At 34.0% G+C, this 57,671-nt stretch carries 53 protein-coding genes and 1 pseudogene (2 of these 54 cut by a window edge); 43 read left to right on the plus strand and 11 right to left on the minus strand.

Annotated features, from left to right (window positions below; translation table 11 throughout):
• From gerQ to hemQ, 3 genes are all read right to left on the minus strand, one after another.
• A protein-coding gene (gene gerQ, locus V5E38_RS21790) for a spore coat protein GerQ (RefSeq protein WP_499211424.1) crosses the window boundary here: on the minus strand, positions 1-321 show its 5' portion. Its footprint begins 72 nt before the window's first position; 321 of the gene's 393 nt are visible here — the first part of the coding sequence; the start codon lies at positions 319-321; its stop codon lies off the left edge, out of view.
• A 28-nt stretch (positions 322-349) separates the two neighbouring features.
• Positions 350-778 (minus strand): cell wall hydrolase, encoded by a 429-nt coding sequence (locus V5E38_RS21795; RefSeq protein ID WP_387325217.1) that lies wholly within the window; start codon positions 776-778, stop codon positions 350-352.
• 221 nt (positions 779-999) lie between these two features.
• Positions 1,000-1,746 (minus strand): hydrogen peroxide-dependent heme synthase, encoded by a 747-nt coding sequence (gene hemQ, locus V5E38_RS21800; protein WP_097974818.1) that lies wholly within the window; start codon positions 1,744-1,746, stop codon positions 1,000-1,002.
• A gap of 235 nt (positions 1,747-1,981) precedes the next feature.
• On the opposite strand from hemQ, the gene pta reads away from it, so the two are divergent.
• Positions 1,982-2,953, plus strand: coding sequence for a phosphate acetyltransferase (pta, locus tag V5E38_RS21805; RefSeq protein WP_499211425.1), 972 nt, complete (start codon positions 1,982-1,984; stop codon positions 2,951-2,953).
• 102 nt (positions 2,954-3,055) lie between these two features.
• Here pta and lipL read toward each other — a convergent pair whose 3' ends face one another.
• A complete protein-coding gene (gene lipL / locus V5E38_RS21810) occupies positions 3,056-3,901 on the minus strand; it encodes a lipoate--protein ligase family protein (protein ID WP_499211426.1) in 846 nt (281 codons plus the stop codon).
• A gap of 184 nt (positions 3,902-4,085) precedes the next feature.
• Between lipL and V5E38_RS21815 the strand changes: the two are divergent.
• Positions 4,086-5,009: pseudogene (locus V5E38_RS21815) on the plus strand (iron-hydroxamate ABC transporter substrate-binding protein).
• A gap of 95 nt (positions 5,010-5,104) precedes the next feature.
• On the opposite strand, the gene V5E38_RS21820 reads toward V5E38_RS21815, so the two are convergent.
• Complete coding sequence (locus V5E38_RS21820) at positions 5,105-5,953, minus strand: RsfA family transcriptional regulator (RefSeq protein ID WP_499213625.1); 849 nt, start codon at positions 5,951-5,953, stop codon at positions 5,105-5,107.
• Positions 5,954-6,173: 220 nt separating this feature from the next.
• Here V5E38_RS21820 and V5E38_RS21825 point away from each other — a divergent pair, with 220 nt between their 5' ends.
• The gene (locus tag V5E38_RS21825) at positions 6,174-6,401 is read left to right on the plus strand and encodes a YuzB family protein (protein ID WP_025671004.1); all 228 of its coding nucleotides are present in this window, start codon (positions 6,174-6,176) and stop codon (positions 6,399-6,401) included.
• A gap of 581 nt (positions 6,402-6,982) precedes the next feature.
• Positions 6,983-8,296: an HD domain-containing protein gene (locus V5E38_RS21830; RefSeq protein WP_499211427.1), complete on the plus strand. Its 1,314-nt coding sequence runs from the start codon at positions 6,983-6,985 to the stop codon at positions 8,294-8,296.
• A 128-nt stretch (positions 8,297-8,424) separates the two neighbouring features.
• On the opposite strand, the gene thmT is transcribed toward V5E38_RS21830, so the two are convergent.
• Entirely contained in the window at positions 8,425-8,610 is a 186-nt protein-coding gene (gene thmT, locus V5E38_RS21835; protein ID WP_025671006.1) for a 2-hydroxymuconate tautomerase, read from the minus strand.
• A gap of 164 nt (positions 8,611-8,774) precedes the next feature.
• On the opposite strand from thmT, the gene V5E38_RS21840 reads away from it, so the two are divergent.
• Positions 8,775-9,443: a site-2 protease family protein gene (locus V5E38_RS21840; protein WP_387325231.1), complete on the plus strand. Its 669-nt coding sequence runs from the start codon at positions 8,775-8,777 to the stop codon at positions 9,441-9,443.
• 10 nt (positions 9,444-9,453) lie between these two features.
• On the plus strand, positions 9,454-9,966 hold the full coding sequence (locus V5E38_RS21845) for a YwhD family protein (protein ID WP_499211428.1): 513 nt from the start codon (positions 9,454-9,456) through the stop codon (positions 9,964-9,966).
• Positions 9,967-10,251: 285 nt separating this feature from the next.
• Here the strand turns inward: V5E38_RS21845 and V5E38_RS21850 are convergent, their stop codons facing one another.
• Positions 10,252-12,270: a transglycosylase domain-containing protein gene (locus V5E38_RS21850; RefSeq protein ID WP_499211429.1), complete on the minus strand. Its 2,019-nt coding sequence runs from the start codon at positions 12,268-12,270 to the stop codon at positions 10,252-10,254.
• Positions 12,271-12,582: 312 nt separating this feature from the next.
• On the opposite strand from V5E38_RS21850, the gene speE reads away from it, so the two are divergent.
• The 5 genes from speE to V5E38_RS21875 all read left to right on the plus strand — a co-directional run bounded on the left by speE (position 12,583) and on the right by V5E38_RS21875 (position 17,557).
• Positions 12,583-13,410 carry a spermidine synthase gene (speE, locus tag V5E38_RS21855; protein WP_025671010.1) on the plus strand — a complete coding sequence of 276 codons (828 nt, stop codon included), beginning with the start codon at positions 12,583-12,585 and terminating at the stop codon, positions 13,408-13,410.
• 12 nt (positions 13,411-13,422) lie between these two features.
• The gene (gene speB / locus V5E38_RS21860; RefSeq protein WP_069033703.1) at positions 13,423-14,295 is read left to right on the plus strand and encodes an agmatinase; all 873 of its coding nucleotides are present in this window, start codon (positions 13,423-13,425) and stop codon (positions 14,293-14,295) included.
• Between the two features lie 189 nt (positions 14,296-14,484).
• Positions 14,485-15,606, plus strand: coding sequence for a PepSY-associated TM helix domain-containing protein (locus tag V5E38_RS21865; RefSeq protein WP_499211430.1), 1,122 nt, complete (start codon positions 14,485-14,487; stop codon positions 15,604-15,606).
• Positions 15,607-15,884: 278 nt separating this feature from the next.
• A complete protein-coding gene (locus V5E38_RS21870; protein WP_097974833.1) occupies positions 15,885-16,307 on the plus strand; it encodes a MerR family transcriptional regulator in 423 nt (140 codons plus the stop codon).
• Positions 16,308-16,330: 23 nt separating this feature from the next.
• Entirely contained in the window at positions 16,331-17,557 is a 1,227-nt protein-coding gene (locus V5E38_RS21875; RefSeq protein ID WP_499211431.1) for an MFS transporter, read from the plus strand.
• A 116-nt stretch (positions 17,558-17,673) separates the two neighbouring features.
• On the opposite strand, the gene V5E38_RS21880 is transcribed toward V5E38_RS21875, so the two are convergent.
• On the minus strand, positions 17,674-17,928 hold the full coding sequence (locus V5E38_RS21880) for a hypothetical protein (RefSeq protein ID WP_499211432.1): 255 nt from the start codon (positions 17,926-17,928) through the stop codon (positions 17,674-17,676).
• Between the two features lie 431 nt (positions 17,929-18,359).
• Between V5E38_RS21880 and V5E38_RS21885 the strand changes: the two genes are divergently transcribed.
• The 5 genes from V5E38_RS21885 to V5E38_RS21905 all read left to right on the plus strand — a co-directional run bounded on the left by V5E38_RS21885 (position 18,360) and on the right by V5E38_RS21905 (position 24,168).
• Positions 18,360-18,797 carry a YwiB family protein gene (locus V5E38_RS21885; RefSeq protein ID WP_499211433.1) on the plus strand — a complete coding sequence of 146 codons (438 nt, stop codon included), beginning with the start codon at positions 18,360-18,362 and terminating at the stop codon, positions 18,795-18,797.
• Entirely contained in the window at positions 18,794-20,464 is a 1,671-nt protein-coding gene (gene argS, locus V5E38_RS21890) for an arginine--tRNA ligase (RefSeq protein ID WP_499211434.1), read from the plus strand. Before V5E38_RS21885 ends, argS begins: the two co-directional genes overlap by 4 nt.
• A 265-nt stretch (positions 20,465-20,729) precedes the next feature.
• Positions 20,730-22,187 carry a DUF5667 domain-containing protein gene (locus V5E38_RS21895; protein WP_499211435.1) on the plus strand — a complete coding sequence of 486 codons (1,458 nt, stop codon included), beginning with the start codon at positions 20,730-20,732 and terminating at the stop codon, positions 22,185-22,187.
• 182 nt (positions 22,188-22,369) lie between these two features.
• A complete protein-coding gene (gene sigI, locus V5E38_RS21900; protein WP_499211436.1) occupies positions 22,370-23,098 on the plus strand; it encodes a sigma-70 family RNA polymerase sigma factor in 729 nt (242 codons plus the stop codon).
• Between the two features lie 2 nt (positions 23,099-23,100).
• A complete protein-coding gene (locus V5E38_RS21905) occupies positions 23,101-24,168 on the plus strand; it encodes an anti-sigma factor domain-containing protein (protein ID WP_499211437.1) in 1,068 nt (355 codons plus the stop codon).
• Positions 24,169-24,332: 164 nt separating this feature from the next.
• Here the strand turns inward: V5E38_RS21905 and uvsE are convergent, their stop codons facing one another.
• Together uvsE and cls are read right to left on the minus strand one after the other, a co-directional pair.
• Positions 24,333-25,289, minus strand: a complete 957-nt coding sequence (uvsE, locus tag V5E38_RS21910) for a UV DNA damage repair endonuclease UvsE (protein WP_499211438.1) — start codon at positions 25,287-25,289, stop codon at positions 24,333-24,335.
• A 43-nt stretch (positions 25,290-25,332) separates the two neighbouring features.
• A complete protein-coding gene (cls, locus tag V5E38_RS21915) occupies positions 25,333-26,526 on the minus strand; it encodes a phospholipase D-like domain-containing protein (RefSeq protein ID WP_499211439.1) in 1,194 nt (397 codons plus the stop codon).
• Positions 26,527-26,740: 214 nt separating this feature from the next.
• On the opposite strand from cls, the gene V5E38_RS21920 reads away from it, so the two are divergent.
• From V5E38_RS21920 to pyrG, 6 genes are all read left to right on the plus strand, one after another.
• Positions 26,741-28,849 (plus strand): (Fe-S)-binding protein, encoded by a 2,109-nt coding sequence (locus V5E38_RS21920; RefSeq protein WP_097974849.1) that lies wholly within the window; start codon positions 26,741-26,743, stop codon positions 28,847-28,849.
• Positions 28,850-29,018: 169 nt separating this feature from the next.
• Positions 29,019-30,200, plus strand: coding sequence for an acetyl-CoA C-acetyltransferase (locus tag V5E38_RS21925; protein ID WP_499211440.1), 1,182 nt, complete (start codon positions 29,019-29,021; stop codon positions 30,198-30,200).
• Positions 30,201-30,603: 403 nt separating this feature from the next.
• On the plus strand, positions 30,604-31,734 hold the full coding sequence (locus V5E38_RS21930) for an acyl-CoA dehydrogenase (RefSeq protein ID WP_499211441.1): 1,131 nt from the start codon (positions 30,604-30,606) through the stop codon (positions 31,732-31,734).
• Between the two features lie 128 nt (positions 31,735-31,862).
• Positions 31,863-35,102 carry a fused isobutyryl-CoA mutase/GTPase IcmF gene (icmF, locus tag V5E38_RS21935; RefSeq protein ID WP_499211442.1) on the plus strand — a complete coding sequence of 1,080 codons (3,240 nt, stop codon included), beginning with the start codon at positions 31,863-31,865 and terminating at the stop codon, positions 35,100-35,102.
• Between the two features lie 267 nt (positions 35,103-35,369).
• A complete protein-coding gene (rpoE, locus tag V5E38_RS21940; RefSeq protein WP_097974857.1) occupies positions 35,370-35,918 on the plus strand; it encodes a DNA-directed RNA polymerase subunit delta in 549 nt (182 codons plus the stop codon).
• 314 nt (positions 35,919-36,232) lie between these two features.
• Complete coding sequence (gene pyrG / locus V5E38_RS21945) at positions 36,233-37,834, plus strand: CTP synthase (RefSeq protein ID WP_025671028.1); 1,602 nt, start codon at positions 36,233-36,235, stop codon at positions 37,832-37,834.
• Between the two features lie 70 nt (positions 37,835-37,904).
• Here the strand turns inward: pyrG and V5E38_RS21950 are convergent, their stop codons facing one another.
• On the minus strand, positions 37,905-38,429 hold the full coding sequence (locus V5E38_RS21950) for a phosphoheptose isomerase family protein (RefSeq protein ID WP_499211443.1): 525 nt from the start codon (positions 38,427-38,429) through the stop codon (positions 37,905-37,907).
• A 200-nt stretch (positions 38,430-38,629) separates the two neighbouring features.
• Between V5E38_RS21950 and V5E38_RS21955 the strand changes: the two genes are divergently transcribed.
• The 21 genes from V5E38_RS21955 to upp form a co-directional block, all read left to right on the plus strand.
• Positions 38,630-39,007 carry a response regulator gene (locus tag V5E38_RS21955; protein ID WP_025671030.1) on the plus strand — a complete coding sequence of 126 codons (378 nt, stop codon included), beginning with the start codon at positions 38,630-38,632 and terminating at the stop codon, positions 39,005-39,007.
• A gap of 294 nt (positions 39,008-39,301) precedes the next feature.
• On the plus strand, positions 39,302-40,156 hold the full coding sequence (locus V5E38_RS21960; protein ID WP_069033722.1) for a class II fructose-bisphosphate aldolase: 855 nt from the start codon (positions 39,302-39,304) through the stop codon (positions 40,154-40,156).
• Positions 40,157-40,594: 438 nt separating this feature from the next.
• On the plus strand, positions 40,595-41,893 hold the full coding sequence (gene murA / locus V5E38_RS21965) for a UDP-N-acetylglucosamine 1-carboxyvinyltransferase (RefSeq protein ID WP_499211444.1): 1,299 nt from the start codon (positions 40,595-40,597) through the stop codon (positions 41,891-41,893).
• A 72-nt stretch (positions 41,894-41,965) separates the two neighbouring features.
• Positions 41,966-42,931: a class II fructose-bisphosphatase gene (gene glpX / locus V5E38_RS21970; RefSeq protein WP_056469239.1), complete on the plus strand. Its 966-nt coding sequence runs from the start codon at positions 41,966-41,968 to the stop codon at positions 42,929-42,931.
• 354 nt (positions 42,932-43,285) lie between these two features.
• Positions 43,286-44,560: a transcription termination factor Rho gene (gene rho / locus V5E38_RS21975; RefSeq protein ID WP_387325271.1), complete on the plus strand. Its 1,275-nt coding sequence runs from the start codon at positions 43,286-43,288 to the stop codon at positions 44,558-44,560.
• 159 nt (positions 44,561-44,719) lie between these two features.
• Complete coding sequence (locus V5E38_RS21980; RefSeq protein WP_025671035.1) at positions 44,720-44,965, plus strand: type B 50S ribosomal protein L31; 246 nt, start codon at positions 44,720-44,722, stop codon at positions 44,963-44,965.
• A 210-nt stretch (positions 44,966-45,175) separates the two neighbouring features.
• Positions 45,176-45,790, plus strand: a complete 615-nt coding sequence (locus V5E38_RS21985; protein WP_499211445.1) for a thymidine kinase — start codon at positions 45,176-45,178, stop codon at positions 45,788-45,790.
• Between the two features lie 222 nt (positions 45,791-46,012).
• Complete coding sequence (gene prfA / locus V5E38_RS21990; RefSeq protein WP_025671037.1) at positions 46,013-47,080, plus strand: peptide chain release factor 1; 1,068 nt, start codon at positions 46,013-46,015, stop codon at positions 47,078-47,080.
• The gene (prmC, locus tag V5E38_RS21995; RefSeq protein WP_499211446.1) at positions 47,080-47,940 is read left to right on the plus strand and encodes a peptide chain release factor N(5)-glutamine methyltransferase; all 861 of its coding nucleotides are present in this window, start codon (positions 47,080-47,082) and stop codon (positions 47,938-47,940) included. The genes prfA and prmC overlap by 1 nt, the downstream gene beginning before the upstream one ends.
• 138 nt (positions 47,941-48,078) lie before the next feature.
• Positions 48,079-48,984 (plus strand): ATP-grasp domain-containing protein, encoded by a 906-nt coding sequence (locus tag V5E38_RS22000; RefSeq protein ID WP_499211447.1) that lies wholly within the window; start codon positions 48,079-48,081, stop codon positions 48,982-48,984.
• Positions 48,981-49,838: an ATP-grasp domain-containing protein gene (locus tag V5E38_RS22005; protein WP_499211448.1), complete on the plus strand. Its 858-nt coding sequence runs from the start codon at positions 48,981-48,983 to the stop codon at positions 49,836-49,838. The genes V5E38_RS22000 and V5E38_RS22005 overlap by 4 nt, the downstream gene beginning before the upstream one ends.
• A gap of 184 nt (positions 49,839-50,022) precedes the next feature.
• The gene (spoIIR, locus tag V5E38_RS22010) at positions 50,023-50,829 is read left to right on the plus strand and encodes a stage II sporulation protein R (RefSeq protein ID WP_499211449.1); all 807 of its coding nucleotides are present in this window, start codon (positions 50,023-50,025) and stop codon (positions 50,827-50,829) included.
• 57 nt (positions 50,830-50,886) lie between these two features.
• Positions 50,887-51,345: a GNAT family N-acetyltransferase gene (locus V5E38_RS22015; RefSeq protein ID WP_499211450.1), complete on the plus strand. Its 459-nt coding sequence runs from the start codon at positions 50,887-50,889 to the stop codon at positions 51,343-51,345.
• A gap of 106 nt (positions 51,346-51,451) precedes the next feature.
• Positions 51,452-52,495 (plus strand): L-threonylcarbamoyladenylate synthase, encoded by a 1,044-nt coding sequence (locus V5E38_RS22020; RefSeq protein WP_499211451.1) that lies wholly within the window; start codon positions 51,452-51,454, stop codon positions 52,493-52,495.
• A gap of 240 nt (positions 52,496-52,735) precedes the next feature.
• Entirely contained in the window at positions 52,736-53,293 is a 558-nt protein-coding gene (locus V5E38_RS22025; protein ID WP_499211452.1) for a manganese efflux pump MntP, read from the plus strand.
• 122 nt (positions 53,294-53,415) lie between these two features.
• Positions 53,416-53,850: a low molecular weight protein arginine phosphatase gene (locus tag V5E38_RS22030; RefSeq protein WP_499211453.1), complete on the plus strand. Its 435-nt coding sequence runs from the start codon at positions 53,416-53,418 to the stop codon at positions 53,848-53,850.
• A 131-nt stretch (positions 53,851-53,981) separates the two neighbouring features.
• Complete coding sequence (gene rpiB, locus V5E38_RS22035) at positions 53,982-54,431, plus strand: RpiB/LacA/LacB family sugar-phosphate isomerase (RefSeq protein ID WP_499211454.1); 450 nt, start codon at positions 53,982-53,984, stop codon at positions 54,429-54,431.
• Between the two features lie 84 nt (positions 54,432-54,515).
• Positions 54,516-55,082 (plus strand): DUF436 domain-containing protein, encoded by a 567-nt coding sequence (locus tag V5E38_RS22040; protein WP_499211455.1) that lies wholly within the window; start codon positions 54,516-54,518, stop codon positions 55,080-55,082.
• A 168-nt stretch (positions 55,083-55,250) separates the two neighbouring features.
• Positions 55,251-56,492: a serine hydroxymethyltransferase gene (gene glyA / locus V5E38_RS22045; RefSeq protein WP_141437770.1), complete on the plus strand. Its 1,242-nt coding sequence runs from the start codon at positions 55,251-55,253 to the stop codon at positions 56,490-56,492.
• A gap of 218 nt (positions 56,493-56,710) precedes the next feature.
• Positions 56,711-57,229, plus strand: a complete 519-nt coding sequence (locus tag V5E38_RS22050; protein WP_499211456.1) for a DoxX family protein — start codon at positions 56,711-56,713, stop codon at positions 57,227-57,229.
• Between the two features lie 271 nt (positions 57,230-57,500).
• On the plus strand, positions 57,501-57,671 hold the beginning of the coding sequence (upp, locus tag V5E38_RS22055) for a uracil phosphoribosyltransferase (RefSeq protein WP_097974886.1). It continues 459 nt past the right edge of the window; only the first 171 of its 630 coding nucleotides appear in the window; its start codon is at positions 57,501-57,503; the stop codon falls past the right edge of the window.

A 57,671-nucleotide genomic window follows, 5' to 3' on the forward strand; every position in this document is an offset into this window, starting at 1 on the left:
AGTTTTGGTTGTATTTACATCTCTGAGTACAATATGATCACGTCCAGCTCCCATAATATACCCTACAAATACTTGTTGTTGGTGACCAGAGAAAGTCATATAAACCGTAGCAATTTTCCCACGATTTGCTCTAAGTATATTTTCTACATAGGATTGTTCAAACATACTAGCCGAGGCAGTAACTTGCCCTTGTTGGGTAATCATACCGCCTGATGGGGCTGCATATCCTTGCCCCTGTCCGGTTTGTTGTCCTTGCCCTTGCCCTTGGGCAGGTTGCGCCGCACGATAAAGATTTGGATAATATTCGTAAGGATTACTCAAAGAAAAAACCTCCCTTAGTTAAATCAAATTAAACACTGTAAACTTTAGGACAATCTTCAGCTGTTGGTTGATAAAAGCAATGCGACTTAAATCTTCCCGCAAGTTTTTGGTTAAACCAAGTTCCTGGGCATGAACCTGCAGGTCGGAAAAACCATAGGCCATAAGTTGCTGGCCAAAAACGCTGTCCTGCTATTACTTTTCTAGATAGCTCAATATCTTGGTCCCTGGCACGTTGATAAAAGTAAGATTTTTGAACAGCTTCGAATCCACCTGGATTCTGATAAACCATATCTTTTATACTTCGAATGTCTCTAAAATCTAAGCAATCACATAAAACCCTATTAACACATACATTACCAACCATTAACATACCTTCTACACCTTCGCCTTCAGCTTCAGCACGCATTAATCTAGCAAGTAAAGCAACCTCAGCGTCAGTATAACGAATTACAGCCATAAAAAAGCCTCCTCATCCGAATTAAATATTCTGCATGAATCCCATTGGTGATCGGAAAGCGAGGACTAATTAGTTCGTTCACTACTGTAACTATATTAAAATTGAAAGAAACATATGACATCTTTTCCAACAGGAAAATAAAAAAACTTCTCAAAAAAGAGAAGTCTTTTAATTTATATACTATGACTGTTCATATTCAGTGGATACACTTAAGTATTCAATTATACGTAAAGATATTTTGAGAATGCATCTTCTTTTAGAATTGTTCCAACAAAGAATGAACCAAATACTCCATAACGAGCACTTACTTCATCAAAGCGCATTTCATAGATTAACTTTTTGAATTGAAGTACGTCTTCAGAGAATAAAGTAACGCCCCATTCATAATCATCAAAACCTACAGAACCAGTAATAATTTGTTTAACTTTACCAGCGTAACCACGACCAATTTTTCCATGGCTGTACATCATTTCTTTACGAGCACCTGAAGGAAGCATGTACCAATTATCTTCGCCTTCACGCTTTTTATCCATTGGATAGAAGCATACGTATTGAGATTTTGGTAAAGCAGGGTAAAGTCTAGCGCGAACATGCGGATTTTGATATGGATCGCCATCTTCTTCGCTTAAGTAATTACTTAATTCAACTACAGAAACGTATGAATAAGTTGGAATCATATACTGAGATAATGTAGTTTTATTAATTTCTGTTTCAATATGTAATAACTCATCCATTGTAGGTCGTAAAACCATAAACATAATGTCTGCTTTTTGACCTAAAATATTGTAAATAGCATGGCTACCTTCACCAGAATCAGCAACTTGATTCCATTTTGAGAAAACTTGTTGGAACTCTGTAATCGCTAGTTGACGCTCATCACTACCTAATTGTTTAAAAGCATGCCAATCCATACTTCTAAAATCATGTAAACAATACCAGCCATCTAAAGTTTTTGCAGCTTCACTCATTTTAAATCCCCCAAACGTTATCGTATTGATTTTCATTTATATAGCATACTACAAATAAAAGTATTTTGTAAAAACATACAAAATTATACAATATCCAAATTTAGTTAGAAAATTAGGAATTAATTTACTTTAAATGATAGCGCTTTATTAAATATATTATATTTCTCATTATTCTAAAAAGGTTTTATTCTAATTATGTACAAATAAAATAATTTTAAAGATTTTGGAGGCAATTATGAGCAACTTATTTGAAAGCATTAAACAAAAAGTATCAGGTAAAGGTATTTCAATTGTTTTACCAGAAGGTACAGATGAGAGAATCTTAACAGCAGCTGACAGACTAGCGAAAGAAGATGTATTAAAACCGATTTTAATAGGTAACGTACAAAACGTAAAAGAAAAAGCAAGTAGCTTAGGTTTAGAACTTCAAGGAGTAGAAATTTTAGACCCATCTACTTATAAAGAAATGGATCAATTAGTTGCTTCATTTGTTGAACGCCGTAAAGGAAAAGCAACAGAAGAGCAAGCTCGTAAAGCATTATTAGATCCGAACTACTTTGGAACGATGTTAGTATATGCAAGCATTGCTCATGGTTTAGTTAGTGGTGCTACTCATTCAACAGCAGATACAGTAAGACCAGCGCTTCAAATCATTAAAACTAAACCAGGCGTTACAAAAACATCTGGTGTATTTATCATGGTTCGTGAGGATGAGAAATACGTATTCGCAGATTGCGCGATTAATATTGCCCCAAATAGCCAAGATTTAGCTGAAATTGCAATTGAAAGTGCAAAAACAGCTAAATTATTTGACATTGACCCTAAAATCGCAATGTTAAGCTTTTCAACTAAAGGATCTGCAAAATCACCTGAAACTGAAAAGGTTGCTGAGGCTGTTAAAATTGCAAAAGAGCTTGCTCCTGAATTAACTTTAGATGGCGAGTTCCAATTTGATGCAGCATTTGTTCCATCTGTTGCAAAAAGCAAAGCTCCTGATTCAGTTATTCAAGGAGATGCTAATACATTCGTATTCCCAAGCTTAGAAGCAGGTAATATTGGTTACAAAATTGCTCAACGTTTAGGTAACTTTGAAGCAATCGGACCAATCCTACAAGGCTTAAATATGCCTGTTAACGACCTGTCTCGTGGTTGTAACAGTGAAGACGTTTATAAACTATCAATCATCACAGCTGCTCAGTCACTATAATTAGGACGGAGTTAAGGAAAAAGAGTGCTCTCTTAAGTCAATGAACTTTTGAGCACTCTTTTTTTATTGGAACACTTTTTGTTAGTTTAATTAATGTCATAATCACTCTTGCGTAGAACTAATATCCGAATTACGATCAATCATTCGTTGCAAATGATAATTATATAATTCTATTTCATCATCAAGTAAGGAGTTCGGTGTTAATTTTGGAGTTAATTTAATTAATGATTGAAGTAGTCTTGTCATTACATCCGTCACTGTAAGATCTAATGATAGTAGTTCGGAAAGCGATGCCATTGTATCAGGTATAATTGTAGGATATTTAAATGAAGTTTCTTTGTTATCAATCGCAATTTCATAAAAATCTTTAATAATTGAAGCACGTTTCGAACCACTTTCGTTAATACATAAATAAATTTGAACAGCAACCCCTTTACGTATCCTACGTTGAGAGATACCAGCAAATTTCTTGTTATCAATACTTAAATCAAAATCTCCAGGACAATATGATCCTACTATTTCTTTTGCCACTATTTTATTTGTTAAATCCTTAAACATATCTTGTATTAGTGCATACATCGTTTCATAACCATCATTAATTTGCAGTTTATGTTCAGCCTCTGGAAAGAGAATAGATATATTTAGAACCCCTTCATCTAAAACAACAGCAAGCCCACCTGAATTTCGCACGATTGCTTTGTATCCATGGTCATTAAGAAATTTAACCCCACTCGTTAAATTCGGTAGTCTAGTATCTTGTATTCCTAGAACTATTGTGTTGTGGTGTACCCAAGTTCGAATTGTCGTTGGAGACTCCATTTTCCCAATTTTTGTACATAATGTGTCATCTAATGCAAAAGATTGGATCGCCTCAAAGGATGGCCCTAAAGTTGATCCGTCTATAAAACGTATTTCATCTGTTTGTAACCGATTCAAATGTTGATTCATTAAATAAGCCCCTTGCGTTTTGCTTTTGTTTTCCTATTTTAGCATGATTTTAAACTAAATAAAAAAACTTCATATTCTAAATGTAAATATAAGTTGACAATAATTCGAATCCAACAAATAGTAAATAAATTAATGAAAATGATAATTGTTATCAATTATAAAACGATAAAAAAAGGAGATTCGAATGAAAAAGTTAATATTACCATTGATTCTTATTTTTGTTTTAATTACGAGTGCATGTAGCCGTAATTCGTCAGATAAGAAGGCGAGTACTTCAAAGATGGACGATCAACCTAAAACATTTACATATCAATCGGAAACTGGCCCCTTTGAAGTACCAACACATCCAAAACGCGTAATCTTACTTTCAGGTTTTACGGGTAATGTCATTTCTTTAGGAGTAAATGTTGTTGGGGTAGATGTTTGGTCAAAGAATAATCCAACCTTTAAGAAGGAATTAAAAGATGTAGCGGAAGTATCGGATGAGAACCTTGAAAAAATAATTGAATTAAAACCAGATTTAATAATTGGATTATCAAATATTAAAAATATAGATAAATTGAAAGAGATTGCTCCAACGGTAACATACACATGGGGTAAATTAGATTATTTAGCACAGCATATCGAAATTGGTAAACTGTTAAACAAAGAGAAGGAAGCAACAAAATGGGCTGATGACTTTAAACAACGCGCGGAAAAAGCCGGAGATGAAATTCGCGCTAAAATCAGTGAAGATGCAACTGTATCAGTATTTGAATCATAGGATAAACAGCTATATGTATTCGGTAATAATTGGGCACGCGGAACTGAAATACTTTACCAAGCAATGAAATTAAAAATGCCTGAGAAAGTAAAAGAAGTGGCTTTAAATGATGGTTATTATACACTTTCTACAGAAGTGCTACCACAATATGCTGGAGATTACATTATTTTAAGTAAATAAGCAGATGCAGATATATCGTTCCAGAAAACAGATACATATAAATCTATTCCAGCTGTAAAAAATAATCGTGTATATGAAATGCTTGGCAATGGCGCGTCGTTCAGTGACCCAGTTACACTTGAAAAACAGCTAGCATTCTTTAAAAAATCATTTTTAGGAAATTAATAGATTGTAACAGGATTTTCAAATTTAGTATGCATGAAAATAGAGGAACTAAATCTTAATTAAGATTTAGTTCCTCTATAATATAACTGACAATGTTATTCTGCAATTTTTTCTAAATTTCCGTTTTTATCCATTCTAAAGGATGTTGCTGCTGGTTTCTCTTCCTCTTCAAATAATACTAATTTTCTAGCACGGTTCATTATTTTCATCATTGTTTCATAGTCTTCTTGAACAGTAGTAGCGTCTTTTTCAAGCTTTTCTACTTGTCTCTGTAACTGTGAATTTCGTTCCTGTAATTGCATAAGCTCTCTTTTTAGTTGATCATTTTCACGGACTAAACGATCGCTACCAATCTGACTGCTTGAAAGACCTTGTAAAAACTGGATGACATCAAACATTGTAATTGAACTTTTTCTTGTATTCATTGGTGAAGCTGGTGGAGTCTGAATCTGTGATTGATACTGATTTTGAACGGAAGAAATACTTGAATAGATCTCAGTCGTTGGTTCCTCGTTATGTGTTACTTCTACACTCTCATCATTTTCAGTATCAGTTTCCACAAAAGACCCAAATTCTTGATCGAGTTCAACACCATATTCTAAATCTTGTTCATCATTTAAATAACGATCAAAATTACTAGATACATCTGTTTGTATATAACTAGATTCAGAAGGTGTATATAATAACTTTTTCTTAGCATCTTCACCTTTAGCGTGTCGAAGCTTTTCTTTACGGAATTTCTTAGCTAATTGAAGTGCCTTTTCATAATTATAGCGAACTACAGCATTCCAACGAAAACCACATGCAGCCGAAGTTCGTTCTAAAACATCGCCTACTTCTTCAAAGGCATTTAATTGGGTACTACCTTCTCGTACGTGACGTAAAACGGTTTCCGCTAAAAGTAAATCATTTTCTTCAGTCCAAGCATCCTGTCTTAATTTCATCATATAAATTTCCCCTCAACTTTCTTTTATTCAATTAATTGATTTAATTTCCTAGCTGATTAATAGAAGTTTGGACAAAAAAATAGAAAACTATACAAAAAATAGAAAATAGTAGAATACTATTCGGAGTGATTTAATTGGAAAACTTGCATGTCCTTTTTGGAACGAGTAAAATTACTGCTGAGTATGTTCAATTTAGAACAGAAAGGATTGTAAAAAAATGTCAAATGAATTTAGAATATGTGATGACTGCCAGGCGACAAATATTAAAACATTAGTCCCTCGCTTAAAAAGAATAGATGATGAAGCAGAGATTAAAATTGGTTGTCAATCTTACTGTGGACCAGGACGAAAAAAATCATTTTGTTTCGTAAACAATCGCCCCCTATCTGCACCTAACGAAGATGATCTACTTGTAAAGATAAAGTCAAAACTAGGTAAGAATTAAGCGCTCCTTCATCTTTAGGAGCGTTTTTTTGATATAATAAGAAATGCGGAAGGCGTTTGCTCAGCCCCGACAAGCATAAGACGAAGAACAATGAAGGTTGGTTTTTAACCTTTATTGGGCTTTGGCTTATGACCTCGAGGGGCTAACGCCTGGAGCTAGACAATATGAAATGTGGAGAAAGCTTTCGGAACTAGACACCATGAAATACCTATTTTAACTTTGATATCTAAGGGTTGAGAGATAAAAATTGATAATACATGCAGAAGGTTGGTTTTTACCTTCATTGGAATTTGGCTTATGACCTCGAGGGGCTAACGCCTGAGCTAGACAATCTGAAATGTGGAGAAAGCTTTCGGAACTAGACACCATGAAATACCTATTTTAACTTTGAAATCTAAGGGTTAAGAGATAAAAATTAATAATACACGCAGAAGGTTGGTTTTTACCTTCTTTGGAATTTGGCTTATGACTCGATGGGTTAATGCCTTAAGCAACAAAAGGAAAGATAAAAGAGTCCTGTTCAGAAAGTAAATCAATTAGCATATAAAGAATTAGTATACATATTGAAAGGGGGCCAAGATATGTCATATCGTTTCCAAAAGCTTTATGAGGAAAAAGTATTTAAAGATCCTGTACATCGTTATATTCACGTAAGAGATCAAGTTATTTGGGATTTAATCGGTACGAAAGAATTTCAGAGACTACGCAGAATTAAACAGCTTGGTACTACCTATCTGACGTTTCATGGAGCTGAGCATAGTCGATTTACTCACTCGCTTGGCGTTTATGAAATTATAAGACGTATGGTAGATGATGTTTTTTCTGGTCGTCCTGAATGGAATGATGATGATCGCTTATTAGCTCTTTGTGCTGGATTATTACATGATGTTGGTCATGGTCCTTTTTCGCATACATTTGAGAAGATATTTAATTTAGATCATGAGGAATTAACGAGAGAAATTATTGAGGGTTCAACAGAAATTAACGAAATCCTAAGAAAAGTAGGGGATGACTTTCCTAAGAAAGTATCAGAAGTCATTGAGAAAACATCGGCGAATAAGTTAGTTACGAGCATGATTTCAAGCCAAATTGATGCAGATCGAATGGATTATCTCCTTAGAGATGCATACTACACTGGCGTAAGTTACGGCAATTTTGATATGGAACGTATTTTGAGAATTATGCGTCCTCGTCCAGATGGAGTTGTTATTAAACAATCAGGTATGCATGCTGTTGAGCACTACTTAATTAGTCGATTCCAGATGTACTGGCAAGTTTATTTTCATCCTGTGTCTAGAAGTGCGGAAGCCATTTTACAAAAAATATTACAAAGGGCTAAATATTTGCATGAAAGAGGTTACCATTTTAATTATGTACCAGTGCATTTTGGTCATTTATTTGAAGGGAAAGTTGATTTAGATGAATATATCAAATTAGATGAATCGGTCCTTTTGTATTATTTCCAAGTATGGCAGGAGGAATCCGACCAAATCTTGAGTGATCTATGTCAACGATTCTTAAATCGAAAATTATTTCAATATGTAGACTTTGATACACAAAAACATACTGAAAAGTTTGCTGTATTAAAAGAGTTATTTTTAGAAATAGAGATAGATCCGGAATACTATTTAGTTATCGATACAATTTCAGACGAGGCCTATGATTACTTTAGGTATGGTGAAGAAGGTGGGAAGAAGCCGATTTTACTATTACAAACGAACGGTGATTTAAAAGAAATCTCGCGTAAATCAGAGCTAGTTGATGGAATAACTGGTAAAAAGTTATTCGATTCTAAGTTATATTTTCCTCACGATTTAATTTATAACGATCCTGATGAAAAGAAAAAGAAAGTAATCGAAATGATTGAAGAAATAGCAGGGGCTAAAAGAAGATAAAAATAGTAAACGGAAGTTATCCCCCGTTTACTCATTATTTAGACAAAATACTAAAAACTTGATTTTCAGACTGATTGAAAGCGTTTGGCGGGCAGTCTGACGTTTACTATTGATGTATGTAAGGATTTCTATTCGTCACTAAGGCGTTTGCCTGCAACTGCATAATGATTTTTTGTCATTTCTTCAATGAAAACAACAATCTTTTCAGTTGGAGCACCTGTTGTTTCACTTACAGCATCAGTAACTTTTTCAACTAATGCTTTCTTTTGTTCTTCAGTGCGACCTTCTAGCATTTTTACTGTAACGTATGGCATGTTATGACCTCCTTCGTTTTATCATTTTTATTATAACTCAGGAAGTCAGAATAATAACGATTAAATCAATTAACATTGAAGAAATCATAAAGAATAAATTAAACTATTAATAAATTAACTGTTCAATTACATAATACAGCAATTTTTCTCGAAAGGAGCAAAGAATGGGATCATTTTTTCAATATCCATTAAAAGATATACCATTAATATTATTAGTTGTTGCAATTTCGTTATCAGTCCATGAATTTGCGCATGCTTATGTAGCTTATAAATTTGGAGATGACACGGCAAAGAGACAAGGTAGATTAACGCTTTCTCCATTTAGACATTTAGACATTTTCGGTACAATTGCGATTATTATTTTAGGTTTTGGTTGGGCAAGACCAGTTCCTGTAAATCGCCATAATTTTAAACATCCGAGAATAGCAGGAATCTTAACTACTGCAGCGGGTCCGATTAGTAATCTAATTCTAGCGACACTTGGTTTAATCGCTTATTCATTATTATATAAATTCGGATTTTTTCATTCTTTCCCACAAGCACTATCACTTACATTAGATTCTTTTTTTAATATTTTCGTTCAAATGAATATAGTATTATTTGTATTTAACTTAATTCCTCTTCCACCACTAGATGGATATCGAATTTTAGAGGATTTAGCTCCTAATGATCTTCGTGCAAAAATGTCACAATATGAGCAGTATGGAGCATTTGTATTTTTAGTTTTAGTATTAACTCCATTAGATAACTATACAATTCAACCAATTTTCCAGGTTGCTATACCGTCAGTTTTCCACTGGATTAATTCAATCGTTACACCATTAATTTTTTAGGAGGGGCACAATGTCTGATCAACCAAAAAAGAAATCACTAGGTTTTAATATATTAAAAAATGATTCAACGAGTGGGCATGGCGGATTTGGTGTTGGAGCAATTAGTTTAGAAAATATTTCGCCAGTCTTTATTGATATACAAGAGAATGATGTTTTTGTAGATATCGGTGCAATGCACGCAAGAAGTTCAGTTGAAAAGGGGATCAAGTTTTTAACGAATGAGGATGAAGTTCCTAATGGAAAACCTTATTGGTTAGTGTGGGTCGCAACTGAGCGAACTGAAAGCGGTCCTTATTATGCTGGAATAACAGGTTGCTACATGACTGTTGATCGTGAAGCTAGAAGGGGATATAAGCTTCTTCCTGACCACGTAAATAAAATGGATAAAGCGATGAAACGTAAAATAATGGTTGAACAGATGGATGAAAAGTCTCGTAAATTATTAGCCAATTTCTTAAAATCGCACAATGAAGAGATGTGGAATAATTCATCTGAACAATTAAAAACTGAACTTTTAGGTTAGTATACTTTTTCGCACATTAAGTAAGTATAAATTGGCAGCGGATAATGAAAATCGACGCGGTTTCCAATTTTAGGTATTAAGTATAAGTGCAACTACGTCTCTGTCTTCGCCCTAGGGCTCGCCAATCGACGAGTTTTCTTTAGGTAAATTATATAAAAAATTTGAAGAAATCGTCGAATAATCTTTTTACATTTAAGACTAAATAAAGTAAACTAATAATAGCTTGGACAAAGCTAGGACTAGGACAAACAAAAGACCTTACCAATTTGGTGAGGTCTTTTGTTTTTACAGTAAATATTGTGAATACCAAGGCTTACTGTCCTTATTTACCTTTTTATGTTTTTGGTTTATTTTTTTATTTATACAAGATTTTGTAGGTTGTGTCCCTTTACGAAAATAAAGTGAAATTTTATCGCCACAGCCTTCTTTAAACAAAAGACCAGTCTTTTCATCTATAGCAACTTTAACTAGATCATTTGGTAATTTAGCGTCTATATTTTTATCCGATAAATTTGTCATAACTGATGCCCATACCTTCTTCGACAGTGTACCCTCCTCTACGGTTAAATTTTTTGAATAATCATACCCAACCCATACCCCAACAATAAGATTTGAATGGAATCCAATCATCCAGCTGTCCGTTTTCGTAGTACCGGTTTTACCATAATAATCTTTTGATAGTTCAGGAATAATACTAGTACCTGTTACTGGCAAGTAGCTTGAAAAATTTGTGTTGAACATTCCGTTCATTAGTTGTTTCAGTATAATGGTTTGATCTTTATCTAATCTTTGTTTTTTATCAAACTTTTCTTTAAAAATCGTCTTTCCATTTTGAGTCTTAATCTCTTTTACGAAATGAGGAATAACATCTTTACCATTATTCGCAATTAAAGCATATGCTCTTGTCATATCGAGCAATGAAGCATCTTGAGTGCCGAGGGCCATTGAAGGTAGTTTATTATTCGGTGTGGTTAAATGGAATAACTTCTGTGCTTTGATAAATTCGTCAGTACCGACTGCCTGTTGGGTTTTTACAGCGTATATATTGTCTGAAACAGCAATAGCTTTAGCTAGAGTAATTGAATCATGTGCGTATAGATTGCCACTATTTTTCGGGCTATATGAATCTCCATTTTCAAAGTGAAATATAGTAGGCTTACTTTGAAGTCTTGTTGATGGGGTATAACCATTTTCAAGTGCACTGTAATATAGAATTGGTTTTATTGTACTTCCTACTTGTCGTTTCGACGCTATTGCTCGATTAAATAAAAACTGTCCTTTCTCACGGCCTCCAGTCATCCCTAATACTTCACCAGTTTGACTATTTAATACGACTACACTAGCCTGTAAATCAGATTTTGGTCTAATATATTTATCAAATGCTTGATCAATATGCTTTTGAATAGCGGGATTAAATGTTGTATAAATTTGACTACCATTATTATTGATTGATTGTCCAATTAAAGTTGTAATCTCTTTTTGAACGCTTTGTTGAAAATAGGATGTAAATGAAGAATTTGAAGTATGTTTAATCGGTTTTAACTTTATCGTTTCATCAATTGCCTTTTTAACAGTTTTTGAGCTGATTAATTTATTCTGTTCTAGTGCTGATAAAATTCGTTGCTGCCTTTTCTTTACAAATGAAAAATGAACGTAAGGATCATATGTTGAAGGATTAGCCGGAATACTTAATAAAAATGTAGATTCACCAATTGTAAGCTCGTTTGTCTCTTTTCCTAAGAAGGTATTCGCCGCAGTCTCTAGACCATAAATACCATGTCCAAAATAGATAGTGTTTAAATATGCTTCTAATATTTTATTTTTACTGTAGGCTGACTCAAGTCTCATCGTTAAATAAGCCTCTTTTAATTTACGATTAATCGTTTTCTCTTGTGAAAGATATAAATTTTTTGCAAGTTGCTGAGTTATTGTACTTCCGCCTTGAGCGTATTGTCCCTTCGTTATATTAATTAAGATAGCAGAACCCAACCTTTTTAAGTCGAAGCCATGGTGATGAAAAAAATTACGATCCTCAGAAACTAAAATACTATTGATCGCAATTGGAGGCACATCTGCAATTTTAAGTGTTTTACGATTTTGAAGTAGCTTAGTTTTACTAATTAGCTTTTGATTGTGATCATAATAACTGGAATTTGACTCAATAAATAACGAAGGTTTTGTAGACGTAACTGCAAACAGATAGACACAAGATAAAAATAGTGTCCCTGAAATTGAAATAATCGTAAGTAAAATACCGACCTTTTGAAGTGTACGCCAATGAAAAGAGTAGTTGATATTATACAAAAACGTATCCTCCTCTTCATTCGTTTCTCTAATTTAATACTAGTATGGTAGATTAAGAGAAATTTTATTCAAATTACCGTAGTAAAAAATATCAAAAAATTTAGCTTTAAAAATCTTGCATTTCACAAAAATTACTCTATACTTTTCTTTTGTACGGCAAAAAATTGTCGTAACAACACAAATCCGATAGGAATTAGGAAGAGTGGGGATAATACGAAACATACTCGAAAAGTGGAGGCGCCTTGGTCAGCCCCGACAAAACGATCCATATGTTTCAAACTAAATCTTGATAAAGAAGGGTAGATGCATTAAATGGAATTATGGTTTACTGAAAAACAAACAAAAAACTTTGGAATTACTGCTAAAATTAATAAAACTTTACATACAGAGCAAACTGAGTTTCAAAAGCTTGACATGGTAGAGACAGAAGAGTTCGGAAACATGCTTATTTTAGATGGTATGGTTATGACAACTCAAAAAGATGAGTTTGTTTACCACGAAATGGTAGCGCATGTACCTTTATTCACACACCCAAATCCTGAAAACGTATTAGTTGTAGGTGGCGGTGACGGTGGTGTTATTCGTGAAGTATTAAAACACCCAAGTGTAAAGAAAGCAACTCTAGTTGAAATCGATGGAAAAGTAATTGAGTACTCTAAAATATACTTACCTGAAATTGCAGGGAAATTAGAAGATCCACGTGTAGAAGTAAAAGTAGACGATGGATTTATGCATATTGCAAATAGTGAAAATGTATACGATGTAATTATGGTAGACTCAACTGAACCAGTTGGTCCTGCAGTTAACTTATTTACAAAAGGCTTCTATGCTGGTATCTCTAAAGCATTAAAAGAAGATGGTATTTTTGTAGCTCAAACGGACAATCCATGGTTTACTCCTGAGTTAATCACACAAGTTCAACGTGATGTAAGAGAAATCTTCCCAATCACTCGTTTATACATTGCAAACATTCCAACATATCCAAGTGGAATGTGGACATTTACAATCGGTTCGAAAAAACATGATCCACTTGAAGTAGAAGAGAATCGTTTCTTCGATATTGAGACAAAATATTATACTAAAGAGCTACACAAAGCAGCGTTCGTATTACCAAAATTTGTAGCTGATCTTACTAAATAAGGGGGCTTTATTATGCGTTTTGATGAAGCTTATTCTGGAAATGTATTCATAAAGAGTCATCCAAGCTTTGAAGAAAGTAAAGCAGTTATTTATGGTATGCCTATGGATTGGACTGTAAGTTTCAGACCAGGCTCTCGTTTTGGTCCTGCGCGTATTCGTGAAGTTTCAATTGGATTAGAGGAATATAGTCCATATCAAGATAAAGAACTTGAAGAAGTTAAGTATTTTGACGCAGGGGATATTCCATTACCATTTGGTAATGCTCAAAGAAGCCTTGATATGATTGAAGATTATATTGACGGCTTATTAGCTGAAGGCAAATTTCCACTAGGAATGGGTGGAGAGCATCTTGTATCATGGCCAGTAATGAAAGCTATGTATAAGAAATACCCAGATTTAGCTATAATTCACTTTGATGCTCATACTGATTTACGTGATTCATATGAAGGTGAGCCATTATCTCACTCAACACCAATTAAAAAAGTTTGTGATTTAATTGGACCAAAAAATGTTTATTCATTTGGAATCCGTTCTGGTATGAAGGAAGAATTTGAATGGGCTAAAGAAGTTGGAATGAATTTATTCAAATTCGAAGTGCTTGAGCCGTTAAAGAAAGTACTTCCAACGCTTGCTGGACGTCCAGTATATGTAACGATTGATATCGATGTATTAGATCCTGCACATGCTCCTGGAACAGGAACTCTTGAAGCAGGTGGTATTACATCAAAAGAAATGCTTGATAGCATCTTAGCAATCGCGAACAGTGATATTAACGTTGTTGGGGCAGACTTAGTAGAAGTAGCTCCAGTTTACGATCATGCAGAGCAAACTCAAGTTGCGGCAAGTAAATTTATTCGTGAAATCTTATTAGGTTGGGTAAAATAATAAGATTTGTTAAAGGCGATTTTTCGTTCGTTAGGACGAGAATCGCCTTTTTATATTGAATTTGAAATTGAAACAATTGAGGCCATTAAAATAATAATTTACTAAAATGTAAAAATGTTATTGATAATGATAATCATTACCTTTATAATTGAGAACGATTATTATTATCATAATATGGGAGAAGAGAAGATGAAAATTAAAAAAGGGGTAAGAAAATTTATTTTAACTCTACATTTGGTGTGCAGCTTAGTTTTTGGCCTTTTTATTATTGCTGTTTGTGCAACGGGTAGTGTATTAGTGTTTGGGAATCAGATTGAACATGTATTAAATCCGCAGTATTTTAAGCCTGCAAGTAGTGAAAGAAATATCGGAATTAAAGAAGCAGAAAAGATTTTTCTTGAACATTACAAAGGTTTTCAAATTTCGAGGATGGATGTACCTTCAAAGTTAACAGACGTATATCATGCAAGTATGTCAAAAGGACATAATGAAATTGATGCATATGTTGATCCTAGCAATGGCAAATTATTAGGCAATTTTGATAGAGAGAAATCAGTCGTTTCTTTTTTTAAAGAGCTACATACACATTTATTATTAGATGATATTGGTGAAACAATTATTGGTATCGTTGCAATTGCATTTATTACCATTCTTATTACAGGTATTTATTTATGGTATCCAGGTATTAAGCGAATGTTTAAAAGCCTAAAAATTAAATGGAATAAAAGTCAAATGGCAAAAAATCTATCATTACATAATTTTATAGGGGTTATAACTTTACCATTTTTGCTTGTTGTAGCAATAACAGGAATGCTATTTCCATTCCAAGAAAAGATTGAAGAATCCTTGAAATTGAAATTTACATCGAATTATCCTGAAAAACTTAAATCAGTTGATAATAGTAAACAACAAATAGAACTGGATACGATCGTTGCCCAAATTAATAAATTACACCCGGAAGGTGAGTTATACAAGTTAAGACTTCCATCGGATAAAGAAGGGGTTATAGAAGCCCAATTAAGTGATGGCAGTTACGACCCTCAAGGTAAAGGAAATACAAGCGAATTTTTCGATCAATTTTCTGGAAAGCATATAGGAACTTTTTCGAAAAATACAGAAACAGTCTATGATAAATTCTTTATTTGGCGAGAAAGTTTACATAGAGGCACTTTTGGTGGTGTGTTCGTAAAAATTATTTTTGCCTTAGTTGGAATAGCTCCACTCGGTTTAGGAATAACTGGAATTACAATGTGGGCGTTAAAACGAAAAAATAAAGTTAAAAAAATGAGTAAATTACAGCAAACAGCTTAAGAAGAACAAAACTTTATATGGGTATGATTTAACGACATTGGTTGAATCATTTGTTAGAACCCGAAAGAAAATGCGCAAAAAGACGTATTTATCTTTCGGTTTTTTTGTATAGGGCAAAAATATGATTATTTGTACTGTTTTTATAGTAAAACAACAATTTTGTAGAAAGATAAAAATAGAAATATGTACAAAGTTAACGTTGACGTTAACGATACATTAGGAGTAAGATAAATAAGTGATATAAAAAAGTTAAATTCATTTCGAAAGGAGGCAATGATTTGCTTTACAAGATAGATGAAGTAGCGAAAGAATGTGGATTAACAAAGCGATCGATTCGTTATTATGAAGAAATTGGTTTAATTTCCCCACCTGAAAGAAGTGAAGGAGGATTTCGACTTTATTCAGACCTGCATATCGAACGATTGAAGAAAATAATGAATGTTCGGGATGTTCTTGGTTTTTCTTTGCAGGAGGTACAGGAATATATGGCAATTGGTGAGGCGTTTGAAGAATTCCGATTGCAGTATAGAGAAAACAAAGAAAAGATGAATGATGATGAAAGAAAAGAAAATCTTTTAGGAGCAGAAGCGATACTTGCTCAACAATTAAAAATGATTGATGAGAAACTTAAAAAAATGAACGATATTCGAGATGAAATGAATGAGATGTATCAGAGGGTGAAAAATGCATTAGAACAATAAATAATATGGGAGATGGATGAAATATGTCAAACTTGGCAGATCGTAAAAATCAAAAGACACATGCAAATCAAAAATATAGTCTTTTGAATCAGCCAAAAGCTATTTGGGCTGTTGGCTTTGCTTGTATTATCGCCTTCATGGGAATTGGATTGGTTGACCCAATTTTACCAGCAATTGCTGAAAAAATGCATGCTTCTAAAAGTGATGTAACGCTGCTTTTTACAAGTTACAATTTAGTAATGGCATTTGCGATGTTAATAACAGGTTTTATCTCCTCACGTATCGGAATTAAATGGACACTTCTTTTAGGGATACTGATTATTGCAGTCTTCGCTGGTCTTGGAGGTAGCTCAAGCAGTATATGGGAATTAGTATGGTTACGTGGAGGTTGGGGTCTAGGTAACGCATTATTCGTTGCAACTGCATTATCTGCAATTGTTTCATTATCTAGATCAGGTGTTGCACAATCGATTATTTTATACGAAACTGCGATTGGTCTTGGGATATCAGTTGGTCCATTATTAGGTGGAGAATTAGGTTCAATCTCTTGGAGAGGTCCATTTTTTGGCGTATCTTGTTTAATGGTTATTGCATTTTTATCTCTATCCTTTATGATGCCAAAAACACCTATTACACAAAGTACGAAAAAAGCATCGTTTCTTGATCCATTCCTTGCTCTTAAACATAGATCATTATTAACATTAGGGATTACAGCATTTTTATATAACTTTGGATTCTTTACTTTATTAGCATTCTCACCATTCTATATGGGATTAAAGGAACATGGTTTAGGATTTGTATTTTTAGGATGGGGACTTTTATTAGCAATTACATCTGTATTTATGGCTCCAAAATTACAAAAAAAATTCGGTACACTTAAATCGATGTATGCTATGTTAGCACTTTTCGCTATTACACTTATCGTAATGGGAATTGGAACTGATACGAATAGTGTAATTATTGTTTGTGTAATAATTGCTGGTGCATTTTTAGGAAATAACAATACATTAATTACAACAGCAGTAATGCAAGCAGCTCCAGTTGAACGTTCAACAGCATCAGCTGCATATAGCTTTTTACGTTTCCTTGGTGGAGCAATTGCACCATATTTAGCAGGTAAACTAGCTGAATGGTATAATCCACATGTACCTTTCTATGTAGGTGGATGTTTTGTATTACTATCGGTACTTTTCTTATTTATTAATAAAAAGCATTTAATTCATATTGATAAAGCAGAATCTGCACATTAATATGATCGGGTATATCTCGATCAATGGTGAAAACCCGCTAGGAATTACGTATTCCTAGCGTTTTGTTTGTTTATTGAATATAAACAAACAAAAACCAGCCCTTTACGAGCTGGTTTTCATGGTCCGAAATGACCGAACATCATCAGATAAACGATGAAGCCGATCAGTGCGAGTAATCCGATTATTGCTGCTGTAAAACTGCCGAACATGATTGCTTTTCGTTTGGAAATGAACCACAAAATGAGTCCAACAACAAATGGCACGAAAAAGGCGTACAAATAAATGAGAAAAATACTCGATAACGAAATGATTCCAATGCCTAGTCCAATGAAAAATAGTTTGCTAGATGAAAGTTGTGCGATTGTTTTCATAAAATCCCCTTTTATTCTTCATATGTTCTTTATTGTCTCACAAACAGTTTTCAATTGAAAACAAAAATCCTCCTTACTTCACGGCAAGATTATTTCGTTAGTATGTTGATACAATTGAAATCGGATGACGTTCAATGAGTAATAGTTCCTGCATTTTTAGATTTGGTGAGTCGAAATATATATGGCCGAAATTCATCATTATAAAGAACGAAGCTACAGATTTTATGAAAAAAAAGCCCTATGAAATATTTTAGAAACAAGAAAGTACCCCAATTTTTCAGATAGCCATATTATTTCGTTCATTTTAATGAATATTTTTCACAATTTTTTTTTAACCTATTTTATTTTTTTTATTAGATTATGCTAAAATGGGAAAAGATGATTTTTGGATGTGATTCGTTACGTTCATGGGGAGAAAAGGACGTGTAAAAGTGAAAGGACAACAAGGCATACCTGTCTCAATTGACTTTGAGACTTTGATAAAAGATCCACACGGGCGTGAAAAAATCAGTTTTCAAGCAAATGGCCTATATTATAAAAAAGATGATGTTTCATATTTATTATTTGATGAAAATCACGAGGACCGAAAAGTAAAGGCTACTATGAAAATAGGAAAAGGGGAAGTAACAATTATTCGTAATGGCGGAGTTATGATGCGTCATCAATATCGAGTAAATGAAACAACTGAAGGTACTTTCTCAAATGAATTAGGCGTATTTCAAACTAAGGCATATACAAAAAAACTACAATTTCTAGTATCTGAAGGCCCTTTAAAAGGGGTACTTCAATTAGGATATAAGTTATTCGTAGGAGATGAAAATGCTGGGTCGTATAACATTACGGTATCAATTAAGGAGGCAACGATATGAATACATTAGAACAAGTGAAAAGTCGTTTGAAAAATGAAATCGAAGCTGCTGTATTAAAAGCAGGATTAGCAACTGAGGAACAATTACCACAAGTCTTATTAGAATCACCAAAAGATAAAGCGCACGGAGATTTTTCAACAAATATGGCAATGCAATTAGCACGTGTTGCTAAAAAAGCTCCTAAAATGATTGCAGAGGAGTTAATTAATTATTTTGACCAAAGTAAAGCAAGCATTAAAAAAGTAGAAATTGCGGGACCAGGTTTCATCAATTTTTATATGGATAATAGTTATCTTACTGATTTAATTCCAACGATTATTAAATCGGGAAATGAATATGGCCAAACAAACTTTGGTAACGGTGAAAAGATTTTAGTTGAGTTTGTTTCAGCAAATCCGACTGGAGATTTACATTTAGGTCATGCACGTGGAGCTGCATTTGGAGATTCATTGTGCAATATTTTAGATAAAGCAGGTTATGAAGTAACTCGTGAATATTATATTAATGATGCTGGAAACCAAATTAATAATTTAACTTTTTCGGTAGAAGCTCGTTATATGCAAGCACTTGGAATGGATAAAGAAATGCCAGCAGATGGCTATCATGGCTCAGACATTATTGAGATCGGTAAAACTTTAGCTGCTGAATTCGGTGACCGTTATGTGAATGAACCAGAAGAGGCTCGTTACAAGTTCTTCCGTGAGTACGGTTTAAAATTAGAAATGGAAAAACTACAACGAGATCTACGTAATTTCAGAGTCGAATTTGATGTGTGGTATTCAGAAACTTCATTATATCAAAATGGCAAAGTGTTAGAGGCTCTTGATGATTTAAACCAACGTGGTGAAACATATGAAGAAGAAGGAGCGACTTGGTTCCGTTCTACAACATATGGTGATGACAAAAACCGTGTACTAATTAAAAGCGATGGCTCGTATACTTATTTAACTCCGGATATCGCTTACCACCGAGACAAGCTTAGTCGTGGTGCAGATAAATTAATTGATATTCTTGGGGCTGACCATCACGGATACATTCCTCGAATGAAAGCAGCAATTCAAGCATTAGGTTATAATGCTGATACGCTTGAAGTAGAAATTATCCAAATGGTTCAGTTATATCAAGATGGTGAAAAAGTTAAAATGAGTAAACGTACAGGTAAAGCTGTAACGTTACGTGATTTAATGGAAGAAGTAGGTACTGATGCAACTCGTTACTTCTTTGCAATGCGCGGTTGTGATTCACATTTAGACTTTGACATGGACTTAGCTGTCTCTAAATCAAATGAAAACCCTGTGTATTATTCACAATACGCTCACGCTCGTGTATGTAGTATTCTTCGTCAAGGTGAAGAAATGGGTATCGTTTACAATGGCGAAGCGGATTACAGCCTTGTTTCGTCTGAAAAAGAATATGAGTTATTAAAGAAATTAGGAGAATTCCCAGGAGCGGTTTCATTAGCTGCTTCAAAACGCACTCCTCATCATATTACAAACTATGTGTTTGAATTAGCAGGTACATTCCACAGCTTCTATAATGCAGAAAAAGTATTAGATGCTGAAAATGTTGAAAAGTCAAAAGCTAGACTAGCTTTAATGAAGGCAGTTCAAGTTACATTACAAAATGCATTAGCTTTAGTTGGAGTTTCTGCACCAGAAAAAATGTAAATAGTAAATTAAAAGTACCATGCCCTAATTTAGGGTATGGTACTTTTTTGTTAACTTAATCAAACTTCAAAAGTATAATTTTGTATTTTTTTAGTAAGTTATTTTATAAAATTTTGTCGGTAAATAGGGAAGAATAACAAGTTTCACCATTTTTTTATTATTTTTTTAAATTTTTTTAAAAACGACCCCCTAAAAAATGAAAGTCTCTACGAATAGTTATAGTGAGAATAATTTAAGAAATTTTTTACAAAGGGGAAAAAAATTAATGAAAAAATTATTAGTACATACGACTGCTACAGCACTATTATTATCTCAGCTAGGATTCTCTAGTTCAGTACTTGCTGCTGAAAATGATACAGTTTCACCAACTGATCAAAAGGAAGAAGCACCCGCATTAGTTAAAGGCGATTTCTTCTATTTTGTTAAAACAACAGTAGAAAAAATTCAATTGTTACTAACAACAGACAAAGTTAAAGAAGCAGATCTTTTAGCACAATTTGCTCAAGAGCGCATTCATGAAGCAAGAGAATTAATTAAAGAAGGTAAAGAAGATTTAGCAAAAGAAACATTAAAAGAAGCTTTAAGTCAAATGGACAATGCTCAAGGCCAAATTGATGGTAAACTTCCAACTGTTACTGAGCCAACGACTTCAGAAACTACAACAGAAGGTACTGTTACTACGAAACCAGCAGAAGATTCAACTGAAGTAGAAAAAGAAGACACAGAAAAAGTTGAGACAGACAAACAAGATACAGACAAACAAGAAGTAGAAAAAGAAGATCAAGAAAAAGTTGAGACAGACAAACAAGAAATAGAAAAAGAAGACCAAAAACAAGCTGAGACAGACAAACAAGAAACAGAAAAAGAAGATCAAGATAAAGCTGAAACAGACAAACAAGAAGTAGAAAAAGAAGATCAAGAAAAAGTTGAGACAGACAAACAAGAAGTAGAAAAAGAAGATCAAGAAAAAGTTGAGACAGACAAACAAGAAGTAGAAAAAGAAGATCAAGATAAAGCTGAAACAGACAAGCATGAAAAACAAAAATTAACAAAAGAGCAAAAAGAAATTGCAAAAATTCAGCATCATTTAAATAACAATTTACTTGTTTTAGCAAATGTTTTAGATCAAGTTAAAAATCCAAAAGCAAAAGCTGCGATTGCTAAAAATATTGAAAAGAGCTTTAACAAAATTTCTGAAAGATTAGAGAAAGTCTTAAAGCATACAGAACAGGATTCAACTGCTCTAAAACCAGTTATTACAGTTCAATACCCGGATTCAACTACAGATCAGTCAGCTACGCCAGAAGTTATTACAACAGTGACTAAAATTGAAGACGTAAATGATACAGACTTGAAAAATGTTAATGAAGATAATCAAGGTGAAAATGATGACAAAGATGATGCTGCTGAGGTTGCTACAAAACCTGTAACAGTAGAACATAAGGAGGATCAAAATAAACCTGAACATAAGTTAAAAGAAGTAAAACCAGTTAAAGTTAAAAAAGTAAAAGTTAAAAAAGAAGAAAAAGAAGAGAAACATGTAGAGAAGCATGAAGTAAAACACGAAAATGGTACAGCTCACAGAAATCAAGGTCACCAAGGAAACCAAGGTGAACACGAAAATCGTGAAAAACATAATGGAAATGAAAAGCAAGAGTGGAAAAAGAATGAGAATTCAAATGACCAAGGTGAAAACCACGGAAATGGACATGATGAAGATTAATAAGTAATTATTTCCACTGACCTTTCAATAAAATGACATGAAACATTTCATAAGATGCGATATGCTTAAGTTTAACTGATTAAATTAAAATGGTGCCTCATACATTCATTTGATTATATAATGAGTGGAGGCGCCTTCTATTTTAATAGCCAAGCAATCCTCTTTTGAAAGGAGATGGGGTCTTGTTACTTACAATTTTTCAGACGCTTTATAAAAGAAAAGAAAAAATTGAAGATATTGTATTAACAATACAGCAATCTTCATCAAAAGAACTAGATGATTTTATCGTTCAATATACTCCTTTTATAAACAAAACTGTTTCCACTATTTGTGGAAGATATATTACAAATCAAGAAGATGAATTTAGTATAGGGTTAACTGCGTTTCATGAGGCTATTAAACTATATTCATATAAAAAAGGTTCGTCATTTCTATCTTTTGCAAAGTTGATCATAAGACGAGAATTAATCGATTATTTTCGCAAGGAATCTAAATACCAATTATTAACGTCAGAACAAACTGGGTCAGAGGACGTGCATAAACATTACGACGACCATGTATATAGCACTTATATTAAAAACTTTGATGAAATAAATCGTAAAGAGGAAATCATTCATTTCAGTGAAATGCTTAAACAATTTGGAATTTCATTAGAAACTCTAGTGGAGGTTTCACCTAAACATGAAGATACAAGGGAGCATGTTTTTTCAGTTGTAGACAGTATTACGTCTGATGAAGAGATGTTAACTTTTCTATATAAAAAGAAAAAATTACCGATGAGTAAGCTAGAATCTAAAGTTAATATAAGCCGAAAATCGCTCGAAAAACATAGAAAATATATAATTGCGATGTGTATTATTAGTGTCAATGATTATATCTATTTACAAAACTATTTAAAAAGGGGGAACTGAAGATGAACAATGGTATTGTATTAAAAGTAAATCGCTCATCCGTAGTTGTACTAACTGCTAACGGAGAGTATTTAAAATGTAAAAAATTATTGTCATCCTATTCAGTTGGTGAAGAAATTCAGTTCCCTAGTAATGCAATTATTTTAAATAAAAAAGTGAAAATAAGTATTCCAAAACTGATACCTGTCGTAATTGCCTGTGGTTTAATTCTTTTCTCATTTACATTTGTAAATATGAGCGACGAAGAAGTATTTGCTGAAGCAGGAAAGGTTAGAATTGACTCAGAGGCAAAAGTGTCATTAACTTTGGACAAACAGTTAAAGGTTATTTCATTAAAAGGTCATAATGAACAAGGTAAAAAAGTGATCGATAAAATGGATAACTGGAAACATAAGTCTTTAAACTCAGTTATGAATGATATAGTTGGTGAAATGGAGAAATCGAAAGTAATTGAACCAGATGAAAAAATCAAATTAACTGGCAAGATGAATAAAGAGTTTAAAGATAAACAAAGTGAGCTAAATCATGAATTGAAGGATATTCAAGATAGTAATAACCACATTAATATCCCAAATGCTAAGGATTTAGATCAGCCTAAGGTTAAAAATCAAAACCAAAGCCAAAATCAAAATAAACAAGAAAATGGTTTAAATTCTTATAAAGTGACTAGTGGTGATAATAATTACAAAGTTAAATCTAATTTTAAGTCACCTACTGTCGAAAAGAACAAAGCTAATGATAATGGTCACTCAAAAGAAGTAAAGAATAATAGACATCAAGAAGAGCACTGGGGAAATAAGCAAAGTCAATCGAATCATAGACATCAAGAAGAAGAACATAAAGAATCATCGAAGCAAAATCAAAAGAAACAAAATAACAACAATGAAAAGCATCAAGTCAAAAAAAAAAATGACTATAATGATGACCGCGAATTAAGAAGAAGTAATAATGTTCAACGAAGAAATGAAAATAATGAAGGCTGCCATGTTGGTTGCAATAATCGTTATAAAAACAATCAAAACAAGAACGATAATGGTTGGCAAAATGGTGATGAAAAACACTCAGATTAAAATCTGAGTGTTTTTAATACAAATAACATTACTAATCCCATGGAAGAATAAAGGCTTAGGACATACTGCTCAAATGCGCATGAAGGGCTGCGTTAGTATAAATGAACTTTTTAAATGCTTTCATAACCTCTTTATTTCCAGTTGCTATGTCTTTGGTACTCAACTTAAGTAACTTCGATCATCCCACCACTTATTCGCTTATAACCTCTCCATTTCGACATATCTTCCATTAATTGTAATAGAGCTAAATCCTTTTTTTTCGATTCAATCATTATATCGATATCTTTTCCAATTGATCTGACGATGTCAAAAAAGGGCTTAATAAAATTAAGGTCAATGAAATCTGAATGCGCTCTAAACTCTTTATCGGATTTTGGAGATGAAATATGAATTTTAGGCTTCAAATATGTATGCTCCCAAGTAGAGAATACAAGGGGTAATAATTTCTCTAACGGTTCTTCACATAAGTTTGCCATATGATGATGATAGTCAAATACGAGCGGTATACCTTCGTTTTTACAAACCATTAGTGTTTCGGCGGTATTATACGTTTTATCGTCATTTTCTAACGTCATTTGTTTTTTTATGTGAGCAGGGAGCTTTTTTATATTTTCATAAAAACGTTGGATCGCAAGCTCTTTATTGCCATAAGCTCCTCCAATATGTATATTAATGACGCTTTGGTCTGAAATACCCATTGCTTCAAGAACTTTATAATGATACTCCATATCAATCACAGCATTATCAGTAATATGAGGTTTATCACTTGTAAAAAGCGTGAATTGGTTAGGATGAAAACTAACTCTTAATTCATGCTTTTTGATAAAATCGCCTATTTCTTTAAATTGTTTGTGAAAAATATTTATATAGTCGAATTCTACATCTGGATGAGTCGCCAAAGGGACCATTGAAGAGGACATTCTATATAAGGGAATTTGCTGTCCCACATTATAATGAAGTGCTCTATACGTATTTTCAATATTTTGCGATGTAACATAAATTAATTTCTCTAAACGTTCGTCCAGGTTAAGGGCTTTATAACGTGTATATGTAAGAGTTTTTGCAGGTGAACAATTATATAATGATAATGAATGTGATACGTACCCAAATCGAATAATCATATTTTGTTCACCTCTACCTTGATTTTTGTATATGTACAAAGGACTACATTAATGGAGAAAGAAGCTTAGATAAAAGTTTACGACACTTCCATAAGAATGTTGTATTTTTATAATGCTGGGTAGGATAAGTTTTTGAGCGTTCTAAGTCCTTTGTAAATATTTCTTTAATCTTCATTATGAAAGATTTACTCGAAAAAATACAGCTCCATTCATCATTTATGCAAAGACTTCTACGATCAAAGTTAACGGAACCTACATCACAGTAATGATCATCGATTAGTAGTACTTTAGCATGAAAGAACCCTTTCTGATAATGAAAAACTTCCCCACCACCTTCTAAAATTAAAAGGAGATGTGGAAAACTCGCCTCTTTAACTAGTCTGTGATCTTCTTTTTCCGGCACCATTACGCATATGTGGACGCCTCGATTAAGAGCTGCAAGTAGTGCGTTCATCAATTTTTTTGTTGGAATAAAATAAGGTGTACCAATGTAAATATGTTTTTTTGCATGATCTATTAAATCTTTATATAGGTTCTCAATGCGTACAAAGTCCGACGAATAGAAGTGGTGCTCGATTTCTCCTTTTACTAATTCATCGTCATTAATTAGTGCAAAGGATTCTCCGCCACTTCTAACCCAGTCTATTAAAAATTGAATGTGTAAATCTTTTACACCTTCACCTGTCATTCGAATATGATAATCTCTCCAATAACCTAAGTCTTCATCAAAGCCAATATATTCTTTGCCAATATTAAAACCACCAAAATAGCCGATTTTTTGATCTATTACTGTAATCTTACGATGGTTACGATGTTGAAACCGATAGAGAGTATATGGAAATCCAATTCTCCGATTAAAAAGTACTTCCACGTTATTTTCTTTTAGTTTTTTTATTCTTTTACGCTTTAGTCTAAAGCTTCCGATCCAATCAACAAGGAGGCGTACTTCTAATCCTTCCCGAGCTTTTCTTTCAAGTAATGATAAAAATTTTTCGGATGTATCATCATTTCGAACAATATAAAAAAGCATAGAAATGCTACTACTTGCTTCTGTTATGTCGTCTAGAAGATGCTTGTACAAATCATTACCATCTGTTATTAATATTGTTTCGCTATATCTTTTTTTAAATGGACAAGTTTTATCATATTTATGAAAGGCTTTATAGCCAAAATAAAGATCTAAGCTAGCAAGGAGTATAAGAAAGAGTAGAGCAATTAAGCAAATGCAAAGAATCATATAATTAAACTCCTTTACCTTTTACGTGTTGATAGTATGACCATTTCCATTGAAGAATATGAAAAAGAGCCAATTTATTATGAAAAAGTATTTGACTGAATAGTCATTCATCATATAATTAAATTATATATTTTCTGAATATTATTATGGTTATAAATTTTTAAACAGTAAGCGTTTTCTTTTATAGCCGGGAAAATTGGGGGAGGAATACATCATGAATCATGCACTTTTGTATTTGAACGCACTAGGGTTTGTGGCAATTACAGTTTATGCAATTTATTTATTCATTTACCTGATTCAAACAAGACTTGCCTACATTAAATTAGGTAAAAAAGAAGAATTTGAAAGAAACTTGAAAGAACGTTTTCAAAAAATTTGGGTCAATGTTTTTGGACAAAAAAAGCTATTGAAGGATAAGAAAAGTGGATTTATTCATTTGTTATTCTTTTATGGATTCATTTTAGTTCAAGCAGGAGCTTTAGACTTTATTATAAGAGGTCTTGTTCCTAGCGCACATTTACCTCTTGGACCTTTGTATGGTGCATTTACATTTTTTGAAGAAATCATTGCGTTACTAATATTGGTGGCAGTTGTTTGGGCCTTCCATAGACGATATATTGAAAAGTTAGTTCGACTAAAAAGAGGTTGGAAAAGCGGTTTAGTTCTTATTTTTATTGGTTTATTAATGTTATCAACACTATTTGGTAATGGCATGGGAATCATTTGGCATGGTGAAGCAACGAGCTTCCACGAACCAATCGCATCATTAATTGCAACGATTTTTAATGGTATTAGTAAGCCTTTATCAATTTCGTTATTTTATGTTGCTTGGTGGACTCACTTAATTTCACTTTTAACGTTCTTAGTATATGTGCCTCAATCAAAACACGCACATTTACTTGCTGGTCCAGCGAACGTGTATTTTAATCGTTTAACGAAAGCAGGAAAATTAGAAAAAATAGATTTTGAAGATGAAACACAAGAGACATTTGGTGTTGGAAAAATCAGCGACTTCCGTCAATCACAGTTAATTGACTTATATGCTTGTGTAGAATGTGGTCGTTGTACGAATGTATGTCCAGCTACTGCAACTGGAAAAATGTTGTCACCGATGGATTTAATTTTAAAACTTCGTGATCATTTAACTGAAACAGGGGCTGTTGTAACGTCTCGTGCACCTTGGGTTCCAACAGTTGCATTTTCTAAAACAAAAGGAAATCAATTAGCATTTGCTTCACAAGGAAAACAAGAATCAGCAGCAACATTAGAATATAGTCCAAGTTTAATTGGTGACGTAATTACTGAGGAAGAGATTTGGGCATGTACAACTTGTCGAAACTGTGAAGATCAATGTCCAGTAATGAATGAGCATGTTGAAAAGGTAATTGATTTACGTCGTTATTTAGTTTTAACAGAAGGTAAGATGCAACCTGATGCTCAACGTGCAATGACAAATATCGAACGTCAAGGCAACCCATGGGGATTAAATCGTAAAGACCGTGAAAACTGGAGAGAACTTGACGAAAGTATCCATATCCCAACAGTAAAAGAAGCTCAGAAAGCTGGAGAAGAAATTGAGTACTTATTCTGGGTTGGTGCAATGGGTTCATATGATAACCGTAGCCAAAAAATCGCACTAGCATTTGCGAAACTAATGAATGAAGCTGGAGTTAAGTTTGCAATTTTAGGTAATAAAGAGAAAAATTCTGGCGATACACCTAGACGATTAGGTCAAGAATTCTTATTCCAAGAGTTAGCAAGTAATAATATCGCAGAAATTGAAAAAGCGGGAGTAACTAAATTAGTAACAATTGACCCACATGCTTATAACACATTTAAAAATGAATATCCTGATTTTGGTTTATCAATAGAAGTTTATCATCATACAGAATTATTATCTCAATTGGTTAAAGAAGGTAAGTTAAAGCCGGTTCATCAAGTAAATGAAGTGATTACTTACCATGATTCATGCTATTTAGGTCGATACAATGAAGTTTATGAAGCTCCTAGGGATATTCTTCGTGCAATTCCTGGTGTCAAACTAGTTGAAATGGAGCGTAAGCGTGAAACAGGTATGTGCTGTGGAGCGGGTGGAGGATTAATGTGGATGGAAGAGCATGTTGGTAATCGTATTAATGTAACACGTACTGAACAAGCACTTGCAGTTAGTCCAAATGTAATTGGAACAGGTTGTCCGTATTGCTTAACAATGCTATCAGATGGAACAAAAGCAAAAGAAGTCGAAGAGAATGTTAAAACACTAGATATAGCAGAGCTTTTAGAGTTATCGATTTTTGGTGACAAACAAAACCAAGCTTCATAAAAGTTCTATAACTTTTCAATCTTCATAAAATAGCAATGAAAGGTGTGCAACTTGTACACCTTTCAGACTGCCCGGCAACGTTTTAAACCGCCTTTTATTTAGTGAATTGATTGATTATAGGATTTTATTATAGAGGAGAAATAGATCAAACTTTAAGGGGGAAAATGGGATGAGTAAAACAGTTATAGTAAGTGCAGTTCGTACACCAATCGGACGTTTTGGAGGTGCCTTAAAGGGCTTTACTGCTGCCCAGTTAGGTGGTATCGCAATTAAAGAGTCATTGAACCGTGTTAACCATCCATTAGAAATGATTGATGATGTAATAATGGGAACAGTTTTACAAGGTGGACAAGGACAATTGCCTTCAAGACAAGCACTTCGTAATGCAGGATTACCTTGGGAAACAAGATCAGAAACAATAAATAAAGTATGTGCATCTGGTATGCGTAGTGTTATGCTTTCTGATTTATTGATTCGATCTGGCGAAAGTAAACGGATTGTTGCAGGTGGAATGGAATCCATGAGTAATACACCTTATTATCAAACCTCTATAAGATGGGGAAATAAAATGGGGAATACAGAGTTAAAAGATGGTCTTCTAGTTGATGGTTTAACTTGTTCATTTACTGGTGTTCATATGGGTACATATGGAAGTGAAGTTGCTAAAATCGAAGACATATCTCGTGAGCAACAAGACGAGTGGGCACTTCGTAGTCAACAACTTGCGGTTGAATCAATTAAAACAGGTAAATTTGAAGAAGAAATTGTAGTGGTTGAGTCCGTTGGCAAAAAAGGAGTCGTAACCAAAATAGAAGTAGACGAGTGTCCAAGGGAAGATACTACGATTGAAAAACTAGCTAAGCTATCACCAGCATTTGATCGCGACGGAACAATCACAGCTGGAAATGCACCTGGATTAAATGACGCAGGTGCAGCACTTTTATTAATGAGTGAGGAAGAAGCAAAACTAAATGGCTACTTACCTTTAGCTACAATCGTTGCAACAGATTCAATGGCTGTAGAAGCAAAGGACTTCCCTAGAACTCCAGCATATGTCATTCAAAAATTATTACAAAAAACAAATAAAAAGATGTCAGATATAGACTTATTTGAAATTAACGAAGCTTTTGCAGCAGTAGTTTTAGCAAGTGCGAAAATAGCGGATATACCTTTAGAAAAAATAAATGTAAATGGTGGAGCTATTGCTCTAGGGCATCCAATTGGAGCAAGTGGTGCAAGAATCATCGTAACTTTAATTAATGCTCTAAAAGCAAGAGGCGGAGGCCTAGGAATTGCTGCAATCTGCAGCGGCGGTGGTCAAGGAGATGCAGTCTTAGTAGAGGTACGATAAGAGAGAAAAGCAAGAATAGCAGGGTATGGGAAGAGTAGGAAAGGTATGGAGGGGAATATTTCCTTCTGTCTAAGTATTGCCTCCCTTAAGCTGTTATTTTTTTTGCTTTTCTACTTTTGTCTATTAACTTGATCTTGTTTTTCCTTCCTTCCAGACTTAAAAATTTTTCTACAAAAAATAACAGGAATTTTCAGACTTTTGTCTAATATTATACGAAGTAGACTATCTTTTTAGTTAAAGTAAAAAATATTTTGTTAACGCTTACAAAAATCGACAAAAACAACATGGCAGTGATAAGGGAGCAATTTTGTTAAGGGGAATAAGATATAAAATAATTATCTTTAATTAAAACCTCTTATTTGATTGTGATCCTTGTCCTAGCAAAAATCGGGGGAAATGATCTATGCAATTTCGTTTAAGTGAAGAACATGAAATGATTCGTAAAATGGTAAGAGATTTTGCTAGAAATGAGGTTGCTCCGTCAGCTGCTGAGCGTGATGAGCATGAAAAATTTGATCGTTCAATTTTTGATCAAATGGCTGAGTTGGGATTAACAGGTATTCCATTCCCAGAGGAATATGGTGGAATCGGTAGTGATTATTTAGCTTACGTTATCGCGGTTGAAGAGCTTTCTAGAGTTTGTGCTTCAACGGGTGTAACTTTATCGGCTCACACTTCTTTAGCTAGTTGGCCGATATATAAATTTGGTACGGTAGAACAAAAACAAAAATTCTTAAAACCGTTAGCACAAGGTACAAAAATTGGTGCTTATGGATTAACTGAACCAGGATCTGGATCAGATGCTGGTGGTATGAGAACGACTGCTAGAAAAGAAGGAAACGAATATATATTAAATGGTTCAAAAATATTTATTACTAACGGTGGAGAAGCGGAAATTTACGTAGTATTTGCGGTGACTGATCCTACAAATAAACACGGTGTTTCTGCATTTATCGTTGAAAGTGATACACCAGGTTTTTCAGTTGGTAAGAAAGAAAGTAAATTAGGTATTCGTTCATCACCAACAACTGAAATTATCTTTGAAGAATGCCGTATCCCAGCTGAAAACCTATTAGGTGAAGAAGGTAAAGGATTTAAGGTTGCGATGCAAACTCTTGATGGTGGTAGAAATGGAATCGCTGCTCAAGCAGTAGGTATTGCACAAGGTGCTTTAGATGCGTCAGTTGATTATGCTAAAGAGCGTGTTCAATTTGGTAAACCAATTATTGCTCAACAAGGTGTCTCATTTAAACTTGCTGATATGGCTACAAGTATCGAAGCTTCTCGTCTATTAACTTATCAAGCTGCATGGTTAGAATCTAATGGACTTCCATATGGTAAGGAATCTGCTATGTCTAAATTACTTGCAGGTGATACTGCAATGAAGGTTACAACAGAGGCAGTACAAGTTTTTGGTGGTTATGGATATACGAAGGATTATCCGGTGGAACGCTTTATGAGAGATGCTAAAATCACTCAAATCTATGAGGGAACACAAGAAATTCAAAGACTAGTAATCTCAAGAATGCTATAAAAAATAATATTTATTCTTCTATTCGCATTACGAATGATTAGGATCGCTTGGTACAAGGAATATGGATAGCCCTTTACCAAGTTTTCTTTTACAAAAAAAGGCAATTATAATTCTGGGGGATGATTAGTATGGTAGAAAAGTATCAAGCTAAGCACAAGATTCGTTTCGTTACTGCATCAAGCTTATTTGATGGCCATGACGTGTCAATCAATATGATTAGAAGATTATTGCAAGAAAATGGTGTTGAAGTTGTTCATTTAGGCCATAACCGCTCTGTTGAAGAAATTATTAACGCAGCAATTCAAGAGGATGTACAAGGTATTTCAATTTCTTCCTACCAAGGTGGACATATGGAGTACTTTAAATATATGTACGACTTGCTTCAAGAAAGAGGCGCTTCTCACATCAAGTTATTTGGAGGCGGCGGTGGCGTAATTCTGCCTAAAGAGCAAGAGGAGCTAGAAGAATACGGGATTACTAAAATCTATTCACCTGAAGATGGCCGTATAATGGGACTTCAAGGAATGATTAATCATATGTTACAAAGCACAGATTTTCTTCCGCCTTTGAAGGACTTAGAAAACGTTCAAAAGCTATCTGCTACAAATCATAAAGAAATTGCTAGATTTATTACATTAGCTGAAAATAAAGGTTCTCTAGATTCAAGCTTAGAGATGGCCGCAACATTAGAAAAATCAGAAACTAGTAAAAGTGTAGTAATTGGTATGACTGGTACTGGTGGAGCGGGTAAGAGTTCATTAACGGATGAGCTAGTACGCCGTTTTATTCAAGAGTTTCCAGAAAAAACAATCGGTATTGTTTCAATTGACCCAACAAAACGTAAAACAGGTGGGGCTTTATTAGGTGATCGTATTCGTATGAATTCAATTCACCATCCAAATGTGTATATGAGAAGTTTAGCTACTCGAGATAGTCAATCTGAAATCTCAAATGCATTAGAGGATACTATTTCAATCTTAAAATCAGCTGATTTTGACGTTATTTTTGTTGAGACAAGTGGTATAGGTCAAGGTGACGCTGCAATTACTCAGTACAGTGATATTCATCTGTATGTTATGACTAGTGAATTTGGAGCACCTTCTCAATTAGAAAAAATTGATATGATTGACTTTGCTGATTTGATTGCAATTAATAAATTTGAACGTCAAGGCTCAGAAGATGCATTACGTCTTGTTCAAAAACAATATCAACGTAGTCGCCATCTTTTCCATGATGATATCGCTACAATGCCTGTATACGGAACAATAGCTAGCCAGTTCAACGATGCAGGAACTAATAATTTATTTTTAGCTTTAACAAAATCAATTGAAAAACACACTACAAATGAGTGGAATACGACATATATTAAGCCAGGTAATGTTGAGAAACAACATGTCATTATTCCAAGTAATCGTCGTTTCTATTTAAGAGAAATTGCAGAAACTGTAAGAAACTATCACGAAAATACTGAAGTTGAGGCAGCAAAAGCTTCAAAGCTTTATCAAATTGAAGGAACACTGTCTGAAATAGAGTCACTAAATATTGAAGATGCAAAACATACATTAGTAGATTTGAAAAATAAATTTGAAGAATCTCTTGCTCCATCTACAAAACAAGCTCTTAATCATTTTAAATTGATTAAAGAAGCATATTCGCAAGATCAACTAATTCAAAAAATTAGAGATAAAGAAATTAAAATTGAATTAACAACGACAACTTTATCGGGTACAAAAATACCGAAAGTATCTGTACCTACTTATCGAGATTATGGAGATTTATTAAGATGGGTAGCGAAAGAAAACGTGCCTGGATATTTCCCATTTACAGCTGGAGTATTCCCATTCAAGCGTCAAGATGAAGATCCGAAGAGACAATTCGCTGGTGAGGGACCTCCAAGCAGAACGAATAAACGATTCCACTATCTATGTGAGAATGACCCGGCTAAACGTTTAAGTACAGCATTTGATTCAGTAACTCTATATGGAGAAGACCCAGCAATCCGTCCTGATATTTTTGGGAAAATTGGTGAGAGTGGAGTTAATGTATGTACTTTAGATAATATGATTGAACTTTACAATGGTTTTGATTTATGTAGTCCTTCAACATCTGTTTCTATGACAATTAATGGTCCAGCACCAATTATTTTAGCTATGTTTTTAAATACTGCTATCCATCAACAAGTTGAAATAAAAGAAAAAGAATTAGGCCGAATTTTAACCGTTGAAGAATTCACAGAAATCAAGCGAGTAACTTTACAAAAAGTTCGTGGTACTGTTCAAGCTGATATTTTAAAAGAGGATCAAGGGCAAAACACATGTATTTTCTCAACAGAATTCGCTTTAAAAATGATGGGCGATATTCAACAGTATTTTATTGATAATAGTGTTCGTAATTATTATTCAGTTTCTATTTCTGGATACCACATTGCTGAAGCTGGAGCAAATCCAATTTCACAACTTGCATTCACTTTATCAAATGGATTCACTTACGTTGAATATTATTTAAGTCGAGGAATGAAAATTGATGATTTTGCACATAATTTATCGTTCTTCTTTAGTAATGGACTTGATGCAGAGTACTCAGTAATAGGCCGTGTAGCGAGAAGAATTTGGGCTGTTACGATGAAAGAAAAATATGGTGCATCTGAACGTAGTCAAAAACTTAAATACCATGTCCAAACATCTGGTCGCTCATTACATGCTCAAGAGATGGCATTTAATGATATCCGTACAACGTTACAAGCATTACTGGCTTTATATGATAACTGTAACTCACTTCATACAAATGCATATGATGAGGCTGTTACAACTCCTACTGAGGAATCTGTGCGTCGTGCAATGGCGATTCAGCTTATTATTCAAAAGGAAAATGGTCTATCGAAAAATGAAAATCCAATCCAAGGATCATTTATCATTGAGCAGCTAACAGACTTAGTAGAAGAAGCAGTTTTAAAAGAGTTTGAGAGAATCAGTGACCGTGGTGGCGTATTAGGTGCGATGGAGCTTCAATATCAACGTGGCAAAATTCAAGAAGAGTCACTTTATTATGAAACACTTAAACATAATGGTGAACTTCCAATTATAGGAGTAAACTCTTACATCAATCCGAACGAACAAATGGAATCAATTAATACAATGGAAATCGCTAGATCAAGCTACGAAGAAAAACAATCGCAAATTGATCATGTCGAACAATTCCAAGTGAAACATAAATCAGAAGCACAGGTTGCTTTAGAACAATTAAAACAAGTTGCTCGTCAAAATGGCAATTTATTCGAAGAGCTAATGAATACTGTTCGCGTTGCTAGTTTAGGGCAAATTACTCAAGCATTATATGAAGTAGGCGGACAATACCGTAGAAATATGTAAAAAGAATTTTGAAAAGCCGTTTGTCCTGCTTTAAGACAGCAAAAATGGCATGTGACTGGAGTTAGGTAGAATGGGCGTCTTTTAGGCGCTCATTTTACTATTTTCTCAAAAAATTAATCTAATATTGAAAAATATAGACAAGGTGCTAGCATATTTAACTTAGTTTTGTTTATAATGAAAGATATGTATTTTATAGCTAACTAGTAAAATTTATACATAATGTTATTAAATTATGGTGAAAATATTATTTTTAAAGGAGTGCTTACCTTGAGTTTAAAGCAATACTCGGAAGAGCAATTAAAAGAATTATCGCTTATTGAATTAGCATATGAACTTTTTTCTGAAACAAAGGAACCTATTTCTTTTTACGATTTAGTTGACCAAATGGCAACAGTTTTGGGTGTAACTAGAGAGGCACTATTAGAAAAACTTCCTCAGTTTTATACAGAATTAAATATTGATGGTCGTTTCGTATGTTTAGGTGAAAATCGTTGGGGATTACGTGCTTGGTACCCATACGATCAAGCAGAAGAAGAAGTATTACCTGTTGCAAAACCTAAGAAGAAACGTAAACAATTGGAAGAAGAAGATGAGTTCGAAGATTATGACGCATCTGAAGAAGATGAGTTTGAAGAAGAAGAACTTGAATTAGACGAGTTAGATGAAGATCTAGTTGATGATGATGAAACTGATGAGTTTGATGACGAAGAAATCGATGAAGACGATGAAGACATTGAAATAGATGATGAAGATTTAGAGCTAGAAGATGAAGAAGATGAAGAATTAGATGAATTTGAAGAGGAAGAAGAACGATAAGTTCTTGACTTTTAAGTACTGAATGAGTAGAATTCTTATTGGGCTCTTTAAAAAGAACGAAATATATTTTGACGCTCCCTATTTTTAATAGGGGGCGTCTTTGTTTTTTTACAAATAATTTATGTAATAAAACAATAAATGAAATGTTTGCTTTAGATTCAAATGTTAAAAATTTGCATGAAACAACCCAATTTTGGATGACAATAAAGCATGCATACAAAATGTTATTAAATAATTTTTTATAAAGGTTTAGCTTTGTAATTTCTTGTAAGGAAAAATAAAATACGAATGCTAAAAATGAAAGGGGCTCAATTATGACAAAGTATATTTTTGTAACAGGTGGCGTAGTTTCTTCTCTTGGTAAAGGGATTGTTGCAGCATCTTTAGGACGACTTCTAAAAAACCGAGGATTAAATGTAACAATTCAAAAATTCGATCCGTACATTAACTTAGATCCAGGAACAATGAGTCCTTACCAACATGGTGAAGTTTTCGTTACAGATGACGGTGCAGAAACAGACTTAGACTTAGGTCATTATGAAAGATTCGTTGATATTAACGTTACTAAATTCAACAATGTAACTTGTGGTAAAGTTTATTCTACGGTATTACAAAAAGAACGTCGTGGAGATTACTTAGGAGGAACTGTACAAGTTATCCCACATATTACAAATGAGATTAAGGATAAAGTTTTCCGTGCGGGTCGCGAAACGAATGCTGATGTTGTTATCACTGAGATCGGTGGAACAGTTGGTGATATCGAGTCATTACCTTTTATCGAAGCTATTCGTCAAATTAAAGGCGACGTAGGTCGTGACAACGTAATGTATGTTCACTGTACACTTCTACCTTATATTAAAGCTGCTGGTGAGTTAAAAACAAAACCAACACAACACAGTGTAAAAGAACTTCGTAGTATTGGTATTCAACCAAATGTCATCGTATTACGTTCAGAAACATCTGTACCACAAGAAATGAAAGATAAAATTGCTCAATTCTGTGATGTAGATGCTAAAGATGTAATTGAATGTGTAGATGCAGATACTCTTTACGAAATCCCATTAGCATTACAAGCTCAAGGATTAGACAGTATCGCATGTAATCATTTAAAACTACAAACAAATGAAGCAGATATGACAGAGTGGATTTCATTAGTGGACAAAGTTAAAAACTTAACTAAATCAACAAAAATCGCTCTTGTTGGTAAATATGTAGAATTACAAGATGCTTATATTTCAGTAGCAGAAGCATTAAAGCACGCAGGTTATGCTTTTGATAGCGAAATTGAAATTAAATGGATTAATGCAGAAGAAGTTACATCAGCTAATGTAAATGAACTTTTAAGCGATGTAGATGGAATTCTTGTACCAGGTGGATTCGGTGACCGTGGTGTAGAAGGAAAAATCTTAACTGCACAATTTGCTCGTGAAAATAACGTACCATTCTTAGGGATTTGTTTAGGTATGCAAATTGCGTCAATTGAATTTGCTAGAAATGTTTTAGGTTTGAAAGGTGCTCACTCAGCTGAAATCGATCCTACTACTAACTATCCAATTATTGATTTATTACCAGAACAAAAAGATGTAGAAGATTTAGGTGGAACATTACGTTTAGGCTTATATCCATGTAAATTAGTTGAAGGTTCAAAAGCATATGAAGCTTACGGAGATGAAGTTGTTTACGAACGTCACCGTCATCGTTATGAGTTCAATAATGAATACCGTCAACAAATGGAACAAGAAGGATTTATCTTCTCAGGTACTAGCCCTGATGGTCGTTTAGTAGAAATTATTGAGTTGCCAAATCATCCATGGTTTGTAGCTTCTCAATTCCACCCAGAGTTTATTTCTCGTCCAAATAGACCACAACCATTATTCAGAGATTTTGTAGGAGCATCACTACAAAACCGAGGTTAAGGAAATAAAAAACACCCAACAGATTTTATTAAAATCGTGTTAGGTGTTTTTGTTATTTTAGAATTATTTTTCAGTCGAAATCTGATAGGATTTCACTCATTGTAAGTAGTAAGCAATGATAAATAAATAATCCAGTAAGTAGGGTAGGTAAACAGATTCGGTCTCCCTCGTCAGTTGGAACAAGCTTTCTTGTTAATTCATAGTTAATAAATACATCTGCTAGTTCTGATAAATGGTCTTCTCCATTAATCCTGGTAGAGACGATCACTAATCCGATGTTTGATTCTGATAGTTTCTTAGCAAGAAAAATAGATTCTTGGTCATCCGTCTGTCTTGTAAATAAAAGTACTCGATCTACTGGAGATAATGACTGGATTTCGCCGTTAATTAACAAAGGTTTAATGGAGTCGTTTCGTTCTGCTCCATCAGTGATTTCTGAAACGATACCAGCGAATTCTTTAGTGCCATGAACATATACGCATCCTTCGCCTATAACTGCCTGAGCTAGAAAGCGTGAAGCATCTTCAAATACTTCCTCTTTCTTAACTATTTTTTGAAATACTCCATTCAATTGTGTCGAAAAAATTTTTAACATTAAGTAATATCCCCTCTTATAAAAGTATGGTCTAACCATTATACTGTAATTTAGATAGATACAAAAAAATTTAAAAAGTAATTTTTTGTAAATTTTTCAAACATATGCAGGAAAAAAGGTTTTTAAGTAGAATGTAAAAATTTAGGGGAATTTGTATTTTTTTAAGCAAGGTTATCTGGTTTAGAAAGGTGGTACTATTTTTGGGAAGTAAATTACTTATAGTAGACGATCAGTACGGAATTCGTTTGCTTTTACACGAAATTTTCAAAAAAGAAGGCTATGAGGTATTTCAGGCAGCTAATGGTTTTCAAGCAATTGATATTGTAGTGAAGGATTGTCCCGACTTAGTTATTCTTGATATGAAAATACCAGGTATGGACGGAGTGGAGATTCTTAAACGAATCAAAGAAATTAATAAAGATATTAAAGTTATTTTGATGACGGCTTATGGTGAACTCGATATTATCGAAGAAGCTAAAAAATTAGGAGCACTACAATATTTTCCAAAACCATTTGATATTGATGAAATTAAAAAGGTTGTTAGAGAACATACTTCACAACCACAATCTCAGCAGTAAAATAGCAGATGGGTAGCGGACCATCTGCTTTTATTTTTCTCTTAAAAATGTAAGCGTTTTCGGAAATTGCGGATAAAATCGGTTGAAATATCTTATGAATGTCCAAAATGTTACGAAAAAACGAACGTTAGATGATATTTGTTGTGTTTTCATTTCATTTTTTGTATTCTTAGGTTGTGATGAAAATACCTTATAATTTACATAATATAGAACAATTTGTAGCATTATATTCTTGTTAGTAAAATTATGGGTGCAGATTAATTTTCATAAAAGAGTATATAAGGAGGGCTTAAAATGCCTTTAGTATCTATGACTGAAATGCTTAATAAAGCAAAAGAAGGTAAATACGCTGTTGGTCAATACAATATTAATAACTTAGAGTGGACTTTTGCTATTCTTACTGCAGCTGAAAAAGAACAATCACCTGTAATTCTTGGTGTTTCTGAAGGTGCAGCTAAATACATGGGTGGATTTAATACTGTTGTAAAGATGGTAGAAGGTTTATTAATCGATTTAAAAATTACTGTACCTGTAGCAATTCATCTTGATCACGGTTCAAGCTTCGAAGCATGTAAAGCTGCAATCGACGCTGGATTTACTTCAGTTATGATTGATGCTTCTCACGATCCATTTGAACAAAACGTTGAAACAACTAAAAAAGTTGTAGACTACGCTCACTCTCATGGTGTATCTGTAGAAGCTGAATTAGGAACTGTTGGTGGACAAGAAGATCACGTTGTTGGAGACATTATTTATGCAGACCCAGCAGAGTGTAAAGAACTAGTTGAGCGTACTGGTATTGATTGCTTAGCTCCAGCTTTAGGTTCTGTTCATGGACCATACAAAGGTGAACCGAAATTAGGTTTCGACGAAATGGAACAAATCGGTAACGAGACTAATGTACCATTAGTTTTACACGGTGGAACTGGAATCCCAACTGAACAAATTCAAAAAGCAATCGCTCGTGGTACTGCAAAAATTAACGTAAACACTGAGAACCAAATTGCTTTCAATAAAGCTGTACGTGAATTTGTTGCAAATGATCAAAAACAATACGATCCACGTAAAGTTCTTGGACCAGGTCGCGAAGCAATTATCGCAACAGTAGCTGGCAAAATCCGTGAGTTCGGTACTAGCAATAAAGCATAATATTTTAAGTTTTTTAGCTTAAAATATGATATATTATAATAAATTAAGCCGTCTAAATTATGTTTAGACGGTTTTCTTGTTTAACAAAGCCGTTTTTAGCAATAAATTTATAAGTTTTTTCATTTAGACTTGAAGATATAAGCTAATAATGATTAGAATTAGTATAGGTCTAGTTAAGAATTTACCAAAAATCTATTTCTACTTTATTAACTAATTAAGATTTATTTAAAGGTTTTACTGAACTTTTATTGAAATTCAAGATATTGTAATTAACCAATCCGAAGCAAAAGTCTTTATATTAGACTGTGGCTCTCGTATAAACTAAGATTAGAGAAGTAGAATTTTGGAGAAAATAGGTAGAAACTATTCGACGGTTGAGAAGTTTTAAAACTTTACTTCTCTACTATTTTCTTCTGCTCATTTAGAAGGGAGTATACTATGGAAAAGCTTGTATTAGAAGGCGGTATACCTTTAAAAGGGACAATTCGTGTTAGCGGTGCCAAAAATAGTGCAGTGGCTTTAATCCCAGCAACTATCTTAGCAAGCTCACCTGTAACACTTGAAGGAGTTCCTTCTATTTCAGATGTTCAAACACTATGTGACCTTTTAGAGGAAATAGGTGGTCAAGTAGAAATATCTGATGAAAAAATAATGATTAATCCAACAAATATGGTTGCAATGCCACTTCCAAGTGGGAAGGTAAAAAAATTGCGAGCGTCTTATTATTTAATGGGTGCAATGTTAGGTAGATTTAAGCAAGCGGTTATAGGCTTACCAGGTGGCTGTTACCTTGGACCAAGACCTATTGATCAACATATAAAAGGTTTTGAAGCTTTAGGTGCAAAAGTAACAAATGAGCAAGGTGCAATCTATTTAAGGGCAGAAGAACTAAAGGGTGCACGTATATACTTAGATGTAGTGAGTGTTGGTGCAACGATTAATATCATGTTAGCAGCAGTTTTAGCAAATGGTAGAACCGTTATTGAAAACGCTGCAAAAGAGCCTGAGATTGTCGATGTAGCTACTTTATTAACAAGTATGGGTGCTAAAATTAAAGGTGCAGGTACTGATGTAATTCGAATAGATGGAGTGGAATCACTATCTGGCTGCACACATACAATTATCCCTGATCGCATTGAAGCAGGAACTTATGCAATATTAGCTGCTGCAACTGTGCAAAAAGGGGACAAGGTTATTGTAGATAATGTTATTCCACACCATTTGGAATCACTTATAGCTAAAATGAGAGAAATGAATATAGATATTGATACGAATGACGATCAAATTATCGTTTCAGGATCAAATAGAGAACTAAAATCAGTAGATATCAAAACTTTAGTTTATCCAGGGTTTCCAACTGACTTACAGCAGCCGTTTTCAGTGCTGTTAACGAAGGCAAATGGGACAGCCGTTATTACTGATACAATTTATGGTGCAAGATTTAAGCATATTGATGAGCTTAGAAGAATGAGTGCAACGATTAAAGTCGAAGGTAGTACAGCTATTATTTCCGGACCTTCACAGTTACAAGGCGGCCGTGTAAAAGCAAGTGATTTACGTGCTGGAGCAGCTTTAGTTATAGCAGGCCTAATTGCAGAAGGTAAAACAGAACTAACTGGATTAGAGCATGTTGATAGGGGATATGAGGATTTAGTAGAAAAGCTTTTAGGATTAGGAGCTAATGTATGGCGTGTTCAACTAACTAGTCAAGAAGTTGAACAATTGAAAAATGCGTAAGATTGGGTGTCTATATACTCCAGTTTAACATAATTAAGATAGTTTTCATTTACATCAAAGGGGGAGTTTTGAATGGAAAGAAGTTTATCAATGGAGTTAGTACGTGTTACTGAGGCAGCGGCACTAGCATCTGCAAAATGGATGGGTTTAGGTAAAAAGGATGAAGCAGATGATGCTGCTACAACAGCAATGCGTGACGTATTTGATACGATTCCTATGAAGGGAACAGTTGTAATTGGAGAAGGGGAAATGGACGAGGCTCCAATGCTTTATATCGGTGAGAAGCTTGGTAATGGATATGGTCCAAGAGTAGACGTAGCAGTTGATCCACTTGAAGGTACAAATATCGTGGCATCTGGTGGATGGAATGCTTTAGCAGTTATTGCAATTGCTGACCATGGTAATTTATTGCATGCTCCTGATATGTACATGGAGAAACTTGCAGTAGGACCTGAAGCGGTTGGTAAAGTTGATATCAATGCATCTGTTCTTGAGAACTTAACAGCTGTAGCAAAAGCAAAAGGAAAAAATATTAATGAAGTCGTTGCAACAGTATTAAATAGAGAACGTCATGCGAAGTTAATTGAAGAAATTCGCTCAGCAGGTGCTCGAATTAAACTAATTAACGATGGTGATGTTGCGGGTGCAATTAACACAGCTTTTGATCACACAGGTGTTGATATTTTATTTGGAAGCGGTGGAGCGCCAGAAGGAGTTATCGCTGCAGTTGCTTTAAAATGCTTAGGTGGAGAACTTCAAGGGAAGTTATTACCTCAAAATGAAGAAGAAATCGAACGTTGCAAACGCATGGGTATAGAAGATCCAAACCGTATATTATATATGGACGATTTAGTTAAGGGTGACGACGCAATTTTTGCTGCAACTGGTGTAACTGATGGAGAATTACTAAAAGGTGTACAATACAAAGGGAATGTAGGTTCTACGCAATCATTAGTTATGCGTGCTAAATCAGGAACTGTTCGTTTTGTAGATGGACGTCACAGCCTAAACAAAAAACCAAACCTAGTTATTAAATAATCAAAAAGCTTAAAAGCTTGGTTTTGATGAGGGGTAATAATGAATTAAATTCTTTGTTAACGAAATCAAAATCTAGATATTAATTTAGTAGAATAATGACTCTTCCCTTTATTTACCAAGGGAAAGAGTCATTAAATAGTTTAGTCGAAAAATAGTTGGCATAAAAAACTCTTTCGAATTATAATCTCAATAGATAGAAAACCTATTAATTCTAATTACTTAGAATATTTTTAGGGGAAAAGGTTACACTAAAGAGTAATACTTTATGTAAGTTTCCTTCAAAAAACCTTCTAAATAACCTTCCGAATTAAGAAAACCCTAATTTGAACGAATAAAAGTAAAGAGTGGTGTTATATGAGTTTAACAATCTCTGCATTAGAAAACATGAAATTAAAAGATTTGTATGAACACGCGAAGGTAATGAAAATTTCGTATTACAGCAAATTGACGAAAAAAGAACTTATTTTTGCAATCCTTAAAGCGCAAGCGGAAAAAGATGGATTAATGTTCATGGAAGGTGTACTAGAAATTATCCCTTCAGAAGGATATGGATTCTTACGTCCAATTAATTATTCACCTAGTTCAGAAGATATTTATATTTCTGCATCTCAAATTCGTCGTTTTGATATGCGAAATGGTGATAAGGTATCAGGAAAAGTACGCCCACCGAAGGAAAATGAAAGATACTTTGGTCTACTTCAAGTAGAAGCAGTTAATGGAGACGATCCTGAGAATGCTAAAGAACGTGTTCACTTCCCGGGATTAACTGCATTATATCCAAATAGACAAATGAAGCTTGAAACATCTCCTGCTAAGTTTTCTACAAGAATTATTGATATGATCGCCCCAGTAGGATTTGGTCAACGTGGTTTAATTGTTGCCCCTCCAAAAGCCGGTAAGACTGAGTTATTAAAAGAAATTGCAAATAGCATCACAACAAATCACCCAGAAGCTGAACTAATTGTATTGCTAATTGATGAGCGACCAGAAGAGGTAACGGACATTGAACGTTCTGTAAAAGGAGATGTTGTAAGTTCGACTTTCGACGAAACTCCTGATAGTCATATAAAGGTTGCTGAATTAGTATTAGAACGCGCTATGAGACTAGTAGAGCACAAGAAAGATGTAATTATTTTAATGGATAGTATTACTAGGCTTGCTCGTGCGTATAATTTAGTTATTCCACCAAGTGGTCGTACGTTATCAGGTGGTATTGATCCTGCTGCATTCCATAGACCAAAACGTTTCTTCGGTGCTGCACGTAATATCGAAGAAGGTGGAAGTTTAACGATTTTAGCAACAGCTCTAATCGACACTGGCTCACGTATGGATGATGTTATTTATGAGGAATTTAAAGGTACAGGTAATATGGAGCTTCACTTAGATCGTTCATTAGCTGAACGCCGTATTTTCCCAGCAATTGACATTCGTCGTTCTGGAACACGTAAAGAAGATCTATTAATACCAAAAGATCATCTGGACAAGCTATGGTTAATGCGAAAAACAATGTCAGATATTCCAGACTTTGTTGAACGTTATTTCAGAATGATGCGTCAAACGAAAACAAATGAAGATTTCTTCAATACGATGACTGAAGAAAGTAGAAAAACGCCAGTCTCTAATAAATAGTTGGAAGATAAAAGCAATCTCAAAGAGAAATAGTGGGTTGCATTCTCCCGGGTTAGTTGCTATAATTTCATTTGTATGTGAAATGTAAATTATGTGGTATACACATGGTTTCTTATAACTCTGATTTCAAGGATTTCAGGGCGGAAGGAGATGAAAGACATGAAAGCGAATATTCATCCTAATTACAAGAAAGTAGTGTTTATGGATATTAACACTGGTTTCAAATTCTTAAGCGGATCAACAAAATATTCTAACGAAACAATCGAATGGGAAGATGGCGAAACTTACCCTCTAATCAAAGTTGAGGTTTCTTCTGATTCTCACCCATTCTACACTGGACGTCAGAAATTTGCTAACGCTGCAGGACGTGTTGAACGTTTCAACAAAAAATACGGCCTTAAGTAATATTGATGAAAAGCAGGCGAGTTATTGCTACTTTGCCTGCTTTTTTTACGCATTTATAGTCAAATAACATATAACTCTAATTCAATTTAGTGAATTTTTATATAAATACTAAAAGATACTTACACGAATTATAAATACTGCTGAATTAACAGCCGTTTAAAATAAATAATAAAATAGTCTTCGTACTGATATAGAAAGGTGAGACACATAATGTTCTTTATGATGAAAAAAAATGGTTGGATTGAAATGATTTGCGGAAGTATGTTTTCTGGAAAATCAGAGGAACTAATTCGCCGTGTTCGTCGTACGCAGTTTGCTAAGCAAAGCTGTGTTACATTCAAGCCATCAATTGATAATCGATACAGTGAAGTAGAAGTGGTGTCTCACACAGGTATGAAAGTACCTGCTTATGCAGTAACACACTCATCACATATTCTTAGATACGTAACAGAAGAAGTTGAAGTAGTTGCAATCGACGAGATTCAATTCTTTGACGATGAAATAGTTATGGTAGTTCAACAACTTGCTAACTCTGGAAAACGTGTGATTTGTGCAGGTTTAGACCAGGATTTTAGAGGCTTACCATTTGGTAGAGTACCTGAAATATTATCAATTGCAGAACATGTAACAAAATTAAACGCAGTTTGCGCTTCATGCGGCTCACCTGCAAGTAGAACTCAAAGATTAATAAATGGTAAACCAGCTTTATTTGAAGACCCTATTATTTTAGTAGGTGCATCTGAATCATACGAACCAAGATGTCGTCACTGTCACGAAGTACCAACGAAAACAATTCAACCAGCACTTCAAAGTCAGAACGATTAATTTTACAGTAGGTTGAAAATTAGCTATTAAGACCATATACTAAGAAATGTGGAGAAAGCTCGCCCAGTTCGAATGGAAAATTATCGAAGAGCTAGCTTTCGGAACTGAACAATAATAATTGTGGATAAAGTGTTTTAGGCGCTTTTACCTTAGAATTAAATAAGCGATTTCGAATCGCTTTTTTCGATATATATTTAAGACGAAAATGTCGAGGTGAAAATTATGTTTGATCGATTACAAGCTGTAGAGGATCGCTATGATAGATTAAACGATTTACTTAGTGACCCGGAAATTATAAACGATTCAAAAAAGTTACGTGAATACTCAAAAGAACAGTCAGACATACAAGAAACAGTTGATGTATACCGTCAATATAAATCAGTTAAAGAGCAAATTAAAGATGCAAAAGCTATGCTTGAAGAGAAGCTTGATGCTGATATGCGCGAAATGGTTAAAGAAGAATTAAATGATTTGGAAAACGAATCAAAGGATCTAGAAGAACGTTTAAAAATCCTTTTAATTCCAAAAGATCCTAACGATGATAAAAACGTTATCGTTGAGATTCGTGGTGCTGCGGGCGGTGACGAAGCTGCATTATTTGCTGCTACGTTATATCGTATGTACAGCCGTTTTGCTGAGGTTAACGGATGGAAAACAGAAATCATTGAAGGTAACTATACTGAGCTAGGTGGCTTTAAAGAGGTTATCTTTATGATCAATGGTAAAGGTGCATATTCAAAACTAAAATTTGAAAATGGTGCACACCGTGTTCAACGTGTTCCTGAAACAGAATCAGGTGGACGAATTCATACTTCAACTGCAACTGTAGCAGTTTTACCAGAAGCTGAAGAAGTTGAAATTGAAATTCATGAAAAAGATATTCGTGTAGATACATTTGCTTCAAGTGGTCCTGGTGGTCAATCAGTAAATACAACGATGTCTGCAGTGCGTTTAACTCATATTCCTACAAATACTGTAGTATCATGTCAGGATGAAAAATCACAAATTAAGAATAAAGAAAAAGCGATGAAGGTTCTTCGCGCTAGGGTTTATGATAAATTCCAAAGAGAAGTACAAGCAGAATACGATCAAAATCGTAAGCAAGCTGTAGGTACAGGTGATCGTTCTGAACGTATCCGTACGTATAACTACCCACAAAACCGTGTAACTGACCACCGAATTGGATTAACAATTCAAAAGCTTGATCAAATCGTTGAAGGTAAAATCGACGAAATTATTAATGCGTTAATAATGGATGATCAAGCAAAACGTATGGAACAAAGTCAATAATGACAACAAAGATATATGAAGCCCTAAAATGGGCTTCTTCTTTTTTACAAGAACACGGTCGTGATGAAAATGTGGGTGAAATTGTATTAAAACATCTTTTGGGCTACAATCGAACAGAATTATTGCTAAATATGAGAGAAGATTTAGAAGAGAATCATTGGATGGAGTTTAAAGAATTGGTTCATAAGCACATAGATGGCCAACCAATCCAATATTTAATAGGATATGAATACTTTTATGGCCGAAAGTTCTTCGTTAATGAAGAAGTACTAATTCCAAGACCAGAAACAGAGGAGTTAGTGGAAGGTGTACTGCATCGTATTCAAAAGCATTGGAAAAATACAGAACAACTTGAACTAGTAGATGTAGGTACTGGCAGTGGGGCGATTGCAATCTCACTTGCGCTTGAAAATAAACAATTAACAGTTCATACAGTTGATATTGCAGAAGAATCTATCCAAGTTGCTAAACAAAATGCACAAGAGTTACAGGCGAATGTCCACTTTATACACAATGATTTACTGAATTACTTTATCGATGAAAATAAGACAGTTGATATTGTTGTATCAAATCCGCCGTATATTCCGCATGAGGATTGGTTAGGTTTAGATGAAGTAGTTAAGGATCATGAACCATACCGTGCTTTAGTAGGTGGCGAAGATGGTCTTGATTTTTACCGTCGTTTTGCAAATGACTTACCTAAAGTATTAAAAGAAAAATCACTGGTTGCATTTGAAGTAGGTGTCAATCAAGGTGAACAGGTTGCAGACATTTTAAGGAAAGCTTATCCGAATTCAAATGTTGAAGTAGTTTTCGATATTAATGGCAAAGACCGTATGGTTTATATGGTAAATGGCTAATCTAAATAGTGAATCGTAATGATATTGACTAGAAAAAGTCCATGTATTACGATTCTTTTTTTTGTGTTAAAGTTGTAAAAGATGAGGAAAAATTTCAATCAAGAAAAAACAAAAACATTACGAAAGAAGATAGTTAGAATGAAAAAGTTTAAAGGATGGATTGTATTTAATGGTCATATTACAGCTACAAAATTTACTGAACTTTTCGAATGGTTACAAGATACAGCAATCGCAAAAGGAATAGATGTTTCTTTAGTTAAACATTATGAACTAATTCCAGTAATCGAAAAGGGTCAAGCGATTTTAAAAGGAAAATTCGCGAATGAGAAACCTGATTTTGTAATTTTTTGGGACAAGGATGTTCATTTAGCAAGGCATTTAGAAAATATGGGGCTAAAATTATATAATTCTGCGAGAACAATTGAAGTTTGTGATGATAAGGCTTTAACTTTTCAGGCATTATCGAACTTCGATATACCTATGCCAAAAACAATTACGGCTCCGCTATTGTTCCCTAATTGTGATTTAACAAACTATGATTTTTACGATGAAGTCATACAGGAATTAGGTTTTCCTTTAATTATAAAAGAGTCATTTGGTTCATTCGGTAGACAAGTTTATTTAGTTGAGAATAGAGAAGATTTTTTTAAGAAGGTAGACGAACTAAAGCACAAACCACATATTTATCAAGAGTTTATAGAATCAAGTAGAGGGACTGATATTCGCATCCAAGTAGTAGGTAAACAAGTAGTGACAGCAGTGTTAAGAAAATCAGAATCAGATTTTCGTGCAAATGTTACAAACGGTGGAAAAATGTATAAGTATGAGCCGACAGAAGACCAAATCAATTTAGCACTTAAATGCTCTGAAATAGTAGGAGCAGATTTTGCAGGGATTGACTTATTGTTTGGAGGAGACGGAAAAACATATATATGCGAGGTTAACTCAAACGCACATTTCAAAAATATTTATCTATGTACAGATGTGGATACAACGAAATATATTATTGATTATATTATCTGGGACTTGGAGAAAAACATATGATTGGTTGGCTAATCTATTCCGAAGCAGATGCAAAAAGAAACAGAACGTATATCGACTGGCTAGTAAGCGGAGCATTGGAAAATGGATTTGAACTAAAGTTACTATATACAGAAGATATTGTAATAGGTATTCGAAACGGTGTTAATATACTTTACGATCAAGGTAAAGAATTAAGCAAACCGGCCTTTGTAATCATGAGGGCTATATCACAAATATTATCTTCTCACTTTGAAGAAATGGGGATCAGAACATTTAATAACCAGACGATTGCAACAATGGCCAACCACAAGTTTCTAACACACCAGAAGCTTTCTAGTCTAGGTATTCCAATGCTAGACACTTTGTATTATAAAAAAAGTACAATGACAAAATCCTTAGAAACAGTCCAATTCCCTTGTGTGCTTAAGAATTGCACAGGAAGAGGTGGAAGCGAAGTATATTTTATAAATAATCAAGAAACGTTACAGGAGATTGTGCAGAACTCAAATTTTGATGAACTATTAATTCAAAATGTTGCAGAGCAATTAGGTAAGGACTTACGAGTTTTCATTATCGGTAAAGAAATTATTGCAGCTGTTTTAAGATATTCAGAAAAAGACTTTCGAGCGAATTTTTCTCTTGGTGGAGGCGCAATGCTTTACGAACTTTCCCAAAAGGAAAAAGAACTTATTCAGAAAATAGTCGATCACTTTGATTTCGACTTCGTGGGAATTGACTTCATGTTTGATGCAAACAACCAATTGATCCTAAATGAAATTGAGGACGTAGTAGGAAGTAGAACATTATATACAGTATCAGATATAGATATTGTTTCGTTGTATATGGATTATATTAAAAAGCAGATAAACTGCTAGAGAAAAAAGATTTGTAAGATATCTTGGAAATAAAGAAAGCTTTTTTAGAAAACGAGTACTTTTAACTGGAAATCATCGTTTACTTTCTAATCTAATAACCAAGAATCTATTAAAAAAAATAGAATACTAGTGTTTAAGAAATAATCAAATTGTCTACACTGTTCCTAGAGGGATGGTGGAGAGAATGAAAACTAAAAATAAAACGAAAATAACATATAAAATTATTTCTTTATTTATCATATTATTGATTAGTTCATCAGTGTTACTGCCACTTAGAGATACAAATGCAAAAGGTAATGAAATGGTCGTAATTCCTAAGAAAGCTGTAAGACTACGAATTCTAGCAAATAGCGATTCTAGTGAAGATCAAGCTCTTAAACGTAAGGTTAGAGATGAAGTTAATGCTCAAATTAATACTTGGGTAAAAGATTTAACAACTTTCGAAGAGGGACAAAAGGTTATTAAAAGTCATATTCCTGACTTACAAAAAACGGTTGCACGTGTTATTAAAGAAGAAGGCTCAAATCAATCATTTACTATTACTTACTCAAAAAAAGTTAAATTCCCTACAAAATTATATGGTAGTTTCTTATATCCTGCTGGTGATTACGAAGCGGTTTTAATTAAACTTGGTGCAGGCCAAGGAGCAAACTGGTGGTGCGTATTGTTCCCACCATTATGTTTCCTAGATTTTTCAAACGGTGATGCAACTTTAAGTAAAGAGTCACTACAATCGCAACAAAAGGTAGAGCATGAAACAAAAATCGAAAATGAACCAAAAAGAGAGTTTAAAAAACAAGAGGCATTACGTTTAAGCAATGATGATTCTAATATTGCAATAAAACAAAACAATGAATCCTCTTTAGAGGATGATACTGAGGACAAGAGCAGTGAAGATGCGGTTGTGGCTTCTACTCTACCTGGTGATGAACCAAAAGATGAGATTAAGGTAGAGAGCTTCTTTGTACAAATGTTAAAGCAATTATTTTAGTTCTAGCAATCTCCCTATGCGCATAAAGTATTACAAGCATACTAGGGAGGTTTTTTTATGAAAATACGTTCAGCGATTCAGGAAGACTTTGAAACAATTTTTTCATTCTTGGGACAAGCAGGATTATCTACAAACGGACTTGAGGACCAACAAGAATCATTTTTCATAATGGAAGATGAGTTTGGGAAAGCACAAGCTGTAATAGGGTATGAACAAGATGGAGAAGAAGCGTTATTAAGATCACTAGTAGTTGCACCTACCATTTACTCACAGCATATGGTACTCTTTTTACAAAGTGTTCTTGATAAACTAAAAGAAGAAATGATTAGTAAAGTATATTTATTAACAAGACAGCATGTAGTTCAAGACTTATTCCTTTTACTAGGTTTTGGGCAAGTCGAACAGGAAAATGTTTCGAACAGTATTAAAGAAATGAAGCATTACCAAACTACTATTACGAATGAAGAAGTATTAGTTTACCAAAAAGAACTATACACAAAGTTATCCACAAATTAGCAAGTTTTGTCCACAATTTGTGGATAAAACTTGCTTTTCATTCTTTGGATAATGTCTAAATTTGTAAAATATACACTATTATTCACTCTAGAGAGAGGTGCTACGGATGGAAACGAAAATATGGTATGTGGATAATCCTGTGAATAAAGAAGAAGTTTACCCACAGATTGTGGATGCAGCAAAAAAATTACAGTTAGGACAAGTTGTCGCTTTTCCAACAGAAACTGTTTATGGGTTAGGGGCAAACGCTCTTTCAGATGAAGCGGTTCAACGAATCTTCCAAGCAAAAGGTAGACCAAGTGATAATCCCCTTATTGTACATATTGCCAACAAAGAACAGTTAGATAATCTAGTTGAAGAAATTCCATTAGATGCAAAAAAACTAATGGATGCTTTTTGGCCAGGACCATTAACGTTAATTTTAAAAAGTAAAAAACATGTTTCAAAATATGTAACGGCAGGGTTATCCACTGTTGGAATAAGAATGCCTGATCATCCAGTTGCTCTAGCGTTAATTGAGGCTTGTAATTTGCCAATAGCAGCACCAAGCGCAAATACTTCAGGCAAGCCTAGTCCAACTTCTGCTAAGCATGTATTTGAAGATTTAAATGGACGAATTGTAGGCATTGTAGATGGTGGTAGTACAGGAGTCGGAGTGGAATCGACAGTTATTGACTGTTCCCAAGATATTTTTACAATATTAAGACCAGGTAGTATTACGCCAGAAATGATCAAAGAAATAATTCCTACGGTGGAAGTAGATCCAGCAACTATGAAGGAAAATGAAGCACCAAAATCACCAGGGATGAAATATAAACATTATGCACCAGATGCTCAAATGCATCTTGTAAATGGAAGTATTGAATTTATGCACAAACTTATACACAATTCTAAAACAGAAGGAAAAAGAGTAGGGATATTAACAACCGAAGAAAATGCAACCAAATATAATGCAGATGTTGTTCTTACATGTGGAAAACGTAGTGACTTATCAACCGTAGCGGCAGCATTATATGATTGTATTCGTCAATTTAATGAAGAACATGTTGATATCATTTATTGCGAAACTTTCCCTTATGAAGGAATTGGAATTGCCATTATGAATCGTCTGTGGAAAGCTTGTGGACATTCGGTTATACAGGAAAAATAATAGAACGGGTTTCTATTGTTTTCAGGTTAAAAAAGCCCAAAAAAATTGATTTTCAGACTGATTGCAAGCGCTTGTCTTTCGAGGCGCGAAGTTACCCTAAAGGGTAATGAGCACCGCAGACAGGCGAAGCAACGAAGAAAGCGAGCGTTTGGCGGGCAGTCTCGAAAAATTTTATTAATTTCCCTCATATCATTTCTAGGACGTGCATATCTTTTAATAGCAAGTCCTAGGGGGGAAAGCATGAGTAGCTCATTAATTAATGAACTAATTACATTAACTATTATGGGATCTGCGCTAGGTTTAGATGCATTCTCAGTTGGGTTAGGAATGGGAGTTATACAACTAAAATTTAAACAGATCATTAATATCGGCATTGTAATCGGACTCTTTCATGTAATAATGCCTTTATTAGGAATGATCATTGGATATGAGTTATCCGAAAATCTGGGACGATTTGCTGTATTGCTCGGCGGTTTTTTATTAATGGGAATAGGCTTTCACATGATTTATGCAACTTTATTTGGTAAAGAAGAAAATAAATATACACCGACAGGAGTAGGTTTACTTCTTTTTGCATTTAGTGTAAGTGTGGACAGCTTTTCGGTTGGAATTAGCTTAGGAACATTCGGTGCTAAAACATGGCTAACCATTTTATTATTTGGTATAATCAGTACAATTTTAACTTGGGCTGGATTACTATTAGGAAGAAGAGTAGAACAGGAACTCGGTAAATTTGGTGAACTATTAGGTGGTTCGTTCTTATTGATTTTCGGAATAAAACTATTATTTTTTTCTTAAAAGATACATACGGTGAATAAGAGCTAAGGATGGAGAAAATTGGAGACAATTGCCCCATCCTTTTATTTTTTAGTAAAATAGATAAAATAAAACGTTCAGATAAATGAGGGTGAGGAATTAAGATGGAAAATATATTATTTGTTTGTACCGGAAATACATGTAGAAGCCCAATGGCAGAAGCACTATTAAGACATCATGGTAATGAGCTCTATCAGGTCAAGTCTGCTGGAGTATTTGCTATGTCAGGCGACTCTGCTTCTCAAAATGCAATATTGGCACTAAAAAATAAAGGGATCGAAACAAATCATTCCTCTCAGCAAGTAAATGAAGATCTTTTGGAATGGTCTTCGAAAGTCTTATCAATGACATTGAGCCATAAACAAATGTTAGTTTCTAGGTTTCCTCAATATAAGGATAGAATCTTTACATTTTATGAATATATAAACGGTCAAGCTAAAGATATTTCTGACCCTTATGGAGGGTCATTAACAACTTATGAAAATACTTTGAGTGAATTAGAAGAGTTGGTAAAACAGATTGTACAAAAAACCAAATGAATATTAATTTAATCAGTGATTAGATGCTAATTAGATGCCCTAAATCTGAACATAATAGTGTAAGATAGAAATTGAAGTTAATTCAATACAAAAGAAAATTAAATCAAAGAGATCAATACGGGGGTTATCTAATGAAAGTAGCAATAGCATCTGATCATGGTGGATTAAATATTCGTCAAGAAATCATGAATTTAATGGATGAAATGGGTATTGAATACGAAGATTATGGTTGTGAATGTGGTACATCTGTAGACTACCCAGATTATGCATTCCCAGTTGCACAAAAAGTTGCAAATGGAGAAGTAGACCGTGGAATATTAATTTGTGGGACAGGAATTGGTATGTCAATTGCCGCAAATAAAGTTGAAGGCATTCGATGTGCATTAGTACATGATACTTTTAGTGCAAAAGCAACTCGTGAACATAATGATACGAATATTCTAGCTATGGGGGAACGAGTAATCGGACCTGGTTTGGCAAGAGACATTGCAAAAATATGGTTAACGACTGATTTTGAAGGCGGTCGACATGAAAATAGAGTAAACAAAATTAAAGACTATGAAAAAAATCAACAATTATAAAACCTAAAACGAAAAGCCGTTAATCCAAAACATAATGTGAAGATTATCGGCTTTTTTAATAATGGGTCGAAAGGAGCAAAACAAATGAATGAAGAGTTAAGGTTAGTTGCCGAGCAAATAAAATCATTATTAAACGAGCTAAATGATCATGTGAATTTTACAAGTGACCATGTTATAGTCATTGGATGTAGCACTAGTGAGGTTAGTGGACAAAGAATTGGAACTTCAGGAACAATAGAAGTAGCGGAAGTTTTATTTAATGAGATTAAGGCTTTTCAAGATGAAACAGGGGTACAATTAGCATTTCAATGCTGTGAACATTTGAACAGAGCACTAGTTGTTCAAAGCAAGACGGCAAAAAGTTTACAACTCGACGAAGTAACTGTGATACCAGTTCGTACTGCAGGAGGAGCTCTTGCTTCATTTGCATTTAGACATTTAGATCATGCAGTAATTGTTGAACACATTAAGGCGGATGCAGGGATTGATATTGGCGATACTCTAATCGGTATGCATTTAAAGCACGTGGCAGTTCCTTTAAGAACGAGTATTAAACAAGTTGGACAAGCTCATATAACGGCGGCAAAGACTCGTCCAAAGTTGATTGGTGGAGCACGTGCAGTTTACTCAATAGATGAAGACTTGAAATAAAGCGGTTTTTATTATTATAGAATTATTAAATGTTAGTTATTTGAAAGATATATCTTTCATTTTTAATGTAAAACATGGTAAAATAGAAAGGAATTCGGTCGTTTTATCGAATAATACAGTAAATTTATACTAGTAATGTTCGTGTTTTACAAAAAGGGGGATATAACTGTGGAAAATTTAAAAAAGCAAGATCCATCATTGTATGAGGCAATACAGTTAGAGTTAGGTAGACAACGTACTAAAATCGAGTTAATTGCTTCGGAAAACTTTGTAAGCGAAGCAGTAATGGAAGCCCAAGGTTCAGTATTAACGAATAAATATGCTGAAGGATATCCAAGCAAACGATACTATGGCGGTTGTGAATATGTTGATATCACAGAAAACATTGCAAGAGACCGTGCAAAAGAAATTTTCGGAGCAGAACACGTAAATGTTCAACCTCATTCAGGTGCTCAAGCGAATATGGCAGTTTATTTCACTATTTTAAAACATGGTGATACAGTATTAGGTATGAATTTATCACATGGTGGTCATTTAACTCACGGAAGTCCAGTAAACTTCAGTGGGGTACAATATAACTTCGTTGAGTATGGAGTAGATCCAGAAACTCAAGTAATTAACTATGAAGATGTATTAGAAAAAGCTAAAGCACATAAGCCTAAATTAATTGTAGCTGGTGCAAGTGCTTATCCAAGAGCAATTGACTTTAAAAAATTCAGAGAAATTGCAGATGAAGTTGGAGCTTACTTAATGGTTGATATGGCACATATCGCTGGTTTAGTAGCAACAGGTCTTCATCAAAATCCAGTTCCATATGCTGATTTTGTTACAACAACTACTCATAAAACATTACGTGGACCACGTGGTGGTATGATTTTATGTAAAGAAGAATTCGCAAAAGCGATTGATAAATCAATCTTCCCTGGAATTCAAGGTGGACCATTAATGCACGTAATTGCAGCAAAAGCTGTAGCATTTGGTGAAGCATTACAAGAGGATTTTAAAAATTACGCACAAGCGATCATCGATAACGCTGCTCGTTTAGCAGAAGGCTTAAAATCTCACGGCTTAAACCTAGTATCTGGTGGCACAGATAATCACTTAATTTTAATTGACGTTCGCTCATTAGAATTAACTGGTAAAGTTGCTGAGCACGTATTAGATGAGGTTGGTATCACATGTAACAAAAATACAATTCCATTTGATCCAGCAAGTCCATTTGTAACAAGTGGTATCCGTATCGGTACTGCTGCAGTAACTTCAAGAGGATTTACTCTAGAAGATATGGATGAAATTGCATCAATCATTGCTGAAACATTAAAAAACCACGAAAATCAAGAAGTACTAGAAGCATCTCGTAATCGAGTTAATGCTTTATCTAGTAAATACGAATTATATCCTACGTTTTAATAAATAAAGGTTAAAGTAAGCTATCTTTAGAACTGTATTTTCAACATTGAAGGTGCAGTAATACTAAAGATAGCTTTATTTTTTTTAAAGGTTTGTGAGGAAGCTCACAAAAAGTTCATTTAAGCTTGTGGAAAAATTCACATTAAACATTAGGAATGAAGTACAATAATTCATGTAAACAGCAATTAAAAATATTAACCAAACGGAGGCAAAAAATTATGTTTATTAATTTTTTAAGAACTAATAAAATTGCACCTGGTTTCTTAACTATTATTCGGCTTTATTTAGGATATGAGTGGATCCATGCAGGTTGGGGTAAGTTATCAGCTGGTGGATTCGATGCTTCAGGATTTTTAGGATTTGCAGTTAAAAGTGCTTCAGGAGAACATCCAGCAGTTCAAGGCTGGTGGGCAGACTTCCTTACAAACTTTGCAATACCAAACATCGACTTATTTAACTTTTTAGTTCCTATTGGGGAATTCGCAATTGGACTTGGACTTATTCTTGGCTGTTTTACAAAAACAGCAATGTTCTTTGGTTTAATGATGAACTTCGCATTTATGTTTAGTGGTACAACTAGCACAAATCCTCAAATGGTATTATTAGGAATTTTTATTATAATTGCAGGTTCAAATGCAGGACGTATCGGATTAGATCATTATATTAGCAAGTTTTTTAATAGAAAAACATCTTTCGCTCCAAAAGTACCAGATCATAATTTAAGTAAAGCATCTTAACTATACACACCAAAGAGGGAACCAATAGGTTCTCTCTTTGCGTATAAGATAAAAACTTCTCTGACTTTTAATAATGAGGAGGAGGAGTTTTTAATTCAAAATGGGTAAAAATAGTAATTAGATTAGTGAAAAAAGGAAATATTGAAGTTTGATTGTAAAAAGATCTAAATTAATTCTAAGTGATTGCATGATGTGGCTTGAATTATTTAACCGCTTTCGGTATTCTTTTTAAGAATAATAAATTAATAAGTATTTGCAAGGAGCGATAAAAGTGAGTAAAGTATACGTTTTTGATCATCCGTTAATTCAGCATAAAGTTTCTTTAATTCGTAAAAAAGACACTGGAACAAAAGAGTTTCGTGCACTAGTTGATGAGGTTGCAGGTTTAATGGCATTCGAAATCACACGCGATCTACCACTACAAGAAGTGGAAATCGAAACA

The sequence above is a fragment of the Rossellomorea sp. GAMAL-10_SWC genome, assembly GCF_049568075.1.
In the GTDB taxonomy this organism is placed as follows: domain Bacteria; phylum Bacillota; class Bacilli; order Bacillales; family Bacillaceae_G; genus Gottfriedia.

Coding starts and splice junctions, on each gene's coding strand:
- thmT (WP_025671006.1), bottom strand. CDS start 8,610: ATGCCATACGTTACAGTAAAAATGCTAGAAGGTCGCACTGAAGAACAA.
- murA (WP_499211444.1), top strand. CDS start 40,595: ATGGAAAAGCTTGTATTAGAAGGCGGTATACCTTTAAAAGGGACAATT.
- V5E38_RS22030 (WP_499211453.1), top strand. CDS start 53,416: ATGGAAAATATATTATTTGTTTGTACCGGAAATACATGTAGAAGCCCA.
- V5E38_RS22025 (WP_499211452.1), top strand. CDS start 52,736: ATGAGTAGCTCATTAATTAATGAACTAATTACATTAACTATTATGGGA.
- V5E38_RS21880 (WP_499211432.1), bottom strand. CDS start 17,928: ATGAAAACAATCGCACAACTTTCATCTAGCAAACTATTTTTCATTGGA.
- uvsE (WP_499211438.1), bottom strand. CDS start 25,289: ATGATTATTCGATTTGGGTACGTATCACATTCATTATCATTATATAAT.
- V5E38_RS21865 (WP_499211430.1), top strand. CDS start 14,485: ATGAAAATTAAAAAAGGGGTAAGAAAATTTATTTTAACTCTACATTTG.
- V5E38_RS21830 (WP_499211427.1), top strand. CDS start 6,983: ATGTCATATCGTTTCCAAAAGCTTTATGAGGAAAAAGTATTTAAAGAT.
- V5E38_RS21985 (WP_499211445.1), top strand. CDS start 45,176: ATGTTCTTTATGATGAAAAAAAATGGTTGGATTGAAATGATTTGCGGA.
- V5E38_RS21950 (WP_499211443.1), bottom strand. CDS start 38,429: ATGTTAAAAATTTTTTCGACACAATTGAATGGAGTATTTCAAAAAATA.
- V5E38_RS21825 (WP_025671004.1), top strand. CDS start 6,174: ATGTCAAATGAATTTAGAATATGTGATGACTGCCAGGCGACAAATATT.
- V5E38_RS22040 (WP_499211455.1), top strand. CDS start 54,516: ATGAATGAAGAGTTAAGGTTAGTTGCCGAGCAAATAAAATCATTATTA.
- V5E38_RS21925 (WP_499211440.1), top strand. CDS start 29,019: ATGAGTAAAACAGTTATAGTAAGTGCAGTTCGTACACCAATCGGACGT.
- V5E38_RS21960 (WP_069033722.1), top strand. CDS start 39,302: ATGCCTTTAGTATCTATGACTGAAATGCTTAATAAAGCAAAAGAAGGT.
- rho (WP_387325271.1), top strand. CDS start 43,286: ATGAGTTTAACAATCTCTGCATTAGAAAACATGAAATTAAAAGATTTG.
- V5E38_RS21905 (WP_499211437.1), top strand. CDS start 23,101: ATGAACAATGGTATTGTATTAAAAGTAAATCGCTCATCCGTAGTTGTA.
- V5E38_RS22015 (WP_499211450.1), top strand. CDS start 50,887: ATGAAAATACGTTCAGCGATTCAGGAAGACTTTGAAACAATTTTTTCA.
- prfA (WP_025671037.1), top strand. CDS start 46,013: ATGTTTGATCGATTACAAGCTGTAGAGGATCGCTATGATAGATTAAAC.
- icmF (WP_499211442.1), top strand. CDS start 31,863: ATGGTAGAAAAGTATCAAGCTAAGCACAAGATTCGTTTCGTTACTGCA.
- cls (WP_499211439.1), bottom strand. CDS start 26,526: ATGATTCTTTGCATTTGCTTAATTGCTCTACTCTTTCTTATACTCCTT.
- glpX (WP_056469239.1), top strand. CDS start 41,966: ATGGAAAGAAGTTTATCAATGGAGTTAGTACGTGTTACTGAGGCAGCG.
- argS (WP_499211434.1), top strand. CDS start 18,794: ATGAATACATTAGAACAAGTGAAAAGTCGTTTGAAAAATGAAATCGAA.
- V5E38_RS21980 (WP_025671035.1), top strand. CDS start 44,720: ATGAAAGCGAATATTCATCCTAATTACAAGAAAGTAGTGTTTATGGAT.
- V5E38_RS22050 (WP_499211456.1), top strand. CDS start 56,711: ATGTTTATTAATTTTTTAAGAACTAATAAAATTGCACCTGGTTTCTTA.
- V5E38_RS21920 (WP_097974849.1), top strand. CDS start 26,741: ATGAATCATGCACTTTTGTATTTGAACGCACTAGGGTTTGTGGCAATT.
- speE (WP_025671010.1), top strand. CDS start 12,583: ATGGAATTATGGTTTACTGAAAAACAAACAAAAAACTTTGGAATTACT.
- V5E38_RS21840 (WP_387325231.1), top strand. CDS start 8,775: ATGGGATCATTTTTTCAATATCCATTAAAAGATATACCATTAATATTA.
- spoIIR (WP_499211449.1), top strand. CDS start 50,023: ATGAAAACTAAAAATAAAACGAAAATAACATATAAAATTATTTCTTTA.
- V5E38_RS21895 (WP_499211435.1), top strand. CDS start 20,730: ATGAAAAAATTATTAGTACATACGACTGCTACAGCACTATTATTATCT.
- rpiB (WP_499211454.1), top strand. CDS start 53,982: ATGAAAGTAGCAATAGCATCTGATCATGGTGGATTAAATATTCGTCAA.
- prmC (WP_499211446.1), top strand. CDS start 47,080: ATGACAACAAAGATATATGAAGCCCTAAAATGGGCTTCTTCTTTTTTA.
- hemQ (WP_097974818.1), bottom strand. CDS start 1,746: ATGAGTGAAGCTGCAAAAACTTTAGATGGCTGGTATTGTTTACATGAT.
- speB (WP_069033703.1), top strand. CDS start 13,423: ATGCGTTTTGATGAAGCTTATTCTGGAAATGTATTCATAAAGAGTCAT.
- V5E38_RS22005 (WP_499211448.1), top strand. CDS start 48,981: ATGATTGGTTGGCTAATCTATTCCGAAGCAGATGCAAAAAGAAACAGA.
- V5E38_RS22020 (WP_499211451.1), top strand. CDS start 51,452: ATGGAAACGAAAATATGGTATGTGGATAATCCTGTGAATAAAGAAGAA.
- pta (WP_499211425.1), top strand. CDS start 1,982: ATGAGCAACTTATTTGAAAGCATTAAACAAAAAGTATCAGGTAAAGGT.
- V5E38_RS21820 (WP_499213625.1), bottom strand. CDS start 5,953: ATGAAATTAAGACAGGATGCTTGGACTGAAGAAAATGATTTACTTTTA.
- V5E38_RS21795 (WP_387325217.1), bottom strand. CDS start 778: ATGGCTGTAATTCGTTATACTGACGCTGAGGTTGCTTTACTTGCTAGA.
- lipL (WP_499211426.1), bottom strand. CDS start 3,901: ATGAATCAACATTTGAATCGGTTACAAACAGATGAAATACGTTTTATA.
- V5E38_RS21875 (WP_499211431.1), top strand. CDS start 16,331: ATGTCAAACTTGGCAGATCGTAAAAATCAAAAGACACATGCAAATCAA.
- V5E38_RS21930 (WP_499211441.1), top strand. CDS start 30,604: ATGCAATTTCGTTTAAGTGAAGAACATGAAATGATTCGTAAAATGGTA.
- V5E38_RS22000 (WP_499211447.1), top strand. CDS start 48,079: ATGAAAAAGTTTAAAGGATGGATTGTATTTAATGGTCATATTACAGCT.
- pyrG (WP_025671028.1), top strand. CDS start 36,233: ATGACAAAGTATATTTTTGTAACAGGTGGCGTAGTTTCTTCTCTTGGT.
- V5E38_RS21845 (WP_499211428.1), top strand. CDS start 9,454: ATGTCTGATCAACCAAAAAAGAAATCACTAGGTTTTAATATATTAAAA.